Origin of the sequence: Streptomyces sp. SID5643 (assembly GCF_009872555.1) — a bacterium.
GTDB classification, from domain to species: Bacteria; Actinomycetota; Actinomycetes; order Streptomycetales; family Streptomycetaceae; genus Streptomyces; species Streptomyces iakyrus.
Genome location: NZ_WWIC01000092.1, coordinates 1 through 57,671, shown reverse-complemented (window position 1 = coordinate 57,671; position 57,671 = coordinate 1). Strand labels below are relative to the sequence as shown.

48 protein-coding genes and 3 pseudogenes (1 of these 51 running past the window's edge) are annotated in these 57,671 nt (G+C 69.4%); 20 read left to right on the top strand and 31 right to left on the bottom strand.

The genetic code is table 11. The features are described 5' to 3' along the window. Nucleotides 1-32: the 5' end (the start) of a DUF6284 family protein gene (locus tag GTY56_RS11445; RefSeq protein WP_161362659.1), read on the bottom strand. It extends 232 nt beyond the left edge of the window; only the first 32 of its 264 coding nucleotides appear in the window; the start codon lies at nt 30-32; the stop codon falls past the left edge of the window. A 570-nt stretch (nt 33-602) separates the two neighbouring features. Here GTY56_RS11445 and GTY56_RS11440 point away from each other — a divergent pair. Then, nucleotides 603-1,397, top strand: a complete 795-nt coding sequence (locus tag GTY56_RS11440) for a GntR family transcriptional regulator (protein WP_161362661.1) — start codon at nt 603-605, stop codon at nt 1,395-1,397. Next, nucleotides 1,394-2,059, top strand: a complete 666-nt coding sequence (locus GTY56_RS11435; RefSeq protein ID WP_161362663.1) for an ElyC/SanA/YdcF family protein — start codon at nt 1,394-1,396, stop codon at nt 2,057-2,059. Before GTY56_RS11440 ends, GTY56_RS11435 begins: the two co-directional genes overlap by 4 nt. A gap of 200 nt (nt 2,060-2,259) precedes the next feature. Here the strand turns inward: GTY56_RS11435 and GTY56_RS41300 are convergent, their stop codons facing one another. Together GTY56_RS41300 and GTY56_RS11425 are read right to left on the bottom strand one after the other, a co-directional pair. Then, nucleotides 2,260-4,227 (bottom strand): DUF4231 domain-containing protein, encoded by a 1,968-nt coding sequence (locus GTY56_RS41300; protein ID WP_161362665.1) that lies wholly within the window; start codon nt 4,225-4,227, stop codon nt 2,260-2,262. Nucleotides 4,228-4,445: 218 nt separating this feature from the next. Continuing rightward, nucleotides 4,446-5,447 carry a nucleotidyl cyclase domain-containing protein gene (locus GTY56_RS11425; protein WP_161362666.1) on the bottom strand — a complete coding sequence of 334 codons (1,002 nt, stop codon included), beginning with the start codon at nt 5,445-5,447 and terminating at the stop codon, nt 4,446-4,448. 720 nt (nt 5,448-6,167) lie between these two features. Between GTY56_RS11425 and GTY56_RS41555 the strand changes: the two are divergent. From GTY56_RS41555 to GTY56_RS11415, 3 genes and pseudogenes are all read left to right on the top strand, one after another. After that, nucleotides 6,168-6,254: pseudogene (locus GTY56_RS41555) on the top strand (glutamine synthetase); the annotation flags it as partial. A gap of 409 nt (nt 6,255-6,663) precedes the next feature. Then, nucleotides 6,664-7,659 carry a hypothetical protein gene (locus GTY56_RS11420; RefSeq protein ID WP_161362668.1) on the top strand — a complete coding sequence of 332 codons (996 nt, stop codon included), beginning with the start codon at nt 6,664-6,666 and terminating at the stop codon, nt 7,657-7,659. Nucleotides 7,660-7,672: 13 nt separating this feature from the next. Beyond that, nucleotides 7,673-8,623: an HD domain-containing protein gene (locus tag GTY56_RS11415; RefSeq protein WP_161362670.1), complete on the top strand. Its 951-nt coding sequence runs from the start codon at nt 7,673-7,675 to the stop codon at nt 8,621-8,623. Nucleotides 8,624-8,650: 27 nt separating this feature from the next. Here the strand turns inward: GTY56_RS11415 and GTY56_RS11410 are convergent, their stop codons facing one another. From GTY56_RS11410 to GTY56_RS11400, 3 genes are all read right to left on the bottom strand, one after another. Next, on the bottom strand, nt 8,651-9,898 hold the full coding sequence (locus tag GTY56_RS11410) for a hypothetical protein (protein ID WP_161362671.1): 1,248 nt from the start codon (nt 9,896-9,898) through the stop codon (nt 8,651-8,653). Nucleotides 9,899-10,076: 178 nt separating this feature from the next. Next, nucleotides 10,077-10,700: a VOC family protein gene (locus tag GTY56_RS11405; protein ID WP_161362674.1), complete on the bottom strand. Its 624-nt coding sequence runs from the start codon at nt 10,698-10,700 to the stop codon at nt 10,077-10,079. Nucleotides 10,701-10,764: 64 nt separating this feature from the next. Beyond that, nucleotides 10,765-11,211, bottom strand: coding sequence for a VOC family protein (locus tag GTY56_RS11400; RefSeq protein ID WP_161362676.1), 447 nt, complete (start codon nt 11,209-11,211; stop codon nt 10,765-10,767). 334 nt (nt 11,212-11,545) lie between these two features. Between GTY56_RS11400 and GTY56_RS11395 the strand changes: the two genes are divergently transcribed. Continuing rightward, the gene (locus tag GTY56_RS11395; protein ID WP_161362678.1) at nt 11,546-14,554 is read left to right on the top strand and encodes a bifunctional [glutamine synthetase] adenylyltransferase/[glutamine synthetase]-adenylyl-L-tyrosine phosphorylase; all 3,009 of its coding nucleotides are present in this window, start codon (nt 11,546-11,548) and stop codon (nt 14,552-14,554) included. Here the strand turns inward: GTY56_RS11395 and GTY56_RS11390 are convergent. Together GTY56_RS11390 and GTY56_RS11385 are read right to left on the bottom strand one after the other, a co-directional pair. Continuing rightward, nucleotides 14,533-15,438, bottom strand: coding sequence for a phosphatase PAP2 family protein (locus tag GTY56_RS11390; RefSeq protein WP_161362680.1), 906 nt, complete (start codon nt 15,436-15,438; stop codon nt 14,533-14,535). The genes GTY56_RS11395 and GTY56_RS11390 overlap by 22 nt on opposite strands. 93 nt (nt 15,439-15,531) lie before the next feature. Then, nucleotides 15,532-16,566 (bottom strand): substrate-binding domain-containing protein, encoded by a 1,035-nt coding sequence (locus GTY56_RS11385; RefSeq protein WP_161362682.1) that lies wholly within the window; start codon nt 16,564-16,566, stop codon nt 15,532-15,534. A gap of 386 nt (nt 16,567-16,952) precedes the next feature. Between GTY56_RS11385 and GTY56_RS11380 the strand changes: the two genes are divergently transcribed. The 9 genes and pseudogenes from GTY56_RS11380 to GTY56_RS11340 all read left to right on the top strand — a co-directional run bounded on the left by GTY56_RS11380 (nt 16,953) and on the right by GTY56_RS11340 (nt 31,449). Continuing rightward, nucleotides 16,953-18,221 carry an extracellular solute-binding protein gene (locus tag GTY56_RS11380; protein ID WP_161362683.1) on the top strand — a complete coding sequence of 423 codons (1,269 nt, stop codon included), beginning with the start codon at nt 16,953-16,955 and terminating at the stop codon, nt 18,219-18,221. A gap of 117 nt (nt 18,222-18,338) precedes the next feature. After that, nucleotides 18,339-19,343 (top strand): carbohydrate ABC transporter permease, encoded by a 1,005-nt coding sequence (locus GTY56_RS11375; protein WP_161362685.1) that lies wholly within the window; start codon nt 18,339-18,341, stop codon nt 19,341-19,343. Nucleotides 19,344-19,356: 13 nt separating this feature from the next. Further along, complete coding sequence (locus GTY56_RS11370) at nt 19,357-20,268, top strand: sugar ABC transporter permease (protein WP_161362687.1); 912 nt, start codon at nt 19,357-19,359, stop codon at nt 20,266-20,268. A gap of 144 nt (nt 20,269-20,412) precedes the next feature. After that, nucleotides 20,413-22,140, top strand: a complete 1,728-nt coding sequence (locus GTY56_RS11365) for a glycoside hydrolase family 13 protein (protein WP_161362837.1) — start codon at nt 20,413-20,415, stop codon at nt 22,138-22,140. 119 nt (nt 22,141-22,259) lie between these two features. Next, nucleotides 22,260-23,633, top strand: coding sequence for an alpha-amylase (locus GTY56_RS11360; protein WP_161362689.1), 1,374 nt, complete (start codon nt 22,260-22,262; stop codon nt 23,631-23,633). Nucleotides 23,634-23,691: 58 nt separating this feature from the next. Further along, a pseudogene (locus GTY56_RS11355) lies at nt 23,692-23,844 on the top strand (short-chain dehydrogenase); the annotation flags it as partial. 126 nt (nt 23,845-23,970) lie between these two features. Further along, nucleotides 23,971-29,367: a pullulanase-type alpha-1,6-glucosidase gene (pulA, locus tag GTY56_RS11350; protein ID WP_161362691.1), complete on the top strand. Its 5,397-nt coding sequence runs from the start codon at nt 23,971-23,973 to the stop codon at nt 29,365-29,367. A gap of 90 nt (nt 29,368-29,457) precedes the next feature. Continuing rightward, the gene (locus GTY56_RS11345; RefSeq protein WP_161362693.1) at nt 29,458-31,062 is read left to right on the top strand and encodes a fused response regulator/phosphatase; all 1,605 of its coding nucleotides are present in this window, start codon (nt 29,458-29,460) and stop codon (nt 31,060-31,062) included. Nucleotides 31,063-31,092: 30 nt separating this feature from the next. Continuing rightward, nucleotides 31,093-31,449, top strand: a complete 357-nt coding sequence (locus tag GTY56_RS11340; RefSeq protein ID WP_161362695.1) for a 5-carboxymethyl-2-hydroxymuconate Delta-isomerase — start codon at nt 31,093-31,095, stop codon at nt 31,447-31,449. Between the two features lie 192 nt (nt 31,450-31,641). Here the strand turns inward: GTY56_RS11340 and GTY56_RS11335 are convergent, their stop codons facing one another. The 3 genes from GTY56_RS11335 to GTY56_RS11325 form a co-directional block, all read right to left on the bottom strand. Next, nucleotides 31,642-32,331 (bottom strand): TetR/AcrR family transcriptional regulator, encoded by a 690-nt coding sequence (locus GTY56_RS11335; RefSeq protein ID WP_161362696.1) that lies wholly within the window; start codon nt 32,329-32,331, stop codon nt 31,642-31,644. A gap of 94 nt (nt 32,332-32,425) precedes the next feature. Next, nucleotides 32,426-34,348, bottom strand: coding sequence for a hypothetical protein (locus tag GTY56_RS11330; RefSeq protein WP_161362698.1), 1,923 nt, complete (start codon nt 34,346-34,348; stop codon nt 32,426-32,428). 48 nt (nt 34,349-34,396) lie between these two features. After that, nucleotides 34,397-34,924 (bottom strand): tetratricopeptide repeat protein, encoded by a 528-nt coding sequence (locus GTY56_RS11325; protein ID WP_161362701.1) that lies wholly within the window; start codon nt 34,922-34,924, stop codon nt 34,397-34,399. A gap of 160 nt (nt 34,925-35,084) precedes the next feature. On the opposite strand from GTY56_RS11325, the gene GTY56_RS11320 reads away from it, so the two are divergent. Continuing rightward, nucleotides 35,085-35,543: a hypothetical protein gene (locus GTY56_RS11320; protein ID WP_161362703.1), complete on the top strand. Its 459-nt coding sequence runs from the start codon at nt 35,085-35,087 to the stop codon at nt 35,541-35,543. 78 nt (nt 35,544-35,621) lie between these two features. Here GTY56_RS11320 and GTY56_RS11315 read toward each other — a convergent pair whose 3' ends face one another. The 9 genes and pseudogenes from GTY56_RS11315 to GTY56_RS11280 form a co-directional block, all read right to left on the bottom strand. Further along, nucleotides 35,622-37,163, bottom strand: coding sequence for a DUF1996 domain-containing protein (locus GTY56_RS11315; protein ID WP_161362705.1), 1,542 nt, complete (start codon nt 37,161-37,163; stop codon nt 35,622-35,624). A 203-nt stretch (nt 37,164-37,366) separates the two neighbouring features. Continuing rightward, complete coding sequence (locus GTY56_RS11310; RefSeq protein ID WP_161362707.1) at nt 37,367-38,020, bottom strand: LuxR C-terminal-related transcriptional regulator; 654 nt, start codon at nt 38,018-38,020, stop codon at nt 37,367-37,369. Next, a pseudogene (locus GTY56_RS11305) lies at nt 38,011-39,271 on the bottom strand (sensor histidine kinase). Before GTY56_RS11305 ends, GTY56_RS11310 begins: the two are co-directional and overlap by 10 nt. Nucleotides 39,272-39,360: 89 nt before the next feature. Continuing rightward, nucleotides 39,361-40,371: an NAD-dependent epimerase/dehydratase family protein gene (locus tag GTY56_RS11300; protein WP_161362709.1), complete on the bottom strand. Its 1,011-nt coding sequence runs from the start codon at nt 40,369-40,371 to the stop codon at nt 39,361-39,363. A gap of 90 nt (nt 40,372-40,461) precedes the next feature. Then, on the bottom strand, nt 40,462-41,043 hold the full coding sequence (locus GTY56_RS11295) for a winged helix-turn-helix domain-containing protein (RefSeq protein WP_161362711.1): 582 nt from the start codon (nt 41,041-41,043) through the stop codon (nt 40,462-40,464). 118 nt (nt 41,044-41,161) lie between these two features. After that, the gene (locus GTY56_RS41115) at nt 41,162-41,284 is read right to left on the bottom strand and encodes a hypothetical protein (protein ID WP_272923340.1); all 123 of its coding nucleotides are present in this window, start codon (nt 41,282-41,284) and stop codon (nt 41,162-41,164) included. Nucleotides 41,285-41,453: 169 nt separating this feature from the next. Next, on the bottom strand, nt 41,454-42,485 hold the full coding sequence (glnII, locus tag GTY56_RS11290) for a glutamine synthetase (protein ID WP_161362714.1): 1,032 nt from the start codon (nt 42,483-42,485) through the stop codon (nt 41,454-41,456). 356 nt (nt 42,486-42,841) lie between these two features. After that, nucleotides 42,842-43,525, bottom strand: coding sequence for an SCO2207 family protein (locus GTY56_RS11285; RefSeq protein WP_161362715.1), 684 nt, complete (start codon nt 43,523-43,525; stop codon nt 42,842-42,844). Between the two features lie 125 nt (nt 43,526-43,650). Further along, nucleotides 43,651-44,010, bottom strand: a complete 360-nt coding sequence (locus GTY56_RS11280; RefSeq protein ID WP_161362718.1) for an arsenate reductase family protein — start codon at nt 44,008-44,010, stop codon at nt 43,651-43,653. Between the two features lie 227 nt (nt 44,011-44,237). Between GTY56_RS11280 and GTY56_RS11275 the strand changes: the two genes are divergently transcribed. Further along, nucleotides 44,238-44,552: a hypothetical protein gene (locus GTY56_RS11275; protein WP_033312582.1), complete on the top strand. Its 315-nt coding sequence runs from the start codon at nt 44,238-44,240 to the stop codon at nt 44,550-44,552. A 54-nt stretch (nt 44,553-44,606) separates the two neighbouring features. Here GTY56_RS11275 and GTY56_RS11270 read toward each other — a convergent pair whose 3' ends face one another. Beyond that, nucleotides 44,607-45,662, bottom strand: coding sequence for an aldo/keto reductase (locus tag GTY56_RS11270; RefSeq protein WP_161362719.1), 1,056 nt, complete (start codon nt 45,660-45,662; stop codon nt 44,607-44,609). Between the two features lie 102 nt (nt 45,663-45,764). Here GTY56_RS11270 and GTY56_RS11265 point away from each other — a divergent pair, with 102 nt between their 5' ends. After that, nucleotides 45,765-46,400 (top strand): TetR/AcrR family transcriptional regulator, encoded by a 636-nt coding sequence (locus GTY56_RS11265; RefSeq protein WP_161362721.1) that lies wholly within the window; start codon nt 45,765-45,767, stop codon nt 46,398-46,400. A gap of 152 nt (nt 46,401-46,552) precedes the next feature. Here the strand turns inward: GTY56_RS11265 and GTY56_RS11260 are convergent, their stop codons facing one another. The 6 genes from GTY56_RS11260 to glnA form a co-directional block, all read right to left on the bottom strand. After that, nucleotides 46,553-48,175, bottom strand: a complete 1,623-nt coding sequence (locus tag GTY56_RS11260) for an alpha/beta fold hydrolase (protein WP_161362723.1) — start codon at nt 48,173-48,175, stop codon at nt 46,553-46,555. Nucleotides 48,176-48,215: 40 nt separating this feature from the next. Further along, nucleotides 48,216-48,800 carry a PspA-associated protein PspAB gene (pspAB, locus tag GTY56_RS11255; protein ID WP_161362725.1) on the bottom strand — a complete coding sequence of 195 codons (585 nt, stop codon included), beginning with the start codon at nt 48,798-48,800 and terminating at the stop codon, nt 48,216-48,218. Between the two features lie 7 nt (nt 48,801-48,807). Further along, nucleotides 48,808-49,725 (bottom strand): zinc metalloprotease HtpX, encoded by a 918-nt coding sequence (gene htpX / locus GTY56_RS11250; protein WP_161362726.1) that lies wholly within the window; start codon nt 49,723-49,725, stop codon nt 48,808-48,810. Nucleotides 49,726-49,821: 96 nt separating this feature from the next. Continuing rightward, nucleotides 49,822-50,193: a cupin domain-containing protein gene (locus GTY56_RS11245; RefSeq protein ID WP_161362728.1), complete on the bottom strand. Its 372-nt coding sequence runs from the start codon at nt 50,191-50,193 to the stop codon at nt 49,822-49,824. 39 nt (nt 50,194-50,232) lie between these two features. Next, a complete protein-coding gene (locus tag GTY56_RS11240) occupies nt 50,233-50,499 on the bottom strand; it encodes an SCO2583/SCO2584 N-terminal domain-containing protein (protein ID WP_161362730.1) in 267 nt (88 codons plus the stop codon). A 110-nt stretch (nt 50,500-50,609) separates the two neighbouring features. Next, entirely contained in the window at nt 50,610-52,019 is a 1,410-nt protein-coding gene (gene glnA, locus GTY56_RS11235) for a type I glutamate--ammonia ligase (RefSeq protein ID WP_161364979.1), read from the bottom strand. Between the two features lie 210 nt (nt 52,020-52,229). Here glnA and GTY56_RS11230 point away from each other — a divergent pair, with 210 nt between their 5' ends. Beyond that, nucleotides 52,230-52,697: an RDD family protein gene (locus tag GTY56_RS11230; RefSeq protein ID WP_033312589.1), complete on the top strand. Its 468-nt coding sequence runs from the start codon at nt 52,230-52,232 to the stop codon at nt 52,695-52,697. A gap of 81 nt (nt 52,698-52,778) precedes the next feature. Here GTY56_RS11230 and GTY56_RS11225 read toward each other — a convergent pair whose 3' ends face one another. The 4 genes from GTY56_RS11225 to lipB form a co-directional block, all read right to left on the bottom strand. Further along, nucleotides 52,779-53,480, bottom strand: coding sequence for a DUF4191 domain-containing protein (locus tag GTY56_RS11225; RefSeq protein ID WP_161364976.1), 702 nt, complete (start codon nt 53,478-53,480; stop codon nt 52,779-52,781). Between the two features lie 75 nt (nt 53,481-53,555). Further along, nucleotides 53,556-53,759 carry an SCO2195 family GlnR-regulated protein gene (locus GTY56_RS11220; protein ID WP_030837456.1) on the bottom strand — a complete coding sequence of 68 codons (204 nt, stop codon included), beginning with the start codon at nt 53,757-53,759 and terminating at the stop codon, nt 53,556-53,558. Between the two features lie 263 nt (nt 53,760-54,022). After that, complete coding sequence (gene lipA, locus GTY56_RS11215) at nt 54,023-54,988, bottom strand: lipoyl synthase (RefSeq protein WP_161364974.1); 966 nt, start codon at nt 54,986-54,988, stop codon at nt 54,023-54,025. 102 nt (nt 54,989-55,090) lie between these two features. Next, a complete protein-coding gene (gene lipB / locus GTY56_RS11210) occupies nt 55,091-55,891 on the bottom strand; it encodes a lipoyl(octanoyl) transferase LipB (RefSeq protein WP_161364973.1) in 801 nt (266 codons plus the stop codon). Between the two features lie 238 nt (nt 55,892-56,129). Between lipB and GTY56_RS11205 the strand changes: the two genes are divergently transcribed. Beyond that, on the top strand, nt 56,130-57,608 hold the full coding sequence (locus tag GTY56_RS11205) for an NsdA family TPR-like regulatory protein (RefSeq protein WP_161364971.1): 1,479 nt from the start codon (nt 56,130-56,132) through the stop codon (nt 57,606-57,608). The last annotated feature ends 63 nt before the right edge of the window (nt 57,609-57,671 follow it).

Below are 57,671 nucleotides of genomic sequence, written 5' to 3'. Positions count from 1 at the left end.
ACAACCACCTGAACAGCACCGATGTGCTTCATGGGTCGTGGTTCCTCTCAGGGTGATACGGCCCAGACAGCGGCCCCGGTGTTCCTGCACCGGGGCCGCGCGCCGTTGAAGTCGGACGTTCCGGCTCCCCGCGCTCCCGCCCGTCGACCAGCCGCGTGAGGGCGGTCGACGGGCGAGAGAGGCAGCCGGCCGCAGCACTAGGCGCTGCGATGCCAGGAAGAGAGCGGACCGGGAATGTCGTACAGGCGCCGGCGGCCGGTCCAGGACGGCGGCGCCCATCGATGTCGTCGGTACACCGGGGTTCCTCTCAGTCGAGATCACTAGGGGTGAAGCACTGCAAGGGGGATCGCGTCCCCACTCTCCGGCCGTTGCTCGCGGTCACCGGGCCACCTCGCCAGTACGGGCCGAAGCCCTGTTCCACCTGGCCTTTTAGCGGGATTGCAGCGTCCCCGCCCCGTGCATGCGCGCAGCCCAAAGAAGGCCCCGCAGAGCGCTGCAGTCCTGGGACTGCGAGGCGCCTGAGAAGACCATGGCTCACAGTCCCAGGACTGTCAACAGTCCTGGGACTGTGTTTCACTGGTCGAAGTCGACGGGAGGTTCTGATGGCACCGAAGTGGCGGGAGCTCGCGGACCGGATCGCGGAGAAGATCCGGTCTGGCGAATACGCGCCTGGTGAGCAGTTGCCGCAGATCAGGGACTTGGTGGAGGCCGGTGAGGGCTCCAAGTCCACTGTTCACGCGGCCTACAAGGCGCTGGAAGCCGAGGGGCTGGTGACGTCTTCCCGCGGCCACGGCACGGTCGTACGCGACCGGCCGCCGCTCAAGCGGCTCGGAATCGAGCGGTACGACAAGGCCAAGTGGAGGGACGGCGACGAAGTCGCCTTCATCGCGGACCGGGTGGCGTCCGGCCGCGCCTACCGACGCAACGAACAGACGCAGACGGTCAGCAAGGTCCCTGCGCCACCGGTAGTGGCGGCAGCGCACGGCCTGCCAGAGGGAGCCGACGTCTACGCTCGCGCGCGACTGGTCAAGGAAGGAACACAGCCCACGCACACTCTGACCAGCTACTACCGCCCGGAACACGTTGAGGGCACGCGCATCGTGGACCCGACTCCGGGCCCGGCCGGCAGGGGCGGCGGGTTCCGCGTGCTGTACGACGCGGGCTACGAGATCGACCACATGCGAGAGACGCTGTTCGCCCGAGTCCCCACCACTGACGAAGTCCAGCTCCTGCAGCTCGCCCCGGGTGAGTGGGTCGTAGAGCTGCACCGAACGACGTTCACGGCCGACGGCACGGTGGTCGAATTTGCCCTGGGCGTGCACGCCGCCACACGCTTCTCATGGACGTACGACTTCAAGGTGCCTGACTCTGCAGCGGAAGGCGGAGGCAAAGAGTGATCTCGCAGCAGTCATGGGCGGATGCGCGACGACTCTGGGATTTCCAGCAGATGGGCCACGAGGTACGCCCGTGTTCGGTCGCCATCGGCCTGGGGAGCCATGACCTCGGGGTCGCCGACACCACGGCGGCCCTGTATCTGGACGGCATGGTTCCCCTGATCGTCTTCACGGGAGCGACCAGCCGAACCACCCGTGACCGGATGCCGCGCGGCGAAGCAGAGCACTACCGGGAGCGGGCCCTGGAACTCGGGGTGCCGGCGGATGCCATCCTTGTCGAACCGAACGCCCGGAACACCGGAGAGAACATCACGTTCTCGCGTGCGCTGCTTGCTGACCAGGATGTTGCAGTGTCGTCTGTCCTGCTCGTCTGCAAGCCGTACGAGGAGCGGCGAGCGTACGCAACGGCCCGGAAGCTTTGGCCCGATGTGGAGTGGATCTGTGCTTCCGCGCCGATGAGTTTTACGGAGTACATCGCCTCAATTGGTGACGAGCGCCTGGTCATTGACATGTTGGTCGGAGCGCAGCAGCGGCTCATGATCTACCCGGACGAAGGGTTCATGATTCGTCAGGAGATCTCGGCGGACGTTGAGACGGCGTATCGCCGTCTCGTTGCTGATGGGTTCACGAGTCGTCTCGTTCCGACGGCTGCGGCACGCGACTGAAACACCTTAGGGGCCGACCAGCGGCTAGGAACCGGCGTGCCGAGTCCTGGGTAAGCCGGAAACCCATGTCAGCGGACCATTCGCCATTGGTCCGTGGCCGGTCTTGATAACCGGATGATCCCATGCGCGTTACAAGCGGGACGAGCAGGAAAAGCCCTTCATCTGCTCGTACATTCAAGTCGGTGTTTCGTTGCATTACGTCAGATTACTTCTTGCTGTCCTTGGTGGGGTTGCTCTAGCTGCTGCTCGCGCTTGCGTTGCTCCACCCGCAGTGTTTCGACGTTCTCGGCCAGCCGTTCCAAGTTGACTGTCTCGTCCGCCTGATTGTAAGGAGCAATGGCCAAGTCGAAGGCGGTCACATGCTGCTCGATCGCGTCGGCGGTTTGCTGAAGATTGAATGCCCGCTCTCGGTACTTGAAGTAACCGGTCACGGCGGTCGTGAACGACACGAATGCGCCGAGACTGATCAGAATGGCCTTACCGGGTTGCGGCGGATCATAGATAGCCGCAGTGACCGACATCGTGACGGACGCGACGAATAGACTCCATTGAAAGAAGTTATGCACTCGTCGGTACCGCCGCGTCTCGCGCCGTAGCCGCTCTATCTCCTGCGGGATGGTCTCTCGATAGGAGTACTGCCGATCTCGCGCCGATCGAGACCCCGTAGCGGCTTCGAGTACGCGCCGCTCCTCCAATAGGTCAAGTTCAAGTTGCAGCGCTGCTATCGACTTAGGCGACTCCCCTTCAGGGTGCCCGGCATTTACACGTCGACCGATCGCGAACACTGTCAATAATAGGACAAGGACCACGCCACCAGCCAGGTTATACGGCAGCATGTTGAACCGACCCCAATTAATCGCATTGCTTACCGCGCCGCCAGCGATGAGCAGGAAGATGCCTGACATGGACCCGACGACTAGGGAACGCGCCATGCGTGCGCGACGTAACTGACTAGTGAGGGAAGCCGCCGAACGGCGGTAGGAAATGAGAAATTTCACGTACTTAGCATTGGGGCTCCCACCACTTAACTCATGGAAGGCTTGATCCAAATCATTCTGATCACTTTCGCGCCCTCTATCGTAGGCACGCTGCACCGCTTCATCAATGAGTGCCCGAACGGCATCTTCTGAGTGGGTCTTCTCCTCATCCCCGGAGGGATTCCTTTCGTCCCTCGCATATTCCACATCGGGCGCGTCCGATAGGGAGATCAGATTATCCAGGGAAGATTCGATCACAGCACCCCATGTGTGAGCAGATTCCGGGATGCTGCTATTTGGCGTGAGTCGATCGATAGAAACATCAGTCCATAGAGCCCCAGATCCATCGTCGTCACTAAGCCAAACGACGGCCCTGTTCAGGTCTTTGTAGTCGGGATAAATGAACCACGGAGTCAGCCAATCAACGTCCGTATCGAAGGCGGCGTCGACAAAAGCACGAACGTGTGCCCAGTTTAGGGGACCAGGGAAAGGAGATGTGGCATCCTCCGCCCTCAATTCGCGACCGCCATGCTTAAGATGTTCTAAAATCTCATAGACCCATGCACTGTGACGGCTACCCAGGTTGGAATCAGTGCTAGGTTCACCTGCTGAGTTCGTGCCCTCCTCGGGCTCATGTTCCTCGGCGGCCATACGGTCGTCCTCCTGTCGAGCCGGTTCTATTTCGTCGTAGTCATCGTTGAGGGAACTAATAACCCCGCGAGGAGATCGTCGGATTGTCGCAATGTCTCGCCCAAGAGACACCATGCTTGTCAAGGTCCAGGAAACTACCTCCCCCCATGTCGGGTTAGGCGAAGGAGGTAGATGGTCTGCAATCTGAACACCGGTCCACAGGCTCTCGCTGCCGTCAGCGTGGCTGCATCGGATCAGGGCGCCTTCCGGCTTGCGCCGGTACGGATGCACGAACCAAGGGTCAAGCCACTCCACGTTGGCGGCCGTGGCAGCGTCAAGGAAGTCGTCAACTATGCCCCAGTCGCGGAGGTCCTCAGGCATGGGCTTGAACGCGTCGTCATAGGCAAGTGATGGCTCACCGGTCTGTACTTCCAGGAGAATGGCAAATACCCACGGGGCGTACGGCATCAGGCCCCCGGCAAACTGATAGCGGCTGAGATAACGTCGTGCATATCCGAATCCCCCTGTGTCGACGATGGTCTGGTATTCGAGGAAATCCACCGAACCTCGACAGCTGCACTCCTACGTCCGTCAGAGACAAGACGTCCCATCGACACCACGCACGAGTGCCCTCTCGGGTCGTGGAAGGTTGCTCAATGATAGGTCGTCGATGACCAGTTGCGGCTGTTCTGAGAAGCTCGCGTGCCGGAGCCCCGACCACTCAAGGCTAAAGCGGCTTTCGCCCCGCTTCATAGGGAACTGCTTCTCCAGCGGCTACATCAATCATGCGCATCGGGTGGCCTCACGAGGAGCCAGGGCTCAACTACGCCCATGCCTCGTACCGGACGCTGCCACATTTCTTGCGCGGCGTACTTTCCCTCAATTTCTCCGTGAACATGCAGGGTGGACTCTGCAAGAAGCTGCTCGATCAAGGCGGCATCAGCCAGAACCGCATCTTTTGGTGCGATGCTAGATAGCCTTTCTGTGAGGATTACGGTTGGGCCCAGCATAATTCCTGCCGTTGTGTAAACCTGGCCGTAACAGAGGCCGATCCTGACTTCCGCCCTGAGGTCATCAAGCATCGTGGTCGTTTCGGATTCGGACAATAACAACGCTGTTTCGGCCCCGGCGGATGCTGTGGGAGTCACGAAGGTAACGTCACTGTTGCGTGTATGGAAGAACCTCGCGCCAGTGATAGTGGCTACCTGTTTGCACAGTCCCCTCACCCTCTCGATCAGGGAGACAAGTTCCGCTTCATTGAGCCTCCTCGAAATGCGGGCGAATCCAGGCATCTCGAGCATGCCGATCGCCATATTGCCCGGAGTGAAATCCGCTACTTCTTCTGGGCCTTCAAGGGCGGCTAGCCTTGTTTCCAGTGAAGCGCATTCGGCCTCAAACTTATCGGCCCGTGCTCTCGCTCGCTCGACTTCGCCCCTGAGGGCTGCCAACTCTCCATGGAGCTTCTCTTTTTGCTCCAGTAGTTCGTCGCGCTCCTCGATTACTTGCTCAAAGTGAAGTTCAGCGATGGCGTCTCGGTGCTGCACTTCACGCAGTTGTCGTTCGACGTCATCCAATAGCATTTGACGGTCCTGCAAGGCCTGAGTCAACACCTCGATCTGCATCAGGCTCTGCTGGGACTTCCGGTCCGCTTCGGCGAGTTGGAGTTGTGTCAGCCTGAGGAGGCTTGCAGGGTTCCCTTGCGCTTCTACCGCTGCGTGATGTTGATCGCGTAAGAGTTGCAGGGTTTCTTCTTTGATTGACTCACCCCGGTAGGTGGCCACGTCTCGCGCGAGATCCAGAATGAATTCCCAGGGTGGGAGTCGCGACCCATTTAAGTATCGGGATATAGCTCCCGCGTCGCGCGAACGGCGTGCAGCATATCGGCGGACTGAAATCTCTAGCCCGCTGAACAGCACGCGCAGGCTAGTTGCCAGCTTCGATGCCTCCACAGGCAGTTCACCATCGAGTGGCCTTAGGAGGGCGGGCAGGTTTTCGTCTGTCATTCGTCCCCCAAGACTCGTGTTGCCAACGGCTTGGCAACGTGTGCCACCTGGCGCAACGGTGCGCTGGCTCAAGAGTCTAGGGACACAACGCTCCGGTCTGTAGACGAAAGGTGTACCTCGTTGATCCCGATCCCTGGCGCCCGCTACCTGGCGGCAGTTCAGCGCGTAGCTATAGTGCTGATCTTGCTACCTCCCCTCCTGATCGTCACCGTGGCGTGCGTGCCCGCACTGCTGTTCCTTCCCTTCAGTCGAGCAGGGATTGATCGTGTAGCAATGCTCGTTGGGCGCCTCGTCTTCTGGACGCGTACTCTCCTTCAAGGCGTCCGCCCGCTTGCATGACATGCCGTGCGGTCAGTCACTCCGTCAACAAGTCTGGGCCGTCCCTGGGCCGTCGAAGGGCGGCCCACGGCGACCAACGACGACCAATCACGACTGCTCGGGGCCCGACTAGCGCTGGCTGGAGGTCGTCCGCGCGAGGTCGCTAAGGGGTCGCACCACTTCCTGCGCAACAAGCGGCAGGAGTGGGAGGAGTACCGCTCGGAGGTCACGGCGTTCGAGCTGCGGAAGAATCTTCCGGCGCTGTAAGGCGAGGCGACACGGCGGCCGTGCCGCTGCGGATTCGATGAGAGAGGGCTGTCGGTCGTGGACCGGCAGCCCTTTCGGATTGGCGGCGGTCTACCATCCAAGCCGCTTGATCGCCATCGATTCCTTGGACTTTCCCTGACGAGATCATAGGAGACTCAGGGGCGCATCGGCGACGCTAGAATGTCCTTGCCTCTTGTCGGTGCGCGGACGTCACGGGACGGGGGCAGGTGAATTGACGGCCCGGGAAGCGCCTCTGCAGCACGTGCCTATCATCGCGGAGCATGACACGTGGATAAGTGTCGATCCCATCATCGGCTGTCCTGCGAACTGTTCCTACTGCTATCTGGGGCCGATAGGGCTGAAGTCGCGTCCGCCGCAGCCGAGAGTTTCACCCGTACGGGCAGTGGAAATGCTCTGTGAGTACCTCGATGAAACCCGCAGCCATATGGGTGGTGACATTGATTCCACGCCAGTATGTCTGGGCAACTATACGGATATGCTACTGACCCCGGCCAATCAGGAGTATCTCCGCGCCTTTGCCGCCGAGCTGGCCGTCGCCGGCCTCTCGCGGCCGTTGGTGGTTGTGACGAAAGGGCGTATGCCGCGTACCCTCGCCCGGACCCTGGATGATCTGAACATTGCCATGGTGGTTTTCTGCTCGCAATCCTTTCACCGGACCACGCTGGAGTTGCGCACGGAAAAGGGGCCGGTCCTTGTCCCTGACATGACGTTCGATGCGGGAACGGAGTGCCGCGACATGAAGAACATCGCGATGGTGCACTTCTGGCGGCCTGTCGTGCGTAAGTCCGTGCCTTCCGCGGACTGGGCCGTCCGAGTCGTACGCCGGCTGAAGGATTCCGGCTATCGCTGTTCGGTTGCGATCGGTCTCTCCACGGGAGCCGGAATCGCCCAACAAGAACTCGTCCAGACAGGCTTGCTGGAAGGGCCCGCCGAAGCGTGCGACGAACTGTGGGACACGGAAGCCTGGCAGGACATCAACGCTGCGGCCGCTGCCGTGGGTTACCCGGTCTATCGAAGCACCTCGTGCGCCATTGCGCTTGCCACGGGCCGAGCAGAGGCCCTGGACGTATGGGACTGTCGGCGAGGTGCTGCCGAGCAGTGCTTGCCGTGCCACTGTCCAAAACCTCAGCGAGACCTCTGTCGATCTCGGATTCTCGAACCAGAGGTTGCGCAGGAGCACCTGGCTTGGATCGCCAACGAACTGCGAACCGACATGTCGGGCCTCGAGGTCTTACCCGGCCGCCGCGTCCGGACGGGCGCGAAGGTCCGGCAGTCGATGATCAGCCTGACACTGCACAAGTTTCAAATCGAACTGCTACCTGGATCCATTGCAGCCGAGCGGGCCTGGCTCGGGAGGTTCGGTAGGGAGAGCGGCGATGAATAGGTCTGGGACCCTGGTGTCGGAACTTCTGCCGACATGGCTGACGTGCGCCGCGAAGCGACTGCGGACCATTACCGGCTTTGTGACCGTGCACCCCAATGGTGGTGATCCGCGAACCCTCACGTTCTCGCGTTATGAGCATGTCGCGAGAGTCGCCTCCTTGGCTCTGCTGGTGGGGGAGAAGCGTAGGTTGCCCAGGTCGGAGGTGCTGCTTTTCTCCTGGCTGCACGACATCAATCGTTGGCCCTTCGCGCACAACGCCGAAAGGGATCACTTCGATGGAGCCGACGACATGGAGCGTTTCATCGAGGGGCGATTGCCGGAAGCGACCGTCAGTCAAGCGGCAGACATTGCACGCAAGCGTGTCTCGGAATTGAGTCCCGCCGCACGTGCAGTACTTCTGGCTGATATCGTCACGGGCTTCTTCGAGGACACCCTTTTCGCCGTCACTGGCCTGAATCTGTCACCGTCGGAACTTCCGGACGGTGCTCTCGACATGCTCCGCCTGCCGGTCGGGGATTACGCCTTTCTTGAGGAACTCCACCACCTCTACCTGCTGTTGAACCGAGAAGCGGACGTAGCCGGATACACCCGCGACTTGAACTCGCTCGTCTTCAGATCGGCGCGAAAGTTCCTGTCCGAACATGATTTCCTGAACACGGATCCACTTGAGAACGAAAGGTTTCGCAGTATCCGCTCAGTGCTGCGCCAAAGCTATCTTGAGCAGTATATTTTTCCACTGAACAACGAAAAAGTCTGCCATGGAGAGATGATCCGGCGGGTCCTCGTGGACCCGGTCGTCAGTCGACTGGGAGGGAACGCTGACGGTTGTCTGACCCAGTGGACCGAGGTCGACATGATCGCCTATGTGCTACGGGAAGGGCTGGTGGCCCAGGAAACAGTCAGAGCACTGGAACCGAGACTGGACTATATTTCCGACGTCGAGCCCGCCCGCTGCTTCGTCTAGGCGGGCCCCGCGGAATTGCCATGGAGCTCAGTTGTTGGCGCGACGCCAGGCGCTCAGATATTCTTGGTACACAAACTTCTGGGCGATGTTTCCGCGGAATGCGTACCGCTTCAAGGTCGCTCGAGCACCAATCCAGAGACCCCCTACCGTCGGTACCCCGGGCACGGCCGATGCGACGGAGGAAACCCCTTCGGCAAGCTGGGCCTCAAGAGGGGTGATGTCGACCGTGCTCAGCCCGAGCCGCTCGTTGAGCCGCTGGGTGACTTCCTCGATTCCACGTTGGAAACGAAGGGTGTCTTCCTCGGTCCTTATTCCACGAACCAGCTCACGGAGAGGGCCGGCCTTCGCCCGGTAACTCATGATGCGGTCACAGACCAGATCGATCCATTCCCGGTCGGTCCGCAGGCCGGCCTCTTCGGCATTCCATAGACGGCCTCCCACCAAGGGCAGTTCGAGGCGAAGCAGCTCGAGGTGGCGGGCACGCGAGGGTCCGGCGTTCTCGCTCAACCGGTCATGTATGCCCCTGATGAGCTTGATGACGTCCACGGCCGTCTCCTCATCCATGCCATCGGACAGGATCTGGCTGGTGACGGCGAAATCCCTGCGGAGCCCGTGGGGTTGATAAGCGTGACCAGTGACCGTGGCTCGGGCTTGGTAGCGGAGGGACCTCGCCAGTGCCGCGATGAAGTTCGAGGGCTCTACCGCACTCGGCATCAGGGGTCGGAACAGTTCGCCGATGGCCAGGGAGGCCGCCCGGGCCCATTCGCCGAGCCGATCGGGTTCGATTCCGTCAGTGGTCGGCACGCGGACCAAATGGTGAGGAATCTGCGTCTGATGGAAATCGTTCCATTGCAGGATTCTCCGCCGGAGACCGGGACGGCCTGCTGCCTCGGCCTCGTGATCACAATCCTCCATTGACCGCAGAAACGAGAGCATGGCGTCCACCCCGCGTGTCTGCAAAGTGGTGAGCACATCCGATTCGGCGGCGGCAAGGTGCTGCATCGAGTCGGCGGAAACCTGCACCGGTGTGACCAGCCTGAGTTCCAGCAAACGTCGTAAGAGGTAGGGCTCGTCGCCGAATTGTTGGGAGGTCGGGTTGAGGTGCACCGGATGGATCACCCGCACCGCCGGCTGGAATATCAGGGACTGCACCAACTCGACGTAGGACTGACGTGCGAACGGATCTGGACTCCGCTCGCCCCGATTCTGCGCAGTGATGAACTCCTGTGCGCTGATGAATGTCGAATTGTCCAACGCGAGCGCGGGCATCCCCATGTCGCGCATCTTACCGAGGAACAAAATGACACGCCAGAAGGTCGCAGCCGGAGCGCTGCATTCTGCATCTAACAGGTGTGAGCCGTGGTGGGATCGGGGTGGTCGGGCAATAATGACGGAACTGGTGGTGCCTGTGGTCAGGGAAATGTTGACCTGCGTCCCCCACCCGCCCTGTCCCTCACACCGACGCGTTCTCCGACGCCGTCGTCCACGCGAACCCGTCCGGGTCCGTGAACGGCCCGGCGTCGCCGGTGATGGTCAGGCGGTGGGAGCCCGTGCCGTCGGGGGAGACGCCGGCGACCTTGGCGAGGCCGCTGCGCTTGTACAGGGCCAGCTTCACGGGGCCCCCGGTGGCGAACTCGACGTACTTGCCGCCGAAGCTCTTCCCCACGGCCAGACCGTGCTCGACGTAGAACCGCTTGCTGGCCTTCACGTCCTCGACGCCGAGGAGAAGGACGAACTCGTCGATCTGCCGGGTCGCCGGGCCGGTGTTCTTCTTCGACGACGAGGCGAGCTGCCAGATGGTCCCGTCGGGGGCCTGGACGACGCCCCCGTAGCCCCACAGCGACCTGGCGGCGGGCTTCAGGGGCGTCGCCCCGGCCCGCACGGCCGCCTCGAAGAACGCGTCCACATCGGCCGGCTGGGCGACCACGAGTGACAGCGTGAACCCGCGGAAGCCGGAGGTCGGTGCCTCCGACGCCCGCAGGCGCAGCCGGTCGCCCGGACCGAAGGCGGTGGCGTAGAAGCGTTCGGCGGCGGCGGGGTCGGCCACCTCGAGGGTGACGGATGCGATGGACGTCATGACAACGACGCTAATCGCGCTCCGGGAGCCGTGCTTCTCGATTCCTGACCGGTTCCCCGGGGCCTCAGGCCTGCTGCCGCTTCAGGTCCGCCAGCAACTGGTGCAGTGGCTCGGTGGCCCGGCGCCGGTACTCCTGGACCGCCCACCCGTTGCCGTCCGGGTCCTGGAAGTGCATGAATGTGGCGCCGTCGTCCGGGGAGTACTGGACCGGTTCCGAGACGTCGAGGCCGCGGGCGACCAGCTCCGCGTGGGCCGCCTTGATGTCGGCGACGCACAGCTGAAGACCCTGGTAGGAGCCCGGGGCGGGGGTGGGGCCGGGCGTCATCTCCCAGATCGACTCGCCCAGGGCGATCGAGCACCCGGAACCCGGAGGGGTCAGCTGGACGATCCGCATCCCGGGCATGACCTCCTGGTCGATGTCCACGTGGAAACCGACCTTGTCCCGGTAGAAGTCCCGGGCGCGGTCGATGTCGGACACGGGCAGTGGAATGACTTCCAGGGTGATGTCCATGGGCATGACTCCTTCGTCCGGCCTTACGGGAACCGATCACCGGGTCCGGCTGAAGCCGGCTGAACGGCTCTCTCACCGAAGCCGAAAATGCCGGGCGGCGCCACCGAGTGGACGGCCACCGGACGCGTGCCGGGGAGGAAATGGCCCTCGCGTCCCCCGGAGCACCGCCAACCGCCGTACCGTGCCTCCCCCCGCGTGGCCAGTCCACCTGGCCACGCGCGCACCCGTCCGCCTGCCGAACTCCCCGGCGCTTCCCCCGGCCCGTGCGGTTAGGCTCAAAGCCGTACGACCTTGATCCGATGCATGTCCGAGGAACAGTGCGAGGGAGGCCCGGATGACGGCGGCGCCGGGGCGCAGGAGCAGTACCTTCACGCGGCTGCTGCGGCACGGTTTCACCGACGCGTCCGCCGCCGAGCGGCTCCTGGACAGCCCGGAGCTCGCGCCCCTGCGCGACGACCCCGTGCTGCTGGAGGCGCTGGGCGCCACCGCCGACCCCGATCTCGCGCTGCTCGGCCTCGTCCGGCTGCTGGAGGCCCAGCAGAACCCGGGCGCCCGCCGGGAACTGCTCGACACCCTGATCGCGGCCAAGCCCCTGCGCGACCGCCTCCTCGGTGTCCTCGGTGCCTCCACCGCCCTCGCCGACCACCTCACCCGGCACCCGGACGACTGGCAGGCGCTCGTCATGTACGAGGCGTACGACCTGCACCCCGGGGTGGAGGAGTTCGAGGCGGGACTCGCCGAGGCCACCGACCCGGTCTCCCTGCGGGTCGCCTACCGGCGCTGTCTGCTGTCCATCGCCGCCCGGGACGTCTGCGGCACCACCGGCGTCGCCGAGTCCGCCGCCGAGCTGGCCGACCTCGCCACCGCCACCCTGCGCGCCGCGCTCGCCATCGCCGGGGCGGCCGCGCCCGAGGACGCCGAGCAGTGCCGCCTCGCGGTCATCGCGATGGGCAAGTGCGGCGGCCACGAGCTGAACTACGTCTCCGACGTGGACGTCATCTTCGTCGGGGAGGCGACCGAGGGCACCGACGAGACCAAGGCCGTACGCGCCGCGACCCGGCTCGCCTCGCACATGATGCGGATCTGCTCGGAGACGACCGTCGAGGGCTCCATCTGGCCCGTCGACGCCAACCTCCGCCCCGAGGGCAGGAACGGCCCCCTCGTGCGGACCCTCTCCAGCCATCTCGCCTACTACCAGCGCTGGGCCAAGACCTGGGAGTTCCAGGCGCTGCTGAAGGCCCGCCCGGTGGCCGGCGACCTCGACCTCGGTGAGGAGTACGTCGCCGCCGTCCAGCCCCTGGTGTGGAAGGCCGCCGAGCGCGAGAACTTCGTCCCCGACGTGCAGAAGATGCGCCGCAGGGTCGTGGAGAACATCCCCGTCGCCGAGGTCGACCGCCAGCTGAAGCTCGGCCCGGGCGGCCTCAGGGACGTCGAGTTCGCCGTGCAGCTGCTCCAGCTGGTGCACGGCCGGGCCGACACCTCCCTGCGCAGCGGTACGACCCTGGACGCGCTGGAGGCCCTCGCCGCCGGCGGCTACGTCGGCCGGTCCGACGCGGCGCAGCTCGACGACGCCTACCGCTTCCTGCGCTCCATGGAGCACCGCATCCAGCTGTTCCGGCTGCGGCGCACCCACCTCGTCCCCGAGGACGAGGCCGAGCTGCGCCGCATCGGCCGCTCCCTCGGCCTGCGCACGGACCCGGTCGCCGACCTGCACCGGGAGTGGCGGCGGCACGCGGGCGTCGTACGCCGGCTGCACGAGAAGCTCTTCTACCGGCCGCTGCTCGACGCGGTCGCCCAGCTCGCCACCGGCGAGGCCCGGCTCAGCACCGAGGCGGCCCGCGAACGCATGGTCGCCCTCGGCTACGCCGACCCGGCAGCAGCCCTGCGCCACCTGGAGGCGCTGGCCTCCGGCGTCACCCGCAAGGCCGCCATCCAGCGCACCCTGCTGCCCGTGCTGCTCGGCTGGTTCGCCGACTCGGCCGACCCGGACGCGGGGCTGCTCAACTTCCGCAAGGTGTCCGACGCGCTCGGCAAGACCCCCTGGTACCTGCGGCTGCTGCGGGACGAGGGCGCCGCCGCGCAGAACCTCGCCCGGGTGCTGTCCGCCGGCCGCCTCGCGCCCGACCTGCTGATGCGCGCCCCGGAGGCGGTCGCGCTGCTCGGAGACGGGGACGGCGGCGGTCTGGAACCCCGGCCGCGCGCTCACCTGGAGCAGGAGATACTCGCCGCCGTGAAACGCGCCGACGGCGCCGCGCAGGCGGTCACGGCGGCTCGCGGGGTGCGCCGCCGGGAGCTGTTCCGCACGGCCGCCGCCGACATCGTCGGCTCCTACGGCACCGAGGAGCAGCCCGCCGAGGCCGATCAGGGCGCCCTGGTGGACCGGGTCGGCGGCGCGGTGTCGGATCTGACCGCCGCGACCCTGGCGGGCACGCTCCGCGCGGTCGTGCGGGACAACTGGGGGGACGACCTGCCCACCCGGTTCGCGATCATCGGCATGGGCCGGTTCGGCGGCCACGAACTGGGCTACGGCTCCGACGCGGACGTGCTGTTCGTGCACGAGCCGCGCGACGGCGTCGACGAGCGGACGGCGGCCCAGGCGGCCAACAAGGTGGTCTCCGAGATGCGCCGCCTGCTCCAGATCCCGAGCGCCGACCCGCCCCTGCTCATCGACGCCGACCTGCGCCCGGAGGGCAAGTCCGGGCCGCTGGTGCGCACCCTCACGTCGTACGCGGCGTACTACCGCCGCTGGTCCCTGACGTGGGAGTCGCACGCGCTGCTGCGGGCCGAGCCCGTCGCGGGCGACGCGGACCTGGGGCACCGGTTCATCGAGCTGATCGACCCGCTGCGCTACCCGGCGGACGGGCTCACCGACGAGGCCGTGCGCGACATCCGCCGGCTGAAGGCCCGCATGGAGTCCGAGCGGCTGCCGCGCGGCGCCGATCCCAAGCTGCACGCCAAGCTCGGTCCGGGCGGCCTGTCCGACGTGGAGTGGACCGTGCAGCTGATGCAGCTGCGGCACGGATCGGCGGTGCCGGGACTGCGCACCACCCGCACCCGCGAGGCCCTGGCCGCGGCCCGCGCCGCCGGGCTGATCACCGACGAGGACGCGGCGACCCTCGACGAGGCCTGGGTCCTCGCGACCCGGGTCCGCAACGCGGTGATGCTGGTCCGCGGCCGGGCCGGCGACACCTTCCCCTCCGACCCCCGGGAACTGGCGGCCGTAGGAAGGTACTTGGGCTACGGCCCCGGCCACGTCGGCGACATGCTCGACGGCTACCGGCGGACCGCGCGCCGGGCGCGGGGCGTGATGGAGGAACTGTTCTACGGAGCCGCCGAGCGCTGAGGCCCGCCGGTCCGCGCCCCGGGCCCGCCGTCCCCCCGTTCCCGGGCGGCGTCCCGCCCGCGGGCCGGGACCGTCCGGGGCAGTGCGTACGGCTGCCTTCCGTACCAGAGCCGGGCCACGGTGAACCCGAAGGCCAGGCACAGCACGCCGCCGACCGCATCCAGCCAGAAGTGGTTGGCCGTGGCGACGATGACCACCAGCGTCAGCGCGGGGTACACCAGGCCCAGCACCCGCACCCAGGGGACATGCGCCAGGGCGAAGATCGTCAGGCCGCACCACACGGACCAGCCGATGTGCATCGACGGCATCGCGGCGTACTGGTTGGACATGTGTTTCAGGTCGCCGGACGCCATCGAACCCCAGGTCTGGTGGACCATGACCGTGTCGATGAAGCCGCCGCCCGTCATCAGCCGCGGGGGCGCGAGGGGATACAGGTAGTAACCGACCAGGGCGACGGCCGTGGTCGCGAACAACACCAGCCGGGTCGCCGCGTAACGGCCGGGATGGCGACGGTAGAGCCACACCAGGACACCCAGCGTGACGATGAAGTGCAGCGTCGCGTAGTAGTAGTTCATCCCGACGATGAGCCAATGCACCGAGTTCACGGCGTGGTTGACCGACTCCTCGACGGCGATGCCCACGTGGTGCTCGGCCCGCCAGATCCAGTCGGCGTTGCGCAGCGCCTCGGCCTTCTGCTCCGGCACGGCGTTGCGGACGAGCGCATACGTCCAGTAACTCACCGCGATCAGCAGGATCTCGAACCAGAACCGGGGCCGGTGCGGGGTGCGCAGTCTGCGCAGCGGACCAGGCCCCGGATCGGCCGCAACAGGGTCCGGGAGGGCCGCTTCCAGGCCCTCCGGCTTCGTCACGGTCGTTTCACCCATAGGCGCAAAGTCTGCCAGAAAAGGACTTACCCACCGATCATCCCGCGGCCTCGTACGAGCCGCATGTTCTACGGCTGAATCAGGCGGAAGGCCTCAGGAGCGACCGCGTTCCCCCGGGGCCGAGGCGGTCGAACCGCGCACCACCAGCTCCGGCATGAACACGAACTCGCTGTGCGGCGCGGGCGTCCCGCCGATCTCCTCCAGCAGCGTGCGCACGGCGGCCTGGCCCATGGCCGGGACCGGCTTGCGGATGGTCGTCAGGGGCGGGTCGGTGAACGCGATCAGCGGGGAGTCGTCGAAACCGACCACGGAGAAATCCTTGGGCACGTCCAGACCGAGCTGCCGGGCCGCCCGGATGGCGCCCAGCGCCATCATGTCGCTGGCGCACACCACGGCCGTGCAGTTCCGCTCGATCAGGGCGGTCGCGGCGGCCTGTCCGCCCTCCAGCGTGTACAGGGAGTGCTGCACGAGCTGCGATTCGACGGTCTCGGCGGCCAGGCCCAGCTGCTCCTGCACCGCCCGCACGAACCCCTCGATCTTGCGCTGCACCGGCACGAACCGCTTGGGCCCCAGCGCCAGTCCGATCCGGGTGTGCCCGAGGGACGCCAGGTGCGTCACGGCCAGGCTCATCGCCGCCCGGTCGTCGGGGGAGATGAACGGCGCCTGCACCTTCGGCGAGAAACCGTCGACCAGGACATAGGGCACGCCCTGCGCGCGCAGCCGGTCGTAGCGCTGCATGTCGGCGGTGGTGTCCGCGTGCAGCCCGGAGACGTAGATGATGCCGGCGACCCCGCGGTCCACCAGCATCTCGGTCAGTTCGTCCTCGGTCGAGCCGCCCGGGGTCTGGGTGGCCAGCACGGGCGTGTATCCCTGCCGCGTCAGCGCCTGGCCGATGACCTGGGCCAGGGCCGGGAAGATCGGGTTCTCCAGCTCCGGCGTGATCAGGCCGACCAGGCCCTCGCTGCGCTGCCGCAGCCGCACCGGGCGTTCGTAGCCCAGCACGTCGAGGGCGGCCAGCACGGACTGGCGGGTCGTGGCGGCGACGCCCGGCTTCCCGTTGAGGACGCGGCTGACGGTCGCTTCGCTCACCCCCGCCTGCAAAGCGATGTCCGCAAGCCGTGTGGTCACAGCACTGGACTGTAGCGGCCGGACTTCCGCTTGCACACCGACGGGACGCCGGGCGCGGGCCGGCGCCCGGCCCGCTGCGGGTTGCTTGGTCATCGCGGTCCCCTGAGGTCGTGTCGGCGTCCGCTCCGCAACGGATGATTCCCCCGGCGGAAACGGATGGCAAGTGCTTGCAGAGTCTTGCACAGCTGTCCGACTCCCCGTCGATCAGCCGTATCAAGGCTTCAGGGCGATCGAGGGGAGGTCACGGCGGGATAACCATCCGCACCTCTTGCAACTTTTTGCTGCAAGGTCTTTCGCAACACGTTGCGACGCGGTTAATGTCACCGACGCCCGGCGGCCAACGGCGCAGTCGGCAGCACAACGGGCTTCACCCTCAAGGAGAACTCATGCGGCGTGGCATAGCGGCCACCGCGCTGGTGGCGTCCCTCGCCCTGGCAGCGACGGCGTGCGGCGGAAGCGACAGCGGCGACGAGGCCGGCGGCCCGGTCACCATCACCTGGTGGGACACCTCCAACGCCACCAACGAGGCGCCGACCTACAAGGCCCTCGTCAAGGAGTTCGAGGCCGCCAACAAGGACGTCAAGGTCAAGTACGTCAACGTCCCCTTCGACCAGGCGCAGAACAAGTTCGACACCGCCGCCGGTTCCAAGGGTGCCCCCGATGTGCTGCGCTCCGAGGTCGGCTGGACCCCCGCCTTCGCCAAGAAGGGCTTCTTCCTGCCGCTGGACGGCACCGACGCCCTCGCCGAGCAGGACAAGTTCAAGTCCAACCTGATCAAGCAGGCCCAGTACGAGGGCAAGACCTACGGTGTCCCGTTCACCACGGACACCCTCGCCCTGGTCTACAACAAGGCCCTGTTCGAGAAGGCCGGCGTCGAGGCTCCCAAGACCTGGGACGACCTGAAGAAGGCCGCGGCCACGATCAAGGACAAGACCGGCGTCGACGGCTACTGGGGCTCGACCCAGTCCTACTACGCCCACTCCTTCCTCTACGGCGAGGGCGCCGACACCGTCGACGTCGGCGCCAAGAAGATCACGGTCACCTCGCCCGCGGCCGAGAAGGCCTACGGCACCTGGCTGAGCCTGTTCAAGGGCAAGGGCCTGCACAAGGCCGACACCACCGCCGACGCCTACGCCCACATCCAGGAGGCGTTCGTCAGCGGCAAGGTCGCCTCGATCGTCCAGGGCCCGTGGGAGATCACGAACTTCTACAAGGGCTCGGCGTTCAAGGACAAGGCCAACCTGGGCATCGCCACCGTCCCGGCCGGCTCCGCCGGCAAGGCGGGCGCCCCGACCGGCGGCCACAACCTCTCGGTCTACGCGGGCTCGGACAAGGCCCACCAGGAGGCCTCGCTGAAGTTCGTGAAGTTCATGACCTCGGCGAAGGCCCAGGAGACCATCGCGCTGAAGAACAACACGCTGCCGACGCGCGACGACGCCTACACCGACGAGGTCAAGGCCGACCCGGGCATCGCCGGCTACCAGGGCGTCCTCGCCGCCGCCCAGCCGCGGCCGGAGCTGCCCGAGTACAGCTCGCTGTGGACGCCGCTGGACGACGAGCTGCTCGCGATCGCGGGTGGCAAGAAGTCGCTGGACGAGGGGCTGAAGAGCGCCGAGACCTCCATCGCCAAGCTGCTCCCGGACTACAGCAAGTAGGCCCTGTGGCCGCCGGATCCTCCAGCACAGAGGGGGAAGGATCCGGCGGCCGTCGGCCTGTGTGCCGTACCCCTCGATCTCCAGCTGATCTCCAGTTCGCGAAGAAGGTTGTCGAACATGACAGTCGCCATCGACCGAGCGACCGGCAAGCGGAGCGGTGACCGCGGTCCCCGGTCCGGGCTGGGCCGGCGCCTCAAGCACAGCTACCAGAAGCACTGGTACGCCTACGCGATGATCGCGCCCGTGGCCGTCGTGCTCGGCGTGCTCGTGCTGTACCCCCTGGCCTACGGCTTCTACCTGACGCTCACCGACGCGACCAGCCTCAACACGGCCCGGACGATCGGCGTCAACGAGATCGAGGCCACCTACAAGTTCATCGGCTTCGACAACTACGCCGACATCCTGTGGGGCGAGACCGCCTACGAGCGCTTCTGGTCCCACTTCATCTGGACGATCGTGTGGACGGCCCTGTGCGTCGCCCTGCACTACTCCATCGGCCTGGGCCTGGCGCTGCTGCTCAACCAGAAGCTGCGCGGGCGCACCTTCTACCGGCTGATCCTCATCCTGCCGTGGGCCGTGCCGACCTTCGTCACCGTCTTCGGCTGGCGCTTCATGCTCGCCGACTCCGGCATCATCAACTCCGGCCTGGAGACGCTGCACCTGCCGACCCCGGCGTGGCTGGAGGACACCTTCTGGCAGCGCTTCGCCGCGATCATGGTCAACACATGGTGCGGCGTGCCGTTCATGATGGTCTCCCTGCTGGGTGGCCTGCAGTCCATCGACTCCTCCCTCTACGAGGCCGCCGAGATGGACGGCGCCAGCCGCTGGCAGCAGTTCCGCTACGTCACCCTGCCGGGCCTCAGGTCGGTCAGCTCCACCGTGGTGCTGCTCGGCGTGATCTGGACGTTCAACCAGTTCGCCATCATCTTCCTGCTGTTCGGCAACACCGCCCCGGACGCGCAGATCCTCGTCACCTGGGCCTACCAGCTCGGCTTCGGACAGCAGCCGCGCGACTTCGCGCAGTCGGCCGCCTACGGCATCCTGCTGCTCGGCATCCTGATCGTCTTCACCTCCTTCTACCGCCGCTGGCTGAACCGCGATGAGCAGCAGCTCGCGATCTGAGGCAGGAGTCCCCATGAGCACCACGACCGTCCAGCAGTCCGCGGGCGGGGCCCCGGTCCCCGCCGTCGCCCCCGCGCCCGCCCCCGTGCGCCGGCGCGGCCGCCGCGGCGCGGCCGGGAGCCTCCTCTCCCACGGCCTGCTGATCATCGCGAGCCTGATCGCGCTCTTCCCGATCGCCTGGCTGGTCTTCCTGTCCCTCGGCCCGGACAAGGACGACTACCTGCACCCGGGCGGCATCTGGTCGAAGATGACCCTGGACAACTACAGCTTCGTGCTGCAGGAGACCGCCTTCTTCCACTGGTTGCAGAGCACGCTGATCGTGTCCCTGGGAACCACGGTCATCGGAGTGGTCATCGCCGCCACGACCGGGTACGCCGTGTCCCGCATGCGCTTCCCGGGCTACAAGAAGTTCATGTGGGTCCTGCTGTGCACGCAGATGTTCCCGATCGCCGTGCTGATCGTGCCGATGTACCAGATCCTGTCGAGCCTGCAACTCGTCGACACCTACTTCGGCCTGGTCCTGGTCTACTGCTCCACCGCGGTGCCCTACTGCGCCTGGCTGCTGAAGGGCTACTTCGACACCATCCCGTTCGAGATCGACGAGGCCGGCCGCGTCGACGGACTGACGCCCTTCGGCACGTTCTTCCGGCTGATCCTGCCGCTCGCCCGGCCCGGTCTGGCGGTGGCCGCGTTCTACAGCTTCATCACCGCCTTCGGTGAGGTCGCCTTCGCCACCGTCTTCATGCTGGACGACGAGAAGTACACCTTCGCCGTCGGCCTTCAGAGCTTCATCAGCGAGCACGACGCCCAGCGCAACCTGATGGCCGCGACCGCGGTGCTCATCGCGATACCCGTCTCCGCGTTCTTCTACCTCGTGCAGAAGAACCTGGTGACCGGGCTCACCGCCGGCGGCACCAAGGGCTGATCCGGCGCCCTCCGGGCCGTCGCCGAACGGCCTCCACCAGCCCGAGGCGGCCGCGGCGCCCATCCGACCCCGCTGTGCCGCGGCCGCCTCGTCACCCCACCCACGCCTTCCATGACCGACATCCTGTTACGCATCAAGGACGACATGAGCCAGCACTCAGCTGCACCTGCCCCCACCCCCACGTCCGCCACGGCCGTCGCCAAGCGCCGCGACTGGTGGCGGGACGCGGTGATCTACCAGGTGTACCCGCGCAGCTTCGCCGACAGCAACGGCGACGGCATGGGCGACCTGGAGGGTGTCCGCACCCGGCTGCCGTACCTGCGCGAGCTCGGCGTGGACGCCGTGTGGCTCAGCCCCTTCTACGCCTCGCCGCAGGCCGACGCCGGCTACGACGTCGCCGACTACCGCGCTGTCGACCCCATGTTCGGCAACCTCCTGGACGCCGACGCGCTGATCCGCGACGCCCACTCGCTGGGCCTGCGCATCATCGTCGACCTGGTGCCCAACCACTCCTCCGACCAGCACGAGTGGTTCAAGCGGGCCGTCGCCGAGGGCCCGGGCTCCTCGCTGCGGGACCGCTACCACTTCCGTCCCGGCAAGGGCGAGAACGGCGAACTGCCGCCCAACGACTGGGAGTCGATCTTCGGCGGCCCGGCCTGGACCCGCGTCACCGAACCCGACGGCACGCCCGGCGAGTGGTACCTGCACCTCTTCGCCCCCGAGCAGCCCGACTTCAACTGGGAGCACCCGGCGGTCGGCGACGAGTTCCGCTCCATCCTGCGCTTCTGGCTGGACATGGGCGTGGACGGCTTCCGCATCGACGTCGCCCACGGCCTGGTGAAGGCGGACGGGCTGCCCGACCTTGGATCCCACGACCAGGTGAAACTGCTGGGCAACGATGTCATGCCGTTCTTCGACCAGGACGGCGTGCACGAGATCTACCGCCAGTGGCGGCTGATCCTGGACGAGTACTCCCCCAAGCACTCCGTGCAGGGGGTACCCCCAGAGCGCATCTTCGTCGCCGAGGCGTGGACGCCGACGATCGAGCGGACCGCCAACTACGTCCGCCCGGACGAGCTGCACCAGGCGTTCAACTTCCAGTACCTGAGCACCCACTGGGACGCGGCCGAGATGCGCGAGGTCATCGACCGCACCCTGGAGGCCATGCGTCCGGTCGGTGCCCCGGCCACCTGGGTGCTGTCCAACCACGACGTCACCCGGCACGCCACCCGCTTCGCCAACCCGGCAGGTCTCGGCACACAGATCCGCCTGGCCGGAGACCGCGCACTCGGCCTGCGCCGGGCCCGGGCCGCGAGCCTGCTGATGCTGGCGCTGCCCGGCTCGGCCTACGTCTACCAGGGCGAGGAGCTCGGACTGCCCGACGTCGTCGACCTGCCGGACGAGGTGCGCCAGGACCCGGCGTACTTCCGGGGCGCGGGCCAGGACGGCTTCCGCGACGGCTGCCGGGTGCCGATCCCGTGGACCAGGACCGGGTCGTCGTACGGCTTCGGCGACGGGGGCAGCTGGCTGCCGCAGCCGGAGGGCTGGGGCGAGCTGAGCGTCGAGGCGCAGACCGGCGTGCCCGGTTCGACGCTGGAGCTGTACCGGGCCGCGCTCCGTGTGCGGCGCGAGCAGCCCGACCTCGGTGCCGGCACGTCCGTGGAGTGGCTGCGGGCGCCCGAGGGCGTGCTGGCCTTCCGGCGCGGGGAGTTCGTGTGCGTCGCCAACACCACCGGCGAGTCCGTGGCGATGCCGGCGTACGGCCGGGTGCTGGTGGCGAGCGGGGAGATCGTCGAGGTCGACGACGAGGCCAAGGTGCCGGCCGACACCACGGTGTGGTGGACCACCGCGACCGCCGAGGCCCGCGCCTGACTTTCCTTTGAATTTCGTACGGCCCGCTGCCCTTTCGGGCGGCGGGCCTCTACTATCTGCGTCACCGCAAGGTTTCTGAACCTTGCAGCAAGAACCTTCAACGAAGAAGGAAACCCCACATGGCACGCAGATACCTCGCCTCCGCCGTCGCGCTCGCCGCGGCTGCGGTTGTCATGACCCCGACTGGTGCACAGGCCTCCCCACCTGGCACCAAGGACGTCACCGCCGTCCTCTTCGAGTGGAACTTCGCCTCGGTGGCCCGCGAGTGCACCACCACCCTCGGGCCCGCCGGATACGGCTACGTCCAGGTCTCCCCGCCCGCCGAGCACATACAGGGCCCGCAGTGGTGGACCTCGTACCAGCCGGTCAGCTACAAGATCGCCGGCCGGCTCGGCGACCGCGCGGCGTTCCAGAACATGGTGAACACCTGCCACGCGGCCGGTGTGAAGGTCGTCGTGGACACCGTCATCAACCACATGGCGGCCGGCAACGGCACCGGCACCGGCGGTTCGTCGTACGCGAAGTACAACTACCCCGGCCTCTACTCGGCGCCCGACTTCGACGACTGCACGGGCCAGATCACCAACTACCAGGACCGCTGGAACGTCCAGCACTGCGAACTGGTCGGCCTCTCCGACCTCGACACGGGCGAGAACTACGTCCGCGGCGCGATCGCCGGCTACATGAACGACCTGCTCTCCCTCGGTGTCGACGGCTTCCGCATCGACGCGGCCAAACACATGGACGCAGCCGACCTGGCGAACATCAAGTCCCGGCTGAACAGCCCGTCGGTGTACTGGAAGCAGGAGGTCATCCACGGCTCCGGCGAGGCGGTCCAGCCCACCGAATACACGAGTAACGGAGACGTCCAGGAGTTCCGCTACGCCTACGACCTCAAGCGGGTCTTCACCAACGAGAACCTCGCCTACCTGAAGAACTACGGCGAGGGCTGGGGCTACATGAGCAGCGGTGTGTCGGGCGTCTTCGTCGACAACCACGACACCGAGCGCAACGGCTCGACCCTCAGCTACAAGGACAACGCCACCTACACCCTGGCCAACGTCTTCATGCTGGCCTGGCCCTACGGCGCCCCGGACATCAACTCCGGCTACGAGTTCTCCGACCACGACGCCGGCCCCCCGAACGGCGGCCAGGTGAACGCCTGCTGGCAGGACGGCTGGAAGTGCCAGCACAACTGGCCGGAGATCAGGTCCATGGTCGGCTTCCGCAACGCCACCCGGGGTCAGGCCGTCACCGACTGGTGGGACAACGGCGGCGACGCCATCGCGTTCGGCCGGGGCGGCAAGGGCTTCGTGGCCATCAACCACGAGCCGGGTTCGCTGAGCCGTACGTATCAGACGTCGCTGCCTGCGGGGACGTACTGCGATGTGCAGAACAGCAGGACGGTGACGGTGAACGCCGGCGGGCAGTTCACGGCCACCCTCGGCTCCAACACCGCCCTCGCGATCTACGCGGGCAAGTCGAGCTGCTGAGTTGCACGTCGGCTGACGCCCCTCGGCCGGTTCTTCCGAGGGGCGTCACCGAGGCCTCGTGGCCGACGCGGCCCTCGACGGTGTCGAGGCGGGCTCCGCCGAGGTCCTCGCCGACCAGTGGAACCGGGACGTCAAGTCCCGTCTGCCGCTGGCGCCGGAAGAGTTCAACGCCGCGATGGGCCGCGCCCTGGCGGCGCTGATGGCGGCCTGAGGGGCCCCTCGGGTGTTCTGAAATTCCTTTCTGATGCTTTCAGGACTCTTGCTGTAAGAGTTGCGGCGGCGATACGGTCGCGCGGGGTCGGACCTCAAGAGCCGCACGTCGCAAGGAGTCCACGTCTTGATACCGAGATGGCCGGTGCCGTCGAGGCGCCGAACTGCCCGTACCGGACGGGTCGCCGCGGTCACCGTGACCGCGCTGGCCGCAGCGCTCGTCCAGCCCCTCGCGGCGCGGGCGGACACCCCGCCACCGCCCCCGTCCGACGCCAGGCTCGCCGCCGAGCCGGCCCGGCACGACGCCACCCGTGAGCAGTTCTACTTCGTCCTGCCGGACCGTTTCGCCAACGGCGACCCGCGCAACGACAAGGGCGGCCTGACCGGCTCCCGCCTCGCCACCGGCTACGACCCCACCGACAAGGGCTTCTACCAGGGCGGCGACCTCAAGGGCCTCACCAAGAAGCTCGACTACATCAAGGGCCTGGGCACCACCGCCCTCTGGATGGCCCCGATCTTCAAGAACCGGCCCGTGCAGGGCACCGGGGCCAACGCCTCGGCCGGTTACCACGGTTACTGGATCACCGACTTCACCCAGGTCGACCCGCACTTCGGCACCAACGAGGACCTGGAAACCCTCATCGACAAGGCCCACGCCAAGGGCATGAAGGTCTTCTTCGACGTCATCACCAACCACACCGCGGACGTCGTCGACTACGAGGAGAAGTCCTACGACTACCTGTCCAAGGGCGCCTTCCCGTACCTGACGAAGGACGGCGTGCCCTTCGACGACGCCGACTACGCCGACGGGCGGCGCGGCTTCCCCGCGGTCGACCGGGACTCCTTCCCGCGCACCCCGGTGGTCACCAAGAAGAACAAGGTGCCGTCGTGGCTCAACGACCCGACGATGTACCACAACCGCGGCGACTCCACCTTCGCCGGTGAGAGCTCCACCCACGGCGACTTCTCCGGCCTCGACGACCTGTGGACCGAGCGGCCCGAGGTCGTCGACGGCATGGAGAAGATCTACCAGCGCTGGGTGCGGGACTTCGACATCGACGGCTTCCGGATCGACACCGTGAAGCACGTCAACATGGAGTTCTGGACCCAGTGGGCCACGGCCCTCGACGCCTACGCGGCCAAGCGGGGCCGGGACGACTTCTTCATGTTCGGCGAGGTGTACTCGGCCGACACGGACGTCACCTCGCCGTACGTCACCCAGGGCCGCCTCGACGCCACGCTCGACTTCCCCTTCCAGGAGGCGGCCCGCCAGTACGCCTCGCAGGGCGCGAGCGCGCAGAAGCTCGCCGGTGTCTTCGGCGACGACTACAAGTACACGACCGGCAAGGCCAACGCGTACGAGCAGGTCACCTTCCTCGGCAACCACGACATGGGCCGGATCGGGTCCTTCCTGAAGCAGGACGACCCGAAGGCCACCGACGCCGAGCTCCTCGCCAAGGACAAACTCGCCAACGAGCTGATGTTCCTCAGCCGCGGCAACCCCGTCGTCTACTACGGCGACGAGCAGGGCTTCACCGGCCCGGGCGGTGACAAGGACGCCCGGCAGACCATGTTCGCCTCGCGCACCGCCGACTACCTCGACGACGACCGTATCGGCACCGACCGGACCCACGCCGAGGACGCCTACGACATGAAGGCGCCGCTCTACCAACAGATCAGTGCCCTCGCCAAGCTCCGCAAGGCCAACCCGGCACTGACCGACGGCGTCCAGCAGCAGCGGTACGCGGCCGACGGACCGGGCGTCTACGCCTTCTCCCGCACCGACGCGAAGAACGGCACCGAGTACGTCGTCGCCTTCAACAACGCCGGCGAGGCGAAGACGGCGACCTTCCCGACCGGCTCGGCCGGCATGACCTTCAAGGGCATCCACGGCACCAGCGCCTCCCCGAAGAGCGACGGCGACAGGAAGCTCACCGTCACCGTCCCGGCCGGCTCGGCGATCGTCCTCAAGGCGTCCGGCAGGCTCGCCGAGCCCGCCACCGCGCCGACGATCACCCTGAAGGCCCCGGCCCCGGGTGCGACGGGAACCGTCGAGGTCACCGCCGACACGGGCGGCGGACAGCTCAACCGTGTCGTCTTCGCCGCGCAGACCGGCAACGGCAGGTGGCAGACCCTCGGCTCCGCCGACCACGCCCCCTACAAGGTCACCCACACCATCGGCAAGAACGTGGCGCCCGGCACGGCCCTGCGCTACAAGGCCGTCGTCGTCGACTCGGCCGGCCGCACCGCGAGCGCCCTCGCCGCCTCCACCACCGGCACCCCGCCCGCCCCCGAGCCGCCCACCGCCTCCTCGCGCGACTACGCGATCGTGCACTACAAGCGCGCCGACGGGGACTACGCCGACTGGGGCCTGTACGCCTGGGGCGACCTGGCCGAGGGCGAGGCCACCGAGTGGCCGAAGAGCCACCCCTTCACCGGCCGGGACGCCTACGGCGCCTTCGCCTGGGTCAAGCTCAAGCCCGGCGCCTCGAACGTCGGCTTCCTCGTCATCGACAAGGACGGCACAAAGGACGTCGCCACCGACCGCACGATCGACGTCACGAAGACCGGCGAGATCTGGATCGAGCAGGGCAAGGAGACCGTCACCACCGAGCGGCCCGAGTACCCGGCGCCCGACAAGAGCAAGGCCGTCCTGCACTACCACCGGGCCGACGGGACGTACGACGGCTGGGGTCTGCACGTCTGGACCGGCGCCGCGAACCCCACCGAGTGGTCGAAGCCCCTCGAACCGGTCAAGACTGATTCCTATGGCGCAGTCTTCGAGGTACCGCTCACCGACGGAGCCACCAGCCTCAGCTACATCCTGCACAAGGGCGACGAGAAGGACCTGCCCACCGACCAGTCGCTCGACCTCAAGGCGAACGGCCCCGAGGTGTGGCTGGTGAGCGGCCAGGAGAAGTACCTGCTCCCGCAGCCCGCGGGCAGCGCGGCCGCCCTCGACCTGACCACCTCCAAGGCCGTCTGGATCGACCGGAACACCCTCGCCTGGAACGGCTCCGACGCCGCCGCCTCCACCCAGCTGCTCTACGCCCGCGACGGCTCGATCGCCGTGAAGGACGGCGCCCTGACCGGTGACGCCACGTGGCTGCGCCTGTCGAGGAGCGAGCTGACCGACGCCCAGCAGGCGAAGTTCCCGCACCTGAAGGAGTACGACGCCTGGACCGTCGACCCGCGCGACCGCGACCGGGTCCGTGAGGCCCTGCGCGGGCAGGTCGTCGCCACCCAGCACGCGGTGAACGGAGCGGTGCTCGCGGCGACCGGCGTCCAGATCGCCGGTGTCCTCGACGACCTGTACTCCGGCGCCACCGGGGCCGACCTGGGGCCGACGTTCGACAAGGGCCGCCCCACGCTGTCCGTGTGGGCGCCGACCGCCCAGCAGGTGTCCCTGGAGATCGGCGACTCCACCACCGCGATGCGCCGTGACGCCGGCACCGGCGTCTGGTCCGTCACCGGCCCGAAGTCCTGGAAGGGCAAGCCCTACCGGTACGTCGTGAAGGTCTGGGCGCCCAGCGTCCGCAAGGTCGTCACCAACAAGGTCACCGACCCCTACGCCGTCGCCCTCACCGCCGACTCGAAGCGCAGCCTCGTCGTCGACCTGGACGACAAGGCGCTCAAGCCCACCGGCTGGTCGGCGTACACCAAGCCGAAGGCCGTGCCGCTGCGGGACGCCCAGATCCAGGAGCTGCACATCCGGGACTTCTCCGTCGAGGACCGCACGGCGAAGCACCCCGGCACCTATCTGGCCTTCACCGACAAGGCCAGTGACGGCAGCAAGCACCTGCGCGAGCTGGCGAAGGCGGGCACCTCGTACGTCCACCTGCTGCCCGCGTTCGACATCGCCACCATCCCGGAGAGGAAGACCGACCAGGCGAAGACCGACTGCGACCTGGCCTCCTTCCCCGCCGACTCCGACAAGCAGCAGGAGTGCGTCGGGAAGATCGCCGCGAAGGACGCCTACAACTGGGGCTACGACCCGTTCCACTACACGGTCCCCGAGGGCTCCTACGCCACCGACCCGGACGGCACCGCCCGCACGGTCGAGTTCCGGAAGATGGTGAGGGCCCTCAACGACGACGGCCTGCGGGTCGTCATGGACGTCGTCTACAACCACACCGCGGCGAGCGGCCAGGCGGACACCTCCGTCCTGGACCGCATCGTGCCCGGCTACTACCAGCGGCTCCTCGCCGACGGCTCGGTCGCGAACAGCACCTGCTGCGCCAACACCGCCACCGAGAACGCCATGATGGGCAAACTCGTCGTCGACTCGGTCGTCACCTGGGCGAAGGAGTACAAGGTCGACGGCTTCCGCTTCGACCTCATGGGCCACCACCCGAAGGCCAACATCCTCGCGGTCCGCGAGGCCCTCGACGCGCTGACCCCCGCGAAGGACGGCGTCGACGGCAAGAAGATCATCCTCTACGGCGAGGGCTGGAACTTCGGCGAGATCGCCGACGACGCCCGGTTCCCCCAGGCCACGCAGAAGAACATGGCCGGCACCGGCATCGCCACCTTCTCCGACCGCGCCCGTGACGCCGTGCGCGGCGGCGGCCCCTTCGACGAGGACCCCGGCGTCCAGGGCTTCGCGTCCGGTCTGTACACCGACCCCAACTCCTCGAAGAACAACGGCACCGAGGCCGAGCAGAAGGCCCGCCTGCTGCACTACCAGGATCTGATCAAGGTCGGGCTCTCCGGCAACCTCGCCGGCTACCGCTTCACCGACACCGCGGGCAAGGAGGTCAAGGGCTCCGAGGTCGACTACAACGGCGCCCCCGCCGGGTACGCCGACGCCCCCGGAGACGCCCTCGCCTACGCCGACGCCCACGACAACGAGACCCTGTTCGACGCGCTCGCCTTCAAGCTGTCCGCTTCGACGAGCGCGGCCGACCGGGCCCGGATGCAGGTCCTGGCCATGGCGACGGCCACCCTCTCCCAGGGCCCGGCCCTCTCCCAGGCGGGCACCGACCTGCTGCGCTCCAAGTCCCTGGACCGCAACTCCTACGACAGCGGCGACTGGTTCAACGCCGTCCACTGGAGGTGCGAGGACGGCAACGGCTTCGGCCGCGGCCTGCCCATGGCGGCGGACAACACCGACAAGTGGCCCTATGCCAAGCCCCTGCTGACCAAGGTCACGGTGGGCTGCGAGCAGATCGAGGGCACCTCGGCCGCCTACCGTGACCTGCTGCGGATCCGGAGCACCGAGCGGGACTTCTCCCTCGGCACGGCCGCACAGGTGCAGTCCCGGCTGTCCTTCCCGCTGTCCGGCACGGACGAGACGCCCGGCGTGATCACCATGCGGCTCGGTGACCTCGTCGTCGTCTTCAACGCCACGCCGGAGAAGCAGGAGCAGCGCGTGCCCGCACTGGCCGGGGCGGGGTACCGGCTGCATCCGGTCCAGGCGGCGGGCGCGGACTCTACCGTCAAGTCCGCCTCCTACGCCGCCGAATCGGGAACCTTCGCCGTTCCGGGGCGCACGGTCGCCGTCTTCACCCGGGCCGCCGGATAGCGCACTACGTTGGGTGGGGCGGGCCGTGATCCACGGCCCGCCCCCTTCCCGTACGCGCCCCGAGAGGCCACCGAGAGGCACGCCAGCGGCATGCAGCACAGCTCCGGCACAACCGTGCTGGTCGTGGACGACGTCGCGGCCAGCCGCTACGCCATGGGCGCGGTGCTGCAACGGGCCGGCCACCGGGTCGTGCCCGTCGCCAGCGGCGGCGAGGCACTCGTCGAACTCGACGTGCGGCTGCGGGAGGGCACCCTGCCCGACGTGGCCCTCGTCGACGTGGGCCTGCCCGACATGAGCGGCTTCGAACTGTGCCGCCGGGTCCGGGCCCAGCCGCCCATGGCCGCACTGCCCGTCGTGCACTTCTCGGCCGCCGCGACCGCTCCCGGCGACCGGTGCCGGGGTCTCGACGCAGGCGGGGACGCCTATCTGACCGTGCCCGCCGAACCACGGGAGATCCAGGCCGTCGTCCGGGCCGCCGTACGCGGGGCCCGGCGCGCCACGGGCGCCGAGACCGCCGTGCACCGGCTGACGCTGCTGGCCGAGGCCGTCATCACCGTGCAGGCGGCCCGCTGTCCGCGGGAACTGGCCACCGCGGCCGCCGAGGGCACCGCACGCCTCACCGCCTCACCCGCCGTGGTGTTCGTCGTGGGCCCGGACGGCGAGCCGTACCGCGGCACGGCCCGGGGCCGCCCCGCGGACGCGGACGACGACGCCCACCAGGTGGCGGCACGGCTGGTCACCCGGCTCGCGGAGGGACGCACGGGCGTGCACACCACCGTCGTGCCCGCGCCGCTGTGGCCGGCCGGGGTCTTCCGTCCGGGCGTCGAGGAGGATGCCCGCGTGACCGTGGCGACGGCCCAGGACGGCCGGACGACGGTGTGCCTCGCCACGCCCGTGCGGCGCACGGCGGTCGGCGACCCCGCCGACGACGGACTGCGCGCCCGCCTCGCCCAGGCCACCGCGCTCGCCGCCGAACCGCTGCTGATGTACCAGGTGGAGCGGCATGTCGCCCTCACCCTCCAGCGCAGCTTCCTGCCCCGGCCGCACAAGCTGCCGCACCTGCCCGGCGTCGACATCGTCGTCCGGTACGTGCCCGCCTCCGAGCAGACCGAGATCGGCGGCGACTTCTACGCCGCCCTGCGTACCCGCGAGGGGATCCTCACCGCGGTCGGGGACGTCGTCGGGCACTCGCTGGACGCGGCCACCGTCATGGTCGAGATCCGCCACGCCCTGCGCGCCTACTGCGTCGACGAGAGCGACCCGGTCGTGCTGGCCACGCGGCTCGACCGGATGCTCCAGGAGTACCACCCCGACGTTACGGCCACCGTGTGCCTGGCCCTGGTCGACCCCGGCAGCGGGCGGGTGCGCATCGCCAACGCCGGCCACATCCCGCCGCTGATCCTGCGCGCGGGAGGCGACGCCCGGTACGCCGACGCCTGCGGTCCGCTGCTCGGGCTGGGCCTGGAGCGGCCCCCGGCGACCGAGTGCCGACTGCACCGCACCGACCGCCTGCTCATGGTCACCGACGGCCTCATCGAGACCCGCGGCACCCCCATCACGACCTCCATGGACCAGCTCCGCACGGCCGCCGCCGACGCCCCGCCCGACCTCGACACCCTCTGCGACGTGCTGCTGGGCTGCTTCGGCCGCGACCCCGAGGACGACATCGCGATGCTGGCCCTGCGGCTAGGGTGAGCCCGTTGGCCGCCCAGAACAGGAGTACTGATGCCGCAGATCACCGTCGACTATTCCGCCGACCTCGCCGGCGACTTCGACCGGCCCGGTTTCGCCAAGGCGCTGCACGAGGCGACGGTCGAGATCGCGGCCGCCAAGCCGGCGGCGTGCAAGAGCCGGTTCCGTCCGACCGAGGACATCGTGGTCGGCCCCGAGACCGAGGGGCACGCCCATGTGCACGTCCACATCGCGCTCCTCGCCGGCCGCACCGACGAGACCAAGGCCCGGCTCACCCAGGCCGCGCTGGAGCTGCTGCGGACCCACCTCAAGCCCGCCGGAGGGCGCGCGCTGCACGCCTCCGCCGAGGTCCGCGACCTGGACCCGTCGTACGCCAAGTCCGAGAGCTAGGGTCTGTCGTTCGGATCAGGCCGCAGGGCAACGGCGGTGCTTCTCGATGCCGGTGAGCGGGGCTTGGTGCGTGTAGCTGCAAGGCGGAGGAGGGAGTCGACGCGGAGCGTCGGCGAGTGACGACAACGCGGCAGATGCGCGTGCCAGGCCCCGCGTCTGCGGCGTGATCCAAACGACAGACCCTGGGCCCGCTCAGCCCGCCAGGGCGATGAGCCGGCCGGCCAGATGCGCGAACGGGCCGTCGGCCGGCTCGTCCTTGACGATCTCGCGCAGCAGCGCGGCCATCTCCTCGTCGTAGGCGGCGCTGACCGCGGCGAGCGCCGCGAAGTCATTGACGAGCTGGGGTTCCAGCTCCTCGCGCGGGATGCGCCGGCCGTCCAGCCAGATCAGCGCCGTCGACTCGGCGAGCGAGATCCAGGAACGGACGACCAGTTCGAGGCGCGCGGGCGGATCGGTCACGCCCAGGTGCGAAAGGATCTGGACATACGCGGCCTGCCGTACGGAGTCGACGAGCGCGTTGGTCGTCGAGGAGCCGACCGCCGGACCGCCGCGCATCAGGGCGGAGAAACCGGGCCCGTGCTCGTCCACGAAGTCGAAGTAGCGGTGCATCACGCGCAGCAGCCGCGCCCCCAGCGGACCCTCGTGCGGCTCCACGAAGCGGGCCGCCAGATCGTCCGAGGCCCGCTGCAACGCGGCCTCGTACAGGCTGAGTTTGCCGGGGAAGTAGTGGTAGACCAACGGGCGGGAAATGCCGGCGGCCGACGCTATCTCATCGATGGAGACCTCGTCGGGCGAGCGGCGGCTGAACAGTTCGAGGGCGACGCCGATCAACTGCTGCCGCCGCTCCTCGACTCCCATTCTGCGGCGAACCCCGATAGTCATGCGAACACCTTACCGATCGATTCCGGCCTCGAACGGGCCGGATCGATCACGGGGCGTCCCCGGCCGCACCCCACGGGCCCGGAAACCGCCCGTGTCAGCGCAGTCCGCGCAGCGAACGCCCGTCCTTCAGGGTGCCCTTGAGCTGAGCCTGCGCTCCCTGCTCGGCCGGCACGGTCAGCAGACTGCCCTGCTGTACTCCGTTCACGCCACCCGTCGCCCGGATCGACGCGGTCTCCCGGCCTCCCGCGGCCAGCAGGTACCAGTCGCCGGCCTTCGACTTCCACAGCACCCCCGCCAGCACGTGCGGGTCACGCTCCCCGCACGCCGGGACGTTCTCGGCCTTCGCCGCCGCCGCCCCGTACGCCCCGCCCGGCGTGTGGAACTGCGCCAGCACCCGTGCCCCGCCGCCCCGCCAGGTCTCGGCCCGCGTGCACACCCAGGCCGCCGAGCCGCTCGCGTCGGGCAGCGGCTGCTCGTTGAACGCCCAGGCGTTGACGCTCCGCACCCCCGCCGAGCGCACCGTGCCCAGCGAGCAGGCGAACGGCTGCCAGGTGCGCAGCGCCGCGGCGCCGGACACCTCACGCGGGGAACCCGGCCGTCCGGTGGTGAGCCGCGCCGGAACGAGTTCGCCGAGGTCGGTCAGCAGCCGCGTCCTGGCGCCGTCCGTCACTTGCAGCACGTTCCACGAGGTGCAGGGGCCGGACCGCAGGGCCGGGCTGGCCAGGGGCGTGGTCACACCGTCGGTGAGCGTGAGGTCCATCGCGCCGGAGCCCGGCTTCATCAGGTCCCGCTCGCCGGCCTTCTTCACCCAAGGGGCCGTCAGATAACGGACGTTGCCGTCGGAGCGGCCCAGGACCACCGCGCCCGCCTCGGCCCGGCCGGCCCCGTCCACCCGGGCGAAGTCGAGGGCGGCGCCCTGCGTGCCGTCCTTCGGCTCGGCGTACCGGGCGATGCGCAGACCGTCGTAGAGGATCACCACGCGCGCCGCGTCGACCGTCCCCGCGTACAGCAGCTGGGGCGGTCCGGCCGGGCCGCCGGAGAGGGTGCCGGGGGTCACCGACACCTGGACCGTCCCGCCCGGGCGGGCCCACACGGCCAGGGCGCGCCTGAGCAGGGCCTTGTCGCCGGTCAGGTCGCCGCGGGCCGGCCACACGGAGAAGTCGGTGCGCGCCGAGCTGCGCCAGGCCTCCGGGGGCATCCGGGTCAGCTTCGAGGGGTCCAGGGCGGCCTGCGCGGCCGGGTTGCGCGCGTACGGCGGTGCCGCGGCGCCCTCGGGGCCCCAGCCCTCACCGGGCAGCCCGAGCAGCGCCCCGCACACCAGCAGGGCGGCACCGGCGGCCAGCGCGGCCTTCAGGTGCTGGCGGCGGCGCATCAGGTCGGTGGGGCGGGCCTGGAGCGAGCACGGGTCGAACTCGGGGGAGTCGAGCAGCCCGTACTGGGCGGGGATCCCGCCGGCCTCCAGCACCGCGCCCTCCGGGTCGGCGACGCCCACCGCGGCGAGGACCTTGCCCACCCCCTCGTCCGTGAGCCGCTCCAGACCGCGCAGCGCGTAGACGGCCCGGGCCGGTCCCGACAGGGTGGACAGCCGCTGATCCAGGGCGAGTTCGTCGGCGCCGCCGGAGCGCGGGAACAGCTTCAGGCCCCACACGTGCGGCAGCAGCGGCGGCAGCTGGGCCCGCTTGGGCCACGCCTTCGCCGTCAGCGGCAGCCCCGCCTCCAGCGCCGAGCGCAGCACCTGAAGACGGACCAGGGCGTAGCCGGGGTCACCGTCCCGGCCGGTGGACTGGGTGGGGATAACGGGGGCCGGTGTGCGGTTGCGGGGGAGGGCCCGCTGGGTGAGGGCGTGTGCGGTCAGGACGCGGCGGCTGCGGCCCAGCCGGGGCGGCAGCACCAGGTAGGCCAGCCGGACGAGCCTCGGGTAGTGCTCGACGAGCGCGGCCTCGGCCTGCTCGACGTCCACGAGCAGACCGGTGGGGGTGGGGGGTGCGGGGCGCGGGGCGACATCCTGTGACTGCACGTTCAGCAGAACGAGCGAATCGGGGGATGGTCACCTGGAGGCGGAGTGTCACGCCCCCGGGTGCTGCCCGGGTTCCACGAGCAGCCGGGCGTAGTTCGCCATGGACCGCTGGTAGCGCGGCAGATGCGGTGCCAGGGCACCCAGCGCCAGCGCCAGGGCCTCCCGGTCGCGGCCGAGACTCGACAGGCACAGGGCGAGACAGGCGCGTACGGCGTCGTCCAGCTCGTCGGAGGGCGCGACCAGTTCGGGCGTCAGCAGGGCGACGCCCTCCTCGGCCCGGCCGATGTTCCGCAGGGAGCTGGCCAGCTGGATCTTCGTCCGGCGGGCCTTGTAGGGGCTCACGTCGGCGAGGCCGAGCCGCAGCGCCTCCTGGTAGAGGGGGACCGCCTTGTCGGAGCGGCCCGTGGAGTCCCAGGCGCAGGCCTGCTCGAACGGGGCGTGCGGACTGCCTTCGGGCAGCTCGGCGACGAGGGCGTCGACGTCGGCGCGGAAGCGGGCCTCGTCCTCCTCCGTCTCGGCGTAGTCGCCGGAACGGTCCCAGAGGGCGGCCACACGGTCTTCCCAGTCCTGATCCACCGGGACACCCTCGCACAGGAGTGCACAGCGGGGCAGCGGAATTTGAGCATGTCCGGAGCCGCAGCCGTATCGAAGGCGAGAGCCTCTTGCCGGGGCTCCGTGCGGCATGCGTCCGGATCGTGCCGTGGCAGGACCGTGCCGACAAGGACCGGAGGAACAGATGAGGGTGACCCGACCGATGCTCGCGCTGAGCGGCGCGGTGGCGATACTGGCGCTGACCGGCTGCGGCGGATCCGGCGGCAAGGACGAGGCGGCCGTTGTGAAGGAGGTGAGCGGCAGCCTGGAGCACATCGCGGCCGAGGCCGACTGCGAGCCGGACATGCAGACGGACGCGGACACCATCCGCCAGGCCCTGTGCAAGAAGGGCAAGGACAAGTACGTCCTCGCCACCTTCGCCACCGACCGCGGCCAGCGCGAGTGGCTCAACAGCGCCAAGGACTACGGCGGCTACTACCTCGTCGGCCGCAAGTGGGTCGCCGTCGGCCAGCAGAAGACGGTCACCGCGCTCCAGGGCACCCTCGGCGGCACGATGGAGGAGGGTTCCGAGCACATGAACCCCGGCGGCAGCCACAACAAGGGCGGCGGTCACGGCAGCGGCAGCAGCAGCCATCACGGCTGATCGCCCCGGGACCGGAACAGCCGAAAGCCGGCGGTGGGAATTCCCACCGCCGGCTTTCGGCTGTCGTCCGGACCAGGACTACTGGCAGTCCTCGCCGTTGTTGATGCACTGGACCATCTCGTTCATCACGTTCTCGTCGAAGAAGTTGATGAAGTCGTTGTGGTCGGTGATCGCCTTGTGCAGCTGCTCCGGGAAGGAGTCGACCGCGAAGGCGTTCTGCACCTGCCCGTTGTCGATCTGCGGCGCCTGTACGTCGTAGACCAGGCGGACCTGGAGCTGGGGGATGGCCTTGAAGCCGTTCGAGCAGCTGCCGTCCGCCTCCACGAAGTCCACGTGGGTGCGGTGGTTGGCGCTGTCGATGTTCTGGCCGTCCCAGCAGCTCTGGAAGTTGGACGTCCGGACCACGGAGCTGCCCTCGGGGCAGAGCGGGTACTTGTCCGTGACCTGGCGGTCCTCGAAGCCGGTGCAGCTCCAGGAGGTGTTGGCGTTGTTCAGGCCGTTGGTGAAGGACTTGGCGTCACCGGTGATGATGCGCAGGGCCTTCGGCATCGCCACGACGTCGCTGGTGCGGTTGCCGACGAACTTCAGCTGCGCCTCGGCGGGCTCGACGATCTTGCCGACGTTGCCGTCCTGGCCACCGCCGGGCTGACCGGCGTCGATGTCGTCCGAACCGTCCTGGATCCGCAGGACCGGCCAGAAGTACGAGGACTTGTCGCCCTGGTTCTGGCAGGTGGTCTGGGCGTTCGCCAGGTCCTCGTCGCTCGCGAAGGCGTTGTTGCTCTGGTTGCCGACGTAGTCGTGCTGGTGCTGCGCGCCGTTGGAGACACCCGGCGCCACGATCACGTTGTCCGAGTTGCGGTTCTCGTTCTCGTTGGTGCCGCAGTTCGTGGTGAACGTGCCCGTGGAACCGCCGTCGCCGTTCGCGGCGAGGCCGTTCGGCAGGTTGCGGGAGTTGGGCTGGACGTCCTGGATGTTGATGAAGTCGTCCGCCACGGGGCCGTTGGCGGCCTGGCCGCCGTTGCCGCCCTGGTCCTGCCCGTTGTCCTGGCCGCCGTTGTCCTGACCCTGGTCCTGACCGCCCTGGTCCTGGCCGTCGTTGTTCTGGCCGTCGTTGTTCTGGCCACCGCCGGCCTGGCCGTCGTTGGTGTCGGCCTCGGCGGCCATGCCCTTGCAGGCGGCCAGCTGCTCGAGGTTGCCCGGGGCCTGTCCGCCCACCCGCCGGATGTTGATGCCGATCCGGTCGATGACCGCGACGCGCTTCGACTTCAGCGGGCCCAGGATGGCGTTGTCGACGAAGCCCGCGTCACCGGCCTGGGCCTGACGCGTGGAGGCGAGCCGGGTGTAGGCCTCGCTGATCTGCTTGTCGAGGTTGGCCAGCTCCTTGTCCACCCCCTGGCGAGCACCGTCCGGCACATCGGTCAGCTTCTGTCCGACGTCCGGGCACTGGATCGTGGCGATCTGTGCGCCCGCGGACTTCGTCTGGTTCGCCGAGTTCTCCTCGTGCGCCGAGGCGTAGAAGTTTGCCCAGATCAGCCCGCCCCCACCGAGCGCTAGGGCCGCCGATGCGGCAATGGCCTTGGTGGCCAGCGGCGTACGGCGTTTTCTTGTGTTGCGTCCCATGGAACTCCTCTGACTTCCTTTTTCGGGGGCATCGAGGCGCCCGACAGGAGTGAAGCGGCTCCCTTCCATACGGAGGGCGTCCCAGGGGTGTTCAGAGGTCTCGGAAATTGATGCGAGATTCGTGAGGACACTGTGTTCTCAACAGCCCCTTCGGCACCGGGAGTTGTGGATCGTCCACGGTGGGTGAGGCGGCCCGTCCGGTTTCATCGGCCGTGGTCGAGATACGCGAGAACCGCCAGCACGCGCCGGTTGTCGTCGTCCGAGACCTCAAGGCCCAGTTTGGCGAAGATGTTGGCGGTGTGCTTGGCGATCGCCCGTTCCGTCACGACCAGCTTCCCGGCGATGGCCGCGTTGGACCGGCCCTGCGCCATCAGCTCCAGCACCTCCCGCTCCCGGGGCGTCAGCCGCGCCAGCGGCCGGTCGTCGCCCGAACGGCGAGCCAGCAGCTGCTGGATGACCTGCGGGTCCATCGCCGTGCCCCCGGCGGCGACCCGCCGCACGGCGTCGACGAACTGCTCGGCGTCGAACACCCGGTCCTTCAGCAGGTAGCCGACCCCGCCGCTGCCGTCGGCGAGCAGCTCACGCGCGTACAGCTGCTCCACGTGCTGGGAGAGCACCAGCACCGGCAGTCCGGGCCGCCGCCGGCGGGCGTCCAGCGCGCACTGCAAGCCCTCGTCGGTGTGCGTGGGCGGCAGGCGTACGTCGACGACGGCGACGTCCGGGTCCAGTTCGGTCAGCGCGGCGGCCAGTTCGGGCCCGGACTCGACGGCCGCCGCGATCTCGAAGCCGTGCGCCTGGAGCAGCCGGACGAGTCCGTCCCGCAGCAGGAAGAGGTCTTCGGCCAGGACTACGCGCAAGGGATCTCCATGGTGACCATGGTGGGGCCGCCCGCGGGACTGCTGACGGCCAGGACGCCGTCGAATGTACCCAGTCGCCGCTCGACCCCGGCCAGTCCCGAACCGGCCCCGATCACCGCGCCGCCCTTGCCGTTGTCGGTGACGGTCGCCCGCAGCATGCCGTCCGCCCGGTGCAGGTCGATCCAGATCCGGTCGGCGCCCGAGTGCTTCACGGCGTTGGTGAGGACCTCACTCACGGCGAAGTACGCGGCCGACTCCACCGGCGCCTGAGCCCGCCCGGGCAGGTCCACGCTCACCTCGGTGGCCACCGGCAGCCGCAGCGCCAGGGCCCGTACCGCGTCGCCCAGGCCCCGCTCGGCGAGGACCGGCGGATGGATGCCGCGCACCAGCTCGCGCAGCTCGGCCAGCGCCTCCACCGAGGACTTCCGCGTCTGCGCGATCAACTCCTTGGCCTGGGCCGGGTCCTTGTCGAGGAGCGCCTCGATGGTGCCCAGGTCCATGCCGACCGCGACCAGCCGGGCCTGGGCCCCGTCGTGCAGGTCCCGCTCGATGCGCCGCAGTTCGGCCGCGGAGGTGTCGACCGCGTCCCGCCGGGTCTCGGTCAGGACCCGTACCCGCTCGGCCAGTTCCCGCTGGCTGCCACCGAGCACGGCCCGGGTGAGCCGGAAGTGGACGCCCAGCAGGCGCGGAGTGAGGAAGTGCGCGAGGAACAGCAGCACCAGGCCCAGGGCCGCCGCACCGAACGCGGACGCCTGCCCGGTGACCGGCAGGAACCCGTACCAGTACCCGTCGGGGAAGACCCGCCACAGGCCGATCGCGAGCGCGAACCCCTCCAGCGGATACAGGAGCAGAACCGCAGGCAGCAGCGCCGTGAAGAACCCGGCGGTCATGTCGACCGGCAGCCACCGCAGGTCCCGCCAGGTCGCCGGGTCGCGCAGCATCCCGAAGGTGCGCGACGAGGGGGTTGGCGTCCTCCGGCAACGGCCGGTACGCCGACGGGATCCGCACCCCGCCCCACTGAGCCGCGAGCACCCGCCGCCAGTCGGCGAACGCCCGCACCCCCGTCAGCACGTAGGGCGTGGTGACGATTCCGACCCCGATCGGGATGAGCGCGATCGAAACCAGGGACAGGCAGAAGCACAGCACCGCCCCCGGCAGGGAGATCAGGGCCAGCGCCAGCCCCCGCACCGCGGCGAGCCCGATGCCCCGCCCTGTCGTCCGCCCGTTGCCGTTCGTCGTGTCCATGGTCATGACGTCAGTCTCGTCGAGCGCGCGTGCCGGGTCACGGGGCCGGGACACCCGGCCGGGGGGTGGTGCTACGTACACCCTCGTCGGGTTGTTCAGGCACCGGTGCCGGACGCGAGCACCTTCGCCTCCACCTCCGGATCGAGCCCCGAGCGCGGCCGGTCCGGGCGCTGGGGCGCCACGCCCCCGACGTCCTGGAGCCACCGCCAGGTGTCCGCCACGGTCTCCTCGACGGGCCGGCAGACCAGCCCGGCCCCGACCGCCCGGGAGACGTCCGCGCTGTGCAGGGCGTCGTGCAGGTCGCTGCCCGGCGGCACCCACACCGGCAGCTCGGTCCACGGCTCGATGCCCGCCTCCAGGATCACCCCGGGTTCGGTCCAGCGGAGCTCGGCGGTGCCGCCGGTGACTCGCGCGCAGGCGTCGAGCAACGAGCCCATGGTGGCGTGGCCCTGCGGACTGACCAGGTTGTACGGCCCGCTCAGATCCTGCTCGGCCGCGTGCAGGATCCACCCGGCGAGGTCGCGGACGTCCACATACTGGAGGGGCAGTTCACGCGGGCCGGGCGCCAGCACCGGGCCGCCGCGCGCCGTGCGGCCCAGCCACCAGGGCAGCCGGCCGATGTTCTCGTACGGGCCGAGGATCAGCCCGGATCGTACGAGCACCGACCGGTCCGCGCCGAAGGCGTCCACCACCGCCAGTTCACCACCCCGCTTGTCCTGCGGGTACGCGGTCTGCTCCGCGTCGGCCGACGCCCCCTCCACCACAGGCGCGTCCTCGCCGTACCCGGCGGGCGGGGCCCACGCGTACACCGAACAGCTCGACACGTACACGTACCGGCCGGCGCGGCCCCGCAGCAGCCGCGCCGTGTCCCGCACCGCGCTCGGCGCCGCCGACCAGGTGTCGACGACGGCGTCCCACTCGCCCGGGTCGTCGGCCAGGGCGGACAGCCCACCGGGGGCGGTGCGGTCACCGAGCAGCGACCGCGCGCCCGGCGGGGCCTCGTGCCGCCCCCGGTGGAAGACTGTCACGTCCCAGCCCCGCCCCAGCGCCGCCTCCACGACGGCCCGCCCCACGAACTCCGTACCACCCAGCAGCAGAAGCCTCATGCCGGTGACTCTGCCCGGTGGGGCGAGGGGGCGGAACCGGGATCTGCTGTCAGCAGACGGAGCAACTCCGCTCGCCCAGGGGCGTCAGTGTCACTTCGGCGGCACGTACGTGTAGCCGACGCGGCGCACCGTCCGGATCGTGTCGCGGTGCTCCGCGCCCAGCTTGCGGCGCAGACGGGCGACGTGGACGTCGACCGTGCGGCCGTCCCCCACGTGCCCGTAGCCCCACACCGTGCCGACCAGCTGGTCGCGGGTGTGCACCCGGCCCGGGTGCGCCACCAGGTGCGCCAGCAGCTCGAACTCCAGATACGTGAGGTCGAGGGGCCGCCCGGCCACCTGGGCGGTGCGCTGCACGGTGTCGACGCGGATCAGCGGCTCGCCGCCCGGCCCGGCGGCGGGCTCCGGTCCGGCGTCCTGCGGCAGGGCGGGCACCGCCACCGGGAACGGCGGCTGCTGGTCGGCCGGGACGAGCACCAGGTAGCCGACCATCGGCGGCTGCCCCGGCAGCGTGGGCAGGGTGTGCGGCGGCGCGGGCAGCCAGGTGGCACCCGGCAGCAGGTCCGCGACCGTCACCACCTCGTCCCGGTCGACGGCACGCAGCCGGTGCCGGGGGCCGTGCGGCGCGGGGGCGGTGAAGGGGGCGGCGGGGGTCAGGGAACGAGTGGTCGCCATGAGAGGTCAGCTCTTTCGCGCGAGGAGTTCGTCGGGGAGGTCGACGGCCGCGATTCGTGGTCGGGCTCGCCGAGGGACGTACGCGGTTCGCGCTGGCCGAAGGCCGGGGTGTACGGCTTTAGAGGGCCGGCGCGTTCATCGCGCGGCAACACACCCGGTCGAAGTCGTCGTGCTGACGGGACGGCCAGAAGGGCTCCAGGTCGTGACGACCCGTCGCGGTGCACTTCTGGTGGCTGGCCATGCCTCCATTGAAGCAGAGCTGGTCCCGCACGGGGACCCTCCTCTCACTGCTTGGACAACCGCGCCCCGTCGGGGGCGCGGGGAACCGCGCGACGAGCCACGACGCCGCGGCAGACGAACCGAGGCGCCCACCGCGGACGGTGAGCGCCTCGGGGAGCCTGCGGGACAGGTCAGACCTGGCCGGCCTTCTCCAGCGCCGAGCAGCAGGTGTCGACGAGCAGCCGCGTCACCACGTACGGGTCGACGTTGGCGTTCGGACGGCGGTCCTCGATGTAGCCCTTGCCGTCCTTCTCGACCTGCCACGGGATGCGGACCGACGCGCCGCGGTCGGAGACGCCGTAGGAGTACTTGTCCCACGGGGCGGTCTCGTGCAGGCCGGTGAGGCGGTCGTCGATGCCGGCGCCGTAGTTCTTGACGTGGTCGAGCGGCTTGGAGCCCTCACCGAGCGACTCGGCCGCGGTGATGATCGCGTCGTAGCTCTCGCGCATCGCCTTGGTGGAGAAGTTGGTGTGAGCGCCGGCGCCGTTCCAGTCGCCCTTGACCGGCTTGGGGTCGAGGGTGGCGGCGATGTCGAAGTCCTCGGCGGTGCGGTAGAGCAGCCAGCGGGCCACCCACAGGTGGTCGGAGACCTCCAGCGGGGAGACCGGACCGACCTGGAACTCCCACTGGCCGGGCATGACCTCGGCGTTGATGCCGGAGATGGCGAGACCGGCCTTCAGGCAGTTGTCCAGGTGCGCCTCGACCACGTCACGGCCGAAGATCTCGTCCGCGCCGACACCGCAGTAGTAGCCGCCCTGCGGGGCCGGGAAGCCGCCCTTGGGGAAGCCGAGCGGGTAGCCGTCCTTGAAGAACGTGTACTCCTGCTCGATGCCGAAGATCGGCTCCTGCGCGGCGAACTTCTCCGCGACCTCGGTCAGCGCCGCGCGGGTGTTGCTGGCGTGCGGGGTGAGGTCGATGTTCAGGACCTCGCACAGCACCAGGATGTCGTCGCCACCGCGGATCGGGTCCGGGCAGGAGAAGACCGGCTTGAGGACGCAGTCCGAGGAGTGGCCCTCGGCCTGGTTGGTGGAGGACCCGTCGAAGCCCCAGATCGGCAGCGCGTCCAGACCGGCGGGGGAGCCCGCAATGATCTTGGTCTTGGAACGCAGCTTGGCCGTCGGCTCGGTGCCGTCGATCCAGATGTACTCAGCCTTGAAGGTCACGGGCCTCATCCTCGGGTGTGTCCGGGCGCGTATCGCGGGTGCTTTGCGGCGCTGCGGCACTGGGGCGCCGCGTCTGCTGCCCGGCAGCCTGGCAACAGGCGATTTCCCGGCCATTGCTCGCATGTGAACCCCGTGTTACCGGGTGATGCTGTGCCGCACCTCACGCCGAGAGGCCGCGCTGCGCTGCGCGGCGCCCTTCACCGGCTTCCCTCCGTCAAGCCGGTGACCGGCGCCGCGCGGGCCCGCACGCGCCGGTCCTGCCGCCCCTGGCCGGGGGCGGCAGGACCGGTGACACGTACGAGGTGGGCGGCCGAGGGGGTGGCCGCCGCCTCATCGCTTCACTGGGTCGTACGGCGTCACCCCACCTTCTCGATCAGGGCCCGGCGGATCAGGAACTTGCCGGGCTCACGGACCTGTTCGAAGGCCGCGTTGTTGAGCAGCGCACAGCTGCCGGACACCGAAGTGACCTCCACCGTCGTGGACTTGTTGTTGTCCAGGTTGGTGACCTTCAGCTTCGTGCCGGCCGGGAACTGGTTGCTGGACGCGGCAGGCGCACCGCCCTCGCCGGAGAGCGTGACCGTGGAGCCGTTGCACACCTGCTGCCCGGAGGCGGCACCGCCGCCGGTGTCTCCCCCGGGGGCGGACGCGGCGGGTTGCGACGGCTGGGCCGAGGCCGCGGGCGGCTGGGCCGGCTGGGCGGGCTGCGACGGCTGCGCGGTCTGGGAGTCCTGAGCCGACTCCCCGACGGCGCATCCCGACGCCTCCTGCTTCCGCTTGATCTCCGCGACGACCGCCTCGCGGTTGGCGATCCGCGCCTCGGACTGGGCGTCCGGGTTGGCCCGCTGGTCCGCGATGAACTTCTGGTTGTTGCCGAGGGCGGTGGCGAGACCCAGGCAGACCGTCGACTCCGACGCCGACTTGGGGGTCGGCGCGGCGTTCGACGTGCTCGCCATGACGAAGGCCCCGCCTCCCGCCACCGTCGCCGCGCTGACCAGCAGCGCGATCTTCTTCTTCGTGCCGAGAGTTCTCCTGCGCGACATGCGCGCCTCCTGAGAGGTAGGGGAGCGTACGCCGCTATGTACGAGATACCGAACGAGGTTACTCAGTGGTTACAGGAGTCACTCAAGTGACCTGCACCACATGCGGGTCCGGAGCCGACGGCGCGTCAGCGCGACAGGGCGTCCCGTACGGCCTCGTCGGTGCGCCCGACGACGGCCGTTCCGTCGTCCGCGGTGATGATCGGGCGCTGGATCAGCTTCGGGTGCTGTGCGAGTGCCGTGATCCAGCGGCCGCGTGAACCGGCGTCCCGCGGCCACTCCTTGAGCCCGAGCTCCTTGGCGTCGGCCTCCTGGGTGCGGGTGATGTCCCAGGGTTCGAGGCCGAGGCGGTCGAGCACGCCCCGGATCTCGTCCTCGCTCGGCACGTCCTCCAGGTAGCGGCGGACGGTGTAGTCGGCGCCCTCGGCGTCGAGCAGCGTCAGGGCGCTGCGGCACTTCGAACACGCGGGGTTGATCCAGATCTCCATGCGCACACGGTACGCGCCGACCGTCTTGTTCGAATTTCTGGCGCCTCACCCGCACCTTGCGGACCTGCCGTGACGTAACGCCAATTCCCTTATCCACCTGGGGTTTTGCCGCTCTCGGCGGACTCCCCGTTGTCAGTGCCGGGCGGTAAACTGTAAGCAGTGTTCGAGGGTGGCGCCGGGGATGCCGACGTCTTCGGTGAGCCGCCCGACGCGACAGGAGGATGCCCGTGCCCGCTGCCGCCCTGAAGTCGAAGCCGTTGCCCACCCAGTCCACTGCGAAGCGTCCCGTCCTGCTCGACCTGCCGTACGCGCCCGTGGAGAAGCGGCCGCTGCCGCCGGGCCGGCCCCGTCAGTGGTACGTGACGCACAACCGCCGCCTCAAGGCGATGCGCCTGGCGATCGCCCTGCTCGACTCGGGCGTCTACATGCCGAACCAGGCCCGCAACGAGACGATCCGCGACACGGCGGAGCAGATCGGCGTCCACCCGCCGTCGGACACGACGTGCCACATGGTGCGGGCGTTCATGCGCTACGCCCGCTGACCCGCTCGGCTGCGAGCGCCGGGTGCCCTGGACGACGGGGCGCCCGGCGCTCGTTCATGCTGCCCGGCCGGGCGCGGGGATCACCGGGGGGTTCAGGCGGGCGAAGCCCTCCTGGCGCTCATAGGGGAAGTGGGGGTACGGCGCCGGGCGGTGGCTCGCCGCGTCGAGCTTCGCCACCTGTCCGGGGGTGAGGCTCCAGCCGACGGCGCCGAGGTTCTGCCGCAACTGCCGCTCGTCCCAGGCGCCGATGAGGACGGACGACACGGTCGGCCGCTGAAGCAGCCAGTTCAGGGCGATCTGCGGCACCGCCCTGCCCGTCTCCTCGGCGATCTCGTCCAGGGCGTCGACCACGGCGTAGAGGTGCTCGTCGGAGACGGGCGGGCCGTGGTCGGCGGTGCGGTGCAGGCGACTGCCGGGCGGGAGCGGTGTGCCGCGGCGGACCTTGCCGGTGAGGCGCCCCCAGCCGAGCGGGCTCCAGACGATCGCGCCGAGACCCTGGTCGAGGGCGAGCGGCATCAGCTCCCACTCGTAGTCGCGGCCGATCAGGGAGTAGTACACCTGATGCGCCACATAACGGGGACGGCCGTGCCGCTCGGCGGCCGCGAGGGACTTCATCACCTGCCAGCCGGAGAAGTTGGAGACGCCGGTGTAGCGCACCTTGCCCGCCTGGACCAGTGAGTCGAGCGCGGCCAGCACCTCCTCCACCGGGGTCCCGGCGTCGAAGGCGTGGAGCTGGAAGAGGTCGAGGTGGTCCGTGCCGAGTCGGCGCAGGGCGTCCTCGCAGGCGCGGATCAACCGGGAGCGGGAGGAGCCCGCGTCGCCGGGGCCGTCGCCCATCGGCAGGCTCGTCTTCGTGGAGACGATCACCTGGTCGCGGCGGCCCTTGATCGCCTCCCCGAGCACCTCCTCGGACGCGCCGCCGGAGTAGACGTCGGCGGTGTCGAACATCGTGATCCCGGCGTCCAGGCAGATGTCCACCAGGCGGCGCGCCTCCCGCGCGTCGGTCGTGCCCCAGGCGCCGAAGAGCGGGCCCCGCCCGCCGAACGTGCCGGCTCCGAAGCTCAGCGCCGGGACCATCAGGCCGGACGCGCCCAGTCGTCTGTACTCCATCGCGGACTCCTGTCGACAGCGACCCTGCTTAACGGGTCTCTGGTTCCGTTAACAATCACTAAGGCAGCAGGGTGAAGTCGTTAATGGAACAGGAGTGCCGTTATGGCTGACGGAGGTGAGCCCGGGACCGTACGACCCGGGGGACGCACGGCGCGCGTGCGGGAGGCGGTGCTGCGGGCCGCCGAGGACGCCCTCACGGAGCAGGGCTTCACCGACCTGGACCTGGCCGACGTCGCGCGCCGCGCCGACGTGGGCAAGACGACCGTCTACCGGCGCTGGGGAACGGTGACCGCCCTGGTGGCCGACCTTCTCGAGGACATGGCCGAGCAGTCCGCGCCGCGCACCGAGACCGGATCGCTGCTCGGCGACCTGACGGCCAACGCCCGCCTCGTCCAGCGCACCTTGACGGACCCTCGGCAGGGGCCGCTGTTCAAGGCCCTGATCGCCGCGGCGACCGGCGACGCGCGAACGGCCGCCGCGCTGCACCGCTTCTACGACATCCGCGTCAGGGAATGGGCTCCCTGTGTCCGGCAGGCCGTCGACCGGGGCGAGGTGCCCGGGGGCACCGACCCGCACGAGGTCGTCCGCGCGGTCTCCGCCCCCCTCTACTACCACCTGCTGATCAGCGGCGGCCGACTCGACGAGGCCACCGCCGACCGGGCCGCCGAGGCGGCGGTGACGGCGGCGCGGGCGGGGGTCTACGTCACGGGCGGAGACGGGAAGCCCCAGCGCGCGTGACGGACGGGGAAGCGCGGCAGAAGCGCCGGGGCCCGGGTCACGGGGGCACCGGACGGGTGCGGGACGCACGCGACCGCCCCCCGGCCGGCCCGCTCCCTCAGGCGTACCGCTCGGTGCGGGACGCACGCGACCGCCCCGACCGGCCCGCCTCCTCAGGCGTACCGTTCCATCAGCCCTTCCACATACGCCTCCAGCCGCTCGCCCAGCACCCGCGGCGTCAGATCGGTCCGGCCCAGTTCCCGCCAGGGCCCCGCCAGCTTCGCCGCGTCGGGGACGTACGCCAGGGCATCGAGCAGCCGCCAGTACAGATGCTCCGGGCCGTCGGCCAGTCGCCGCCCGCCCAGGGCCTCGTAGCGCTCCCGGAAACCGAGGCCGTAGCCGGGGCCGAACAGCAGCGCCAGTGCCGTCGAGCAGTGGGCGACGTCCAGGTCGGCGGGCCCCCACGAGGTCTCCACCCAGTCGACGACACCACTGATCCGCAGACCGGCCCCCGAACCGGTGAACAGGACGTTCCCGGGGTGGAAGTCGCGGTGCAGGAAGCAGCCGTCGTAGGGCGGGGGAGCGCGGCGGATGACGTCCACGGCCCGCTCCCACCCGGCCGGGACCGCCGCCGGCGACGTCCACGCCTGGTACGCACGCGGACGCTCCCGGGGGACGATCCGGTGGATCCGGGCCAGCTGGCCCGCCAGCAGGTCCACCCGCGCGTCGAGTTCCTCCTCGTCCACCCGGACCCGCCCCGGCAGCACGGACATCAGCAGGGACGGATGGTCGCAGTGCTCGCCGGTCGCGTCGACGCCGATCAGCTCGGCGGCCGGCACGCCCTCCTGCTCCGCCAGCAGCGTGAGGATCTCCGCCTCGCGGGTCAGCAGCCCGGGCGCGTGCCGCCGGAAGAAGGGCTTCACGAAGGTCCGCAGCGCCAGCTCGGTGCCGTCGTCGAGGGTCAGCCGCCGCATCTGGGCGCTCCAGCCACCGGTCAGGAAAGCCGACTTGCCGACCGTACGGTCCTCGGGCAGCTGTTTGGCCACCCACGCGCGGGTCGCCGTCCAGCCCTGCTCGCCGAGCCCGGTCAGCACGGCGGCGACGAACTCGCGGCGATCCTCGGGGTGGTCGCGGAACCACAGTCCCAACCGGTGCTCGGCGTCCGGGAGTTCCCAGTGGGTGAACTGGGCCCGCCGGGCCAGCGCCTCGCAGAACGCCTCGGTCACGGCGGGCGGGATCACCTCGTCCGTGCCCGGCACCACGAGCACCGCCCGTCCCTCGAACGCCCGCAGGACGTCGAGCGCCGGGGCCGCGCGCCAGCTCCCGGGCCTGCGGATGATCTCGCTGAACCGCCCGTCACCGGCGCCGAACGGCACGTCCCACGCCTCGGCCCCGTACACCGCCGGCGCGCACAGCCCCAGGGCCGCCACCCGGTCCCCGTAGTGCCCCACGAGGTCCGCCACCGTCTGGCCGCTCATGCTGATCCCGGCCAGGACCAGCGGGGCGTCCCCCCGCGCGTGGGCGTCGATGACGGAGACGGCCTGTTCGAAGCGGCGGCGCAGGCTCAGCTCCCGCAGCAGGCCGGTGCTCTCCCCGTGCCCGGAGAAGTCGAAGGCGAGGGCGTGACAGCCGTGCGCGGCGAACTCCGCCAGCAGCGGCACCAGCCGCTCCTTGTTTCCGGTGCCCGCGCCGTGCAGCAGGACGACCGTGGCCCGGACCGGCCGGCCACTGCCGGTGGTCAGTCCGCTGAGCCGTTCGCCGCCGACGACGTGATGGAAAGGGATCAGCCCACTCATACGGCCATTCACTCACGCGGCCCCGGTCCACGAGGGGCGTTCACAGCCCTGGCGCCCCCCACACCGGGAACCAGCGGCCCAGGTCCGGCTCCAGGCGCAGATCACCGGAGAGCGCGGCCCGCACCTGGAGTTCGAGTGCGCTGTCGCGCCGCTCCGTGCCGTCCGGCAGGGGTGCGAAGGGGTAGAACGTGCCGCGCTTGTAGAGGTAGACCAGCGCGAGCCGACGGCCGGCGCGGTCCTCGAACCCGACCAGGGAGCACAGCAACTGGGGACCGAAACCGTTGGCCTCCAGCTGGCTGTTCACGGCGTGCAGGTCGTTCACGAGCGCGGAGAGCCGGTCGGGCGAGCGGTGCGAGACCAGCCACGAGTAGCCGTAGTCGTCCTGCCGCAGCTCCACCGGCGGGCCGTCGCGGTCGGTGTCGGCGTCCAGCAGGGCCTGCACCTCGCGGTGGGACTGCTCGAAGGCCGCGCCCTCGACGGTGGCGAAGCACACCGCGCCCCGCCCGGTCGGCGTGAAGCCCGCGGCGGCCTCCAGCGTCACGGCCGCCGCGGGCAGGGCGAAGATCCGGTCGAGATCCGCCCCGACCGGTTTCGTCCGGCCGAGCAGGATGTCCAGCAGTCCCATGGGTCGGTCACATCCCTCCGGGGGCCGCCGCCTCGCCCAGCTCGGCGGAGATCCGGCCCAGCTGGTCGAGCCGCTGCTCCAGGCTCGGGTGGGTCGAGAAGAGCCGCGCGATCCCGGGCTCGCGGCCCAGCGCCGGTGTGAAGTAGAAGGCGTTGAAAGCCTGGGCCGTGCGCAGGTCCTTGGCGGGGATGCGGGCGATGTCGCCGCAGACCTTGGTGAGCGCGGAGGCCAGTGCCGAGGGCCGGCCGGTGAGCAGCGCGGCCGCCCGGTCCGCAGCCAGTTCCCGGTACCGGGACAGGGCCCGGATCAGCAGGAAGCTGATCGCGTAGACGGCCGCGGACACACCCATCACGGCGGCGAAGACGGCAGCGGTGTTCTGGTCCCTGCGGCCCCCGCCGAACAGCTGCGAGTAGAAGGCGAACCGCACGATCAGCCCCGCGATCACCCCGAGGAACGACGCGACGGTGATCACGGCGACGTCCTTGTGGGCCACGTGCGACAGCTCGTGGGCGAGCACGCCCTCCAGCTCGGCCGGCTCCAGCCGCCGCAGCAGCCCGGTCGTCACGCACACCACCGCGTGATCCGGACTGCGCCCCGTCGCGAACGCGTTCGGCATGTCCATCGCGGACACGGCGACCACCGGGGCCGGCATGTCGGCCAGGGCGCACAGCCGGTCGATCACCGTGTACAGCTCGGGGTACTCCTCCCGCTGCACGACCCGCCCGCGCATGGCGTAGAGGGCGATCCGGTCGGAGAACCAGTACTGGGCGCCGAGCAGCGCCGCCGCGACCACCACCACCAGCACCCAGGATCTCAGCAGCACGATCAACGCGGCGACGAACCCCACGTACAACAATCCGAGCAGGAACAGCGTGATCCCCATCCGGGTGGTCAACCGCCGGTCGCTCCGGAAGCGGCTGTGCATCTGCCTCACCCCGCAGTCACGCACTCGTCCCACCGCCAGTGTGCACCCGGGCCCCCCATGGAGGGGTCGTGATCACCCCCAGGACCGGCAAAGCCGTCAGCCGCCGGCGGGCACCGCGTAGCCGGGCACGGACGGCCACCGCACCGTCAGCACGACCGACTCCTCCTCCGCACGCCACGAGTGATCGACACCACGCCCCCACACCACGTAGTCCCCCTGCCGCTCCAGCAGCACACTCCGCCCGGGCAGTTCGACCCGGAACCGCCCGCTGACCAGGACCAACAGCGCCGTCCGCTCCTCACCCCTCACCCACTGCGCGCGCTCGTCGCCGGGCGGGTGCACACCCCACTTGATCTCCACGGCCTCGCTGTGCCGCGGATCCCCGGCGTCCTTGAAGTGCCCGAGGATCCACCCCCGGTCCAGGGCGGCGTCCGTACCGGCGTTGCCCACGTACACGCTGTCGTCCACGGGGCCGGACGCTAGCAGCCGCCGGTGTCCGGACAGCCTCTAGTGCGGAGCCCTGAAGTTGATGTACCCCAGCAGCACGATCACCGCCGCCACGCAGCCCAGCACCAGCGCGGTGGACATCCAGGGGGAACGGCGGCGGGAGCCGACGTGCTCCGGGTCGGCCCGGAACGGCACGGGCCCGGGCGGGTTGTGCTTCCAGCGGGCGGCGAGCATACGGGCCCGGGCCGAGGGCTCCTTGTGCTCGGCTCCGTCCGCCCATCTGAGGTCGAACTCGCGCTGCTGATCGTCCTGTTCGTGCTCGGGCATTGCCGCTCCACCCCCGTGTGGTCCTTGACCCAAGAATAGAACAAACGCCCGCGCCCCCGCCGTCGGAAACGACAGCGGGGGCGCGGGCGCGAGCCTTGGTCAGGCGTCGATCACACGTCGAAGTAGAGCTCGAACTCGTGCGGGTGCGGACGCAGCTGCAGCGGCGCGATCTCGTTGGCGCGCTTGAAGTCGATCCACGTCTCGATCAGGTCCGGGGTGAACACGTCACCCTGGAGCAGGAACTCGTGGTCGGCCTCCAGCCGGTCCAGGACCGCGCCGAGGGAGGTCGGGACCTGCGCGACGTTCGCGTGCTCCTCGGGAGCCAGCTCGTAGAGGTCCTTGTCGATCGGCTCGGCCGGCTCGATCTTGTTCTTGATGCCGTCCAGGCCGGCCAGCAGCAGCGCCGAGAAGGCCAGGTACGGGTTGCCGGAGGCGTCGGGCGCGCGGAACTCGACGCGCTTGGCCTTCGGGTTCGAGCCGGTGATCGGGATACGCATCGCGGCGGAGCGGTTGCGCTGCGAGTACACCAGGTTGACCGGCGCCTCGAAGCCCGGCACCAGGCGGTGGTACGAGTTCACCGTCGGGTTGGTGAAGGCCAGCAGCGACGGGGCGTGCTTGAGGATGCCGCCGATGTAGTAGCGGGCGGTGTCCGACAGGCCCGCGTAACCGGCCTCGTCGTAGAAGAGCGGCTGGCCGCCGGTCCACAGCGACTGGTGGACGTGCATGCCCGAGCCGTTGTCACCGAAGATCGGCTTCGGCATGAAGGTCGCGGTCTTGCCGTTCTGCCAGGCCACGTTCTTCACGATGTACTTGAAGAGCTGGAGGTCGTCGGCGGCGGCGAGCAGCGTGTTGAACTTGTAGTTGATCTCGGCCTGGCCGGCGGTGCCCACCTCGTGGTGCTGGCGCTCGACCTTCAGGCCGGCGCGGTCCAGCTCCAGGGAGATCTGGGCACGCAGGTCGGCGAAGTGGTCGACCGGCGGGACCGGGAAGTAGCCGCCCTTGTAACGGACCTTGTACCCGCGGTTGTCCTCCAGGGCACCGGTGTTCCAGGCGCCGGCCTCGGAGTCGATGTGGTAGAAGGACTCGTTCGCGCTGGTCGCGAAGCGGACGGAGTCGAAGACGTAGAACTCGGCCTCGGGACCGAAGTACGCCGTGTCGGCGATGCCGGTCGACGCGAGGTAGGCCTCGGCCTTCTTCGCCACGTTGCGCGGGTCGCGGGAGTACTGCTCGCCCGTGATCGGGTCGTGGATGAAGAAGTTGATGTTCAGCGTCTTGTCACGGCGGAACGGGTCGACCCGGGCGGTCGAGAGGTCCGCGCGCAGCGCCATGTCGGACTCGTGAATGGCCTGGAAGCCCCGGATCGAGGAGCCGTCGAAGGCCAGCTCCTCGTCAGCGTCGAACGCCTCCGCAGGCACCGTGAAGTGCTGCATCACGCCCGGGAGGTCGCAGAAGCGGACGTCGATGAACTTGACGTCCTCGTCCGCGATGAACTTCTTGGCCTCGTCGGCGTTCTGGAACATCCAGCTCCTCCTACTCCCGACCGTCCCGCCGGGGTGGTAGTTCGTTCGTGCGGCCAGTGCGGGTGGCACACGCTGACCTCGACCCTAGGGACGGGTGGTTTCTCGGGCGTGACTCATTTGTTTCGCACAAGTTAACCGGCTCAGCCTCCACCGTAGCCCGGACACACCCCGCCGTGTCCTGGTCATTTACGGGCGCAGTACCGTGGACGGGTGGACAACAGGCAAGCACTCGGATCGTGGCTTTCCGGGCCCCGCGCGGCCGCGGAAGAGGCCGGTGTCGACTTCGGATACCGGGGTGAGCAGCTCGGTCTGCCCGAGGAGGGACCCGGCTCGATCGCCCGCCCGGGCCGCCGGCTCGTCGCCCTCGCGGTCGACTGGGGTCTGTGCCTCCTGATCGCATACGGTCTCATCACCCAGAGCTACAACGAGGCGGCCCAGATCTGGGCGCCGCTCATCATGTTCGCGCTGATGGTCCTCACGGTCGGTTCGGTCGGCTTCACTCCGGGCAAGCGTCTGCTCGGCCTGCGGGTGCTGGCCCTGGACACCGGCCGGGTCAGCCCCTGGCGCGCCGCCCTGCGCACGGTCCTGCTCTTCCTGGCGATCCCCGCCCTGATCTGGGACCGCGACGGCCGCGGCCTGCACGACCGCCTGGCCGGCACGGTCGAGGTCCGCATCTAGGGCCTGTCGAGAGCGACCCGGCACGAACGAGGGGCGCCCGGTGTGATCCGGGCGCCCCTCGTGCATGTCGGGTGCGGGGTGTCAGCGAGCCTTCGGCCCGCCCTTCGGCAGCCGCATGCCCTTGGGCATCGGGCCCTTCGGCAGCGGCATGTTGCTCATCAGGTCACCGAGGGCGCGCAGCCGGTCGTTGGTGGCCGTGACCTGCGGGCCGGTCAGGACGCGCGGGAGCTTCAGCATGGTCGTCCGCAGCTTCTTCAGCTCGACCTGGCCCTCGCCCGTGCCCACGACCAGGTCGTGCACGGGGACGTCCGCGACGATGCGGTTCATCTTCCGCTTCTCGGCGGCCAGCAGGGTCTTCACCCGGTTCGGGTTGCCCTCGGCGACCAGCACGATGCCGGCCTTGCCGACCGCGCGGTGCACCACGTCCTGGTTGCGGTTCATCGCCACCGCGGGGGTTGTCGTCCAGCCCCGGCCGATGTTGTCGAGCACGGCCGCCGCGGCGCCGGGCTGTCCCTCCATCTGCCCGAAGGCGGCCCGCTCGGCCCGGCGTCCGAACACGATCGCCGACGCGAGGAAGGCGAGCAGGAGGCCCAGGATGCCGAGATAGATGGGGTGACCGATCAAGAAACCGATCGCGAGGAAGACACCGAGGGTGACGATTCCGACTGCCGCGAGTACAAGACCGATCTTCTTGTCGGCCCTGCGGGTCATCTTGTAGGTCAGAGCGATCTGCTTCAGTCGCCCGGGGTTCGCAGCGTCCGCTGCAGGTTCCTTCCTCGCCATGCCCCGAAGTCTACGTGGCCCCACAAGTGCCGACGACGGCAGTGCCCGCGGGGGGCTCCGGGGGAGGGCCGGGGATCAGGGGCGCACGGACAGGGACTGCTCGATGACGCGCTGCGTCTCGACCCGGTCCTTGGCGCGACGACGGTCCTCCAGCACGGAGGTCCACGCGTTGCGGCGGGCGGTGCGCTGACCGCTGCTCATCAGCAGCGACTCGACGGCACGCAGTGCGGTCGTGAAGGACGGGATCGCGGTGGCGCGGACGGGCGGCGCGGCCTGCATGGGTGAGGTCCCCCCTCGGGTGATGGGTGTACGTGCTGTGAGTTCAGCGTCACTGATTGGTGTTACCAGGGCGTGACCGGCCGGTCAAACACCCATGAAGCCCCGGTGGGGGGCGGTGGAACGCCGACGCGGTCCTGACATGTGCCCTCATCTGCGAGGACGGTCAGGACCGCGTCAAATCGGTCACTACCAGCGGGTAGTCTCTTGTGCGCGAATTCACACGCTTGTCCCACCCGGAGGTGGGCAGGGGTGGTGACGATGCGTCAGACGGCCTGCGCCGCGACGTACCCGTCCCGCTTCTCGACGGCCATCTGGTACAGCCGTCCGGCGCGGTACGAGGAGCGCACCAGCGGCCCGGACATCACGCCGGAGAAGCCGATCTGCTCGGCCTCCTCCTTCAGCTCCACGAACTCGTGCGGCTTCACCCAGCGCTCGACGGGGTGGTGGCGCACCGAGGGCCGCAGGTACTGGGTGATGGTGACCAGCTCGCAGCCCGCCTCGTGCAGCTGCTTCAGCGCGTCGCTGACCTCCTCGCGGGTCTCGCCCATGCCCAGGATGAGGTTCGACTTGGTGACCAGGCCGTAGTCGCGCGCCTCGGTGATGACCTTCAGGGAGCGCTCGTAGCGGAAGCCGGGGCGGATGCGCTTGAAGATCCGCGGCACCGTCTCGACGTTGTGCGCGAAGACCTCGGGGCGGGAGGAGAAGACCTCCTCCAGCTGCTCCGGAACGGCGTTGAAGTCCGGGGCCAGCAGTTCGACCTTGGTGCGGCCGGCCTCGCGGCCCGCGGTCTGCTGGTGGATCTGGCGCACGGTCTCGGCGTACAGCCAGGCGCCGCCGTCCTCCAGGTCGTCGCGGGCGACGCCGGTGATCGTGGCGTAGTTCAGGTCCATCGTGACGACGGACTCACCGACCCGGCGGGGCTCGTCACGGTCGAGCGCCTCGGGCTTGCCGGTGTCGATCTGGCAGAAGTCGCAGCGCCGGGTGCACTGGTCGCCGCCGATCAGGAAGGTCGCCTCGCGGTCCTCCCAGCACTCGTAGATGTTCGGGCAGCCGGCTTCCTGGCAGACCGTGTGCAGGCCCTCGCTCTTCACGAGCTTCTGCATCGCGGTGTACTCGGGACCCATTTTCGCCCGGGTCTTGATCCACTCGGGCTTGCGCTCGATGGGGGTCTGGCTGTTGCGGACCTCCAGGCGCAGCATCTTGCGTCCGTCGGGTGCGACTGCGGACACGACCGGCTCCCTAGCGATTGATTCTTCGGCGTCCTCAAGGGTACGCCCGTTGATTTGAATGCCTGTGTGGGCGCTACCCCTCTAGCTCCGCCACGGGCCGATTTATGCCGCCGGCGTCTTCTCGATCTCCCGCGGCTTCAGCTCCGCGTTCTCCAGGACGTCCCGCAGGTGCCGCTCGACGACGGGCAGGACCTCCTCGATCGTCACGTCCCGGCCCAGCTCGCCGGCCAGCGAGGCGACGCCCGCGTCACGGATGCCGCACGGGATGATCCGGTCGAACCACTTGTTGTCGGGGTTCACGTTGAGCGCGAAACCGTGCATGGTGACGCCCTTCGCCACGCGGATGCCGATCGCGGCGATCTTGCGGTCCTCCCGGCGCTGGCCCGCGTTGGACGGGGCGTACTCCGGGCCGTTCATCCGCGGGTCGAACTCCTCGTCGTGCAGCCGGGGGTCGAAGTCCAGTGCAAGTCCGCCGAGCGCGGGGCGCTGCTCGACCGGGTCGCCCAGGATCCACACGCCGCTGCGGCCCTCCACCCGGCTGGTCTCCAGGCCGAAGTCCGCGCAGGTACGGATCAGGGCCTCTTCGAGGCGGCGCACGTGCGCCACGACGTCCACCGGGCGCGGGAGCTTCTGGATGGGGTAGCCCACCAGCTGGCCCGGGCCGTGCCAGGTGATCTTGCCACCGCGGTCGACGTCGATGACGGGCGTGCCGTCGAGGGGTCGCTCGTTGTCCGCCGTGCGCCGTCCGGCCGTGTAGACCGGGGGGTGCTCCAGAAGCAGCACGGTGTCGGGGACCTCGTCGGCGAAGCGCGCCGCGTGCACCCGGCGCTGCTCGTCCCACGCCTCCTGGTACTCGACGGCCTCGTCACCGAACCCCATGCGGACGAACCGCAACTCACTCACGGCAAGCGCCTCCCTCGGACGGGTGTATCAGGCACGTAGCGCGCCCAAGCCACTGTACGTCCGGCCCGGACACGTCAGTCCCGGGGTCAATCCTCACACGATCGGATGAATGTCCGGGAAAATGTGTGAGGGGGTGCTTACTCTCCGCTACATTCGCGCCGTTCAGCAAGCCAAAAGGCCTGCTCACAGGCAATCCGGCACGTCACCGACACCGGAAGGCAGGAGACCGCACCGCACCATGACGGAACGACCCGCGCAGCGCACCCCCAACCGACAGCTCGCCGCGCTCATCGCAGAAGCGGGGTTCTCCAACGCGGGACTCGCCCGTCGCGTGGACCAGCTCGGTCTCGAACACGGGCTTGATCTGAGATACGACAAGACCTCCGTCACCCGGTGGCTGCGCGGTCAGCAGCCCAGGGGCACCACGCCCGCCCTCATCGCCGAGGTCTTCACCCGGCGCCTCGGCCGCCGCCTCACCGCCCAGGACCTCGGCCTGGACGCCTGCGCCCCGGTCTACGCGGGGCTCGAGTTCGCCGCCACCCCCGAGGAGGCCGTCGACATCGTCAGCGGGCTGTGGCGCAAGGACTCCGGCAGCCACGCCGAGCTCCGCAAGATCGCCTTCACCCCGGCAGGGCTCGTCGTGCCCAGCCGCGACTGGCTGATCGGCCGGGCCGACGAGAAGGTCGCCCGGGGCGAACCGGCCGCCGCCCGCATCCCGGTCCAGGGCCGCCCGGCCCTGCGCCCCACGGCCACGCCCGAGCAGGGCGTGCCCTCCCTGCCCCGCCAGCGCGGCCAGGCCGAACGCGGACCCGGGCAGAAGGTCACCGCCGGCGACATCGCCGCCCTGCGCTCGGTCGGCGAGCTGTTCCGCACCCTCGACGACGCCTACGGCGGCGGTCACGCCCGCCAGGCCCTCGTGCGCTACCTGGAGCACGAGTGCGAGCCCATGCTGCGCGGCACCTACGGCGAGCAGACGGGCCGCCGGCTGTTCGCGGCCGCCGCGGACCTGACCCGGCTCGCGGGCTGGACGTCGTACGACATCGCCGCGCACGGACTCGCCCAGCGCTACTTCGTACAGGCGCTGCGGCTCGCCCAGGCGGCCGGGGACCGGACGTACGGGTCCTACGTGCTGGTCACCATGAGCCGCCAGGCGGTGTACCTCGGGCACGGGCGGGAGGCCGTCCAGCTCGCCCGGGTGGCGCAGCAGGGCGTCGGCACCTCCGGACCGCCCGTCGTCCAGGCCCTGCTCCACGCCTCCGAGGCACGCGGGCACGGGGTGCTCGGCGAGGTCCGGGCCTGCACCGCCGCGCTGGTCCGCGCCGAACGCGCCCTGGAGACGGCCCGGCCCGGGGACGACGTCCCGCACTGGGCGAAGTTCTTCGACGAGGCCCAGCTCGCCGACGAGTTCGGCCACTGCCACCGCGACCTCCAGCAGTTCCGCGCCGCCGCCCAGCACGCAGAACGCTCACTCCAGCTGCGGGCCCCCTCCTTCGCCCGCAGCCGTCTCTTCTGCCGCGTGGTCCTCGCCACCGCCCGCCTGGGCCTCGGCGAACTCGACCAGGCCTGCCAGCTCGCCGCGGAGGCGGCGGGCCAGGCCGCGGAGATGCGCTCGGTACGGGCGGTGGAGTACGTGAGGGACTTCGAGCGCAGGCTCGAGCCGTACAAGGACGCGGCGCCGGTGCGAAGCTACCGCGACAAGGTAGCGGCCCTCGGGTGAGGTTCCTCAGGGGCGCGGGGCTGTGTCGATGTGCGGCTCCGCCGCGTGGGCGCGACAAGCCAC

Excerpts from the sequence above, each read along its gene's own strand:
- GTY56_RS11440 (WP_161362661.1), top strand. The coding sequence starts at position 603 with ATGGCACCGAAGTGGCGGGAGCTCGCGGACCGGATCGCGGAGAAGATC.
- GTY56_RS11420 (WP_161362668.1), top strand. The coding sequence starts at position 6,664 with ATGCTCTGTGAGTACCTCGATGAAACCCGCAGCCATATGGGTGGTGAC.
- GTY56_RS11410 (WP_161362671.1), bottom strand. The coding sequence starts at position 9,898 with ATGGGGATGCCCGCGCTCGCGTTGGACAATTCGACATTCATCAGCGCA.
- GTY56_RS11405 (WP_161362674.1), bottom strand. The coding sequence starts at position 10,700 with ATGACGTCCATCGCATCCGTCACCCTCGAGGTGGCCGACCCCGCCGCC.
- GTY56_RS11400 (WP_161362676.1), bottom strand. The coding sequence starts at position 11,211 with ATGGACATCACCCTGGAAGTCATTCCACTGCCCGTGTCCGACATCGAC.
- GTY56_RS11395 (WP_161362678.1), top strand. The coding sequence starts at position 11,546 with ATGACGGCGGCGCCGGGGCGCAGGAGCAGTACCTTCACGCGGCTGCTG.
- GTY56_RS11390 (WP_161362680.1), bottom strand. The coding sequence starts at position 15,438 with ATGGGTGAAACGACCGTGACGAAGCCGGAGGGCCTGGAAGCGGCCCTC.
- GTY56_RS11380 (WP_161362683.1), top strand. The coding sequence starts at position 16,953 with ATGCGGCGTGGCATAGCGGCCACCGCGCTGGTGGCGTCCCTCGCCCTG.
- GTY56_RS11375 (WP_161362685.1), top strand. The coding sequence starts at position 18,339 with ATGACAGTCGCCATCGACCGAGCGACCGGCAAGCGGAGCGGTGACCGC.
- GTY56_RS11370 (WP_161362687.1), top strand. The coding sequence starts at position 19,357 with ATGAGCACCACGACCGTCCAGCAGTCCGCGGGCGGGGCCCCGGTCCCC.
- GTY56_RS11365 (WP_161362837.1), top strand. The coding sequence starts at position 20,413 with ATGAGCCAGCACTCAGCTGCACCTGCCCCCACCCCCACGTCCGCCACG.
- GTY56_RS11360 (WP_161362689.1), top strand. The coding sequence starts at position 22,260 with ATGGCACGCAGATACCTCGCCTCCGCCGTCGCGCTCGCCGCGGCTGCG.
- GTY56_RS11345 (WP_161362693.1), top strand. The coding sequence starts at position 29,458 with ATGCAGCACAGCTCCGGCACAACCGTGCTGGTCGTGGACGACGTCGCG.
- GTY56_RS11340 (WP_161362695.1), top strand. The coding sequence starts at position 31,093 with ATGCCGCAGATCACCGTCGACTATTCCGCCGACCTCGCCGGCGACTTC.
- GTY56_RS11335 (WP_161362696.1), bottom strand. The coding sequence starts at position 32,331 with ATGACTATCGGGGTTCGCCGCAGAATGGGAGTCGAGGAGCGGCGGCAG.
- GTY56_RS11320 (WP_161362703.1), top strand. The coding sequence starts at position 35,085 with ATGAGGGTGACCCGACCGATGCTCGCGCTGAGCGGCGCGGTGGCGATA.
- GTY56_RS11315 (WP_161362705.1), bottom strand. The coding sequence starts at position 37,163 with ATGGGACGCAACACAAGAAAACGCCGTACGCCGCTGGCCACCAAGGCC.
- GTY56_RS11300 (WP_161362709.1), bottom strand. The coding sequence starts at position 40,371 with ATGAGGCTTCTGCTGCTGGGTGGTACGGAGTTCGTGGGGCGGGCCGTC.
- GTY56_RS11295 (WP_161362711.1), bottom strand. The coding sequence starts at position 41,043 with ATGGCGACCACTCGTTCCCTGACCCCCGCCGCCCCCTTCACCGCCCCC.
- GTY56_RS41115 (WP_272923340.1), bottom strand. The coding sequence starts at position 41,284 with ATGGCCAGCCACCAGAAGTGCACCGCGACGGGTCGTCACGACCTGGAG.
- GTY56_RS11285 (WP_161362715.1), bottom strand. The coding sequence starts at position 43,525 with ATGTCGCGCAGGAGAACTCTCGGCACGAAGAAGAAGATCGCGCTGCTG.
- GTY56_RS11280 (WP_161362718.1), bottom strand. The coding sequence starts at position 44,010 with ATGGAGATCTGGATCAACCCCGCGTGTTCGAAGTGCCGCAGCGCCCTG.
- GTY56_RS11270 (WP_161362719.1), bottom strand. The coding sequence starts at position 45,662 with ATGGAGTACAGACGACTGGGCGCGTCCGGCCTGATGGTCCCGGCGCTG.
- GTY56_RS11265 (WP_161362721.1), top strand. The coding sequence starts at position 45,765 with ATGGCTGACGGAGGTGAGCCCGGGACCGTACGACCCGGGGGACGCACG.
- GTY56_RS11260 (WP_161362723.1), bottom strand. The coding sequence starts at position 48,175 with ATGAGTGGGCTGATCCCTTTCCATCACGTCGTCGGCGGCGAACGGCTC.
- pspAB (WP_161362725.1), bottom strand. The coding sequence starts at position 48,800 with ATGGGACTGCTGGACATCCTGCTCGGCCGGACGAAACCGGTCGGGGCG.
- htpX (WP_161362726.1), bottom strand. The coding sequence starts at position 49,725 with ATGCACAGCCGCTTCCGGAGCGACCGGCGGTTGACCACCCGGATGGGG.
- GTY56_RS11240 (WP_161362730.1), bottom strand. The coding sequence starts at position 50,499 with ATGCCCGAGCACGAACAGGACGATCAGCAGCGCGAGTTCGACCTCAGA.
- glnA (WP_161364979.1), bottom strand. The coding sequence starts at position 52,019 with ATGTTCCAGAACGCCGACGAGGCCAAGAAGTTCATCGCGGACGAGGAC.
- GTY56_RS11225 (WP_161364976.1), bottom strand. The coding sequence starts at position 53,480 with ATGGCGAGGAAGGAACCTGCAGCGGACGCTGCGAACCCCGGGCGACTG.
- GTY56_RS11220 (WP_030837456.1), bottom strand. The coding sequence starts at position 53,759 with ATGCAGGCCGCGCCGCCCGTCCGCGCCACCGCGATCCCGTCCTTCACG.
- GTY56_RS11205 (WP_161364971.1), top strand. The coding sequence starts at position 56,130 with ATGACGGAACGACCCGCGCAGCGCACCCCCAACCGACAGCTCGCCGCG.